Raw genomic sequence first — 57,671 nt, 5'->3', positions numbered from 1 at the left:
TTCGAGAACTGTGGCGCTTTAGTTATTCCCGCGTTGTAAGTCTTCATATTTCTTTTCTTTTTTCAAATCTCTTTTACTCAAAGAAAATTGTTTTCAAAGATATTTAGGTCTCTAGATTTTATTTTTGTTATATTCTAGTTTAAGAATGCGATTTTAGTTTTTGCTAGAGCCCGACTCATGTAATTGAAAGTTCTAAGTTAGATTTTGAATCTATGAAAATTCTTGTTCCATCGGAAAAAATTATAATAATTTCATTCGATTTGTTACGAATGCATTTGGTAACAATTTTCCCCTTCAATAAAAAAGTTGCTCTTTTTGCTTCTTCTTGAAAATCATTTTCAATCATTGAAATTTCTCCTTAAATCTTCCATCTCCCCAAACGGATCTATCCCTTGATCCATTGTCATAACTCTTTTTATTTTTATAGACCTCGTAATGAGGTTGATTTTTGTGTAATAGATCCTTTTCCCATATTTCTCCGGTTTCAACATTGCATTTACCTTTACAACCGCGAACATTTTTAAATAGTTCGGGGTTTGTTTTTGGTGTTTTTTCGAGAAGAGAATTTTCAACAGGCTTTGCATTTTTTGCAACTCCTTTGGAATTTCCTTTAGCCATCCCAAATAGAGGTAACCAATCCAAAGCAGACTCAGTAGCTCCTTCAATAGCACCTCTGGTTTTACCCTTACCATAACCTTCTTTGTAAAACTCAGATTGAGAATTTCTAAACTTATCTTTTTCATTTGCTGCTTTTTGGCCTTTTACTGTACCACCGGTAATTACATCAAGAATTCCGAATGAAGTTCTGTCTTTTCCAGAACTATAACCATCTTTCAAACCACTTAAATATTCTTTGGCTGCTTTTTCAGTTCCTTTTGGTCCTGCCTTCTCTGACACTTTCCCTTGATATTCTTTAGATTCTGCATTTGCATATGGATTTGCATTTAGAAGTTTACCAGGATGGAGTGGATCACCAGCAACCAAATGCCCACTTGGATCCTTCGCCCCAATCGGATTCCCCTTAACATACGAAAACCGGTTCCAACCTTGAGTATCAAACTCACCGTCAATGATCGTATCCGCACTCGTAAACCTCGCAATCCCCGGATCGTAATACCTCGCATTGAAAAAGAAAAAACCAGACTCACGATCCAGTTCCTGAGAATTAAACTTAGGAGAAAAGTTCAAATCTCCACGTTGCACAAACGTCTCACCGTAAGGAAGGTATTGCATCTGAGAAAGAGTATTCCCTTCATCGTCTAACACGGTTGATACGGAGTCTACTTGATCAGTCAGGTAATAAGCAAGAGCGCCAGCCTCGTTTAACGCAGCAATACGAACACCGTTTAAGTAAACGTTATTCACGCTTGTAATCACGTTTTCAGATTCGATAAACTCCAAACCAAAGAACTTACTCGGATACAATATCTCTACGTTAGAAAAAACATTATTCTTCGGTTCTAAAGAAGATTTCCTGATCCGAAAACCACTCTCGTCATACCAGTAACTACCCAGAATCGCATTGTTCCCATCTTGGATCTGGGTAATCCTGTCTTGAGAATCAACACTGATCCGTTTCGTTAAGTCCTTAACATTGTCCCTTTGTCTGGTTAAGTTACCGTTTGCATCGTATTGTAAAGTAAGAGCATCTGCACCCGTCCTACTGGAGTCAATGTTCGTAACTTGATGATTTGTGTATTGATAACTCCAAACATCCGTGATGTTACCACTCGCAGGATCATGAAACCGTTTAGAAGATAAGTTTCCATTCTTTGCATATTCAAAAGACTGCTGAAACCTTCTCGAAAGATTCCCATCCGCAATTCCTAAATAACTGCCATTAGCAGATGTAAGACGACCCAGACCATCATAACCATAGTCATATTGAGTATTGAAGTCGGAAGTAGTATTTGCAACATTCGTAATGTTGTTGTTCGGATTGAAAGAATAAACCGCGTCTTGGAGTGTTTTTGCATTTCCGCCTACATTCCCGGAAGAATTGAGACGAACCATTCTCCCCTTGACGTCATAGCCGTAACTGGTTGTAATCCCGTTTCCAAGTATAAGGCTAGAAGTCTGACCGAATTCGTTGTAAGAAATGTTTTCAACTATATCTTTGTTACAAAAGCCAGGTAGAATTCCATTCGTGTTGACTTGAACAGAAATCCCAGAGATATAACCGGCAGAACCATATTCGTAACAAGCCCTCATTCTTGCGTGAGAAATCGGATGTTCTGGATAGTCAATACGAGTTACACGACCGAGTAAATCATATCTAGTTTCTGTAATATATGGTCCCCCGGTTTCTGTCGGAAGAGGATTTCCTGCGGAAGTTGCAAGAATCGTGCGAGTTTCTTTTTTAACTCTTCCTAATTTGTCGTAACTAAAGGTTTTGTTTTGGTTGGAATCCTCGATTCGTACCAGTCTTCCGACAGAATTCTCACTCCCCGAAAAAGAATCATACGTATATACAATATTCCCTTCCGGGATATTTTTAGTTAAGATTCTTCCGACTGCGTCGTAGGTTAAAGTGGTCGTAACACCTTTCGCGTTCGTGCTTGAAGTCAGATCACCAAACGCGTTGTAGTTGTAGGAGCTCACACCCAAATCAGGATCACTTTGGGCACGTAACTTTCCAAATGAGTCGTAACTCCAATACGTTTGGTTTCTTCCAGAAACGTCTTTTGTAGGAACTCCCGCAAGTGCATTCGGACAACTCATTGCGTTAGAATCGTTTAGGTCACTCTTCTTGATTCTGTTCCCCGCAATGTCGTAACAAAATCCGATCTTCGCTTGGACTCCGTCACTTGCAAAATCCTCTACATACAATACTTCCCCACTCGCATTCTTGACAGTTCGTTTGCTCGTTCCGCTTGAATGAGTTTCTGTCGTTTCAAACGCTGAATTGTAGGTAGTTGTTACGACCACAGGAGAAGTTTCCCCTACTGCCGTCGGTTCAATTGTTTTTTTAATCCTACCAATCGGATCGTATTCAAAACTGGTTGGATTTCTCTCTTCTAAATGCAGAACAAACCGGTCGATCTCTCCAGAACTCGCCCAGTTACTTTGTCCTTTACGAATCACCTTCCCGGTTCCATCATACACAAGTCTACCGGTAAGAACATAACCTCCGTTAGACGCACTTTTGACTGTATATATGTTACGACCCATTCCGTCGGCATATGTGCGCGACGAAAAGTCAGGATCTCCCGTTCCAGTCGGGAATGTTGTCTTTGCAGAAAGTGGAAAGGAGGAATCATAGCTGTAATTTGCAGTTGTAGCAGTTCCTACATCCGTGTCGGAGCTCGTTCGGATCAGTCTTCCAAAGTTGTCATATTCAAAAAATGTTTTGTTTCCGTTTGGATCTGTGGTTAAGGTTGGAACTCCAAACGCTACCCCGTATCCGATCTGATGAGTGGTCGTAAGTACGACACTCCCTCCGAATTTTGTCTCTTGGACTACAAACTGATTCAGTTCGTCGTCGTATTTGTAAGAGTTCCCACGTACAGGACTTCCACTTGTATCCTTTTCAACCGTTCTGTTTCCAAAATTGTCATATTCAAATTCGGTTGTATGTGCGTTTGCAGGTGCAAGCCCGGTTCCTGTGTAGGAACTCACACGTTTTGTAAGATTTCCGCGACTGTCGTAACTCATCACGGAAGTAATCTCGTGGGAACTCCCCGCGAGACTTGTTTGACGAGTCGCTCTTCTTTGATTCGTAGTATCATCTGTTTCAAAATCGGTGATGGACGTTGTGGTAGTAACACCGTGCACAGAATCACTAAAATGATCCGTCGTGCTTTCACTCTTGCGACTAATCTTCGTTCCGTTGATTATGATGTCGGAACTTTGTGTTGTGGTTCTAGAACCGCTTAAAAATTTTTCAATTTTGGTCGTAACAGGAAGGTAACTTGTAACACCGGGGGCACTGACAATTTGTTTTACATCGTGTGTTGTTTGAATGGTTCCATAGTCGTTGTTGTCGTTCCCTACAATACGGGTTTCTTTTTCCGCCCCAGCCAAGGCTCGGTTCATTAGAAAATCAGAATACGGTGTTGTATGATACAGATGAGTTGTTCTTTCCCCATAACCTTCGTGAACGGTAAATTCAGAAAAACCAAAATAGTCGGATTCTTTTTTGCCGTTGATAAAGGAAGAAAATGCAAAACCATTCTTGTATTCGTAGTTCTTAGTGATGCTATTCGAAAAACCGTCATCCAGCGAAACTCTGGTGCAAACTCTGTAACTTGTGGGTAGGTCTGGAATATCGTCTTCCCCCGTGTTGTCAAACTTAGTAGAATTGGAATATTCAAAATCATAAATGCCTCCAATTCCGTTTTTGACTTTCTCGATCACGTCTGGCACACTTCCTGTAGAAAGTGCAAAGTACCAGGTAGGTTCTTTTAAATGAAAGATCCCTATGTCAGTCAGACCGTCTCCGTTGTAGTCTCCTTGGATCCACTGAAAAACGTAGACCTGTGCGATTAAGTCCGGTCGATCCAGATTCTTCACCAAAACGTTGTTAGGTAAAGTAACAACTTTACTCTGCGCAAGATCGTAAATTTTATCTTCTCCGCCAGAAACTACAATCGGATTCCCGCCCGAGTCAAAACGGTCCGAAAAACCAACAACACCCGCGTTATATACGTTTTTTTGAATATTCGTAGAATTGATTTTAACTTTGGTAAACGAAGTCCCGTTGTCTAAGGTTTTACCAAAAACGATCTCACCCGTGTTTGTAAGTGCGTATTGTATTCCCGCGGGACTTGCCAAGTTGTAGTCTGAGGTTGTAATCGGAAGTGAAAACTCTCCCGTCAAACGTTTGAACTGGATGGCGTTTGAGTTGATGGTTCCCAAATACCATTTGTGAACTGTGGTCCTTCTGTCCACAATTACGAGTTGTGCCTGTGTGGTGGTAAATTTCCCCGAAAAAAAACTAAATTCTTTTCTTCTCTGGCGATTTTCGTTTGTTCCCGCTTGGAAAAGATCGTTTAAGTCGGTCGGAGTCAAATCTCCTGTTGGAGTTAAAAACTTAGTTCCACCGAGTCCCGACAATACAAATCTTGCGTTTGCGCCCGAGGTTTGATCGTCTAAAACTAACACAGACTGAGCAGTATTATTCTCAAAATAGTCAAGCGCGTAACCGCTGTTATTTGGATCAAACTTAGAAACGTCCGTATCACTCAACGTAGCTAAATTCAAAACATCGAATGTAGTTCCGTTTGTGTTTTTCAGAACAAAAAATTGATTGGTGGTCCCCTGTTTTTTGTAAAATAGGACTTCGTCTTTTAAATTGTTTGAGTACCTGTCCGGTTTTCCACCAAAAAGAGAAGTGATTCCTGTTCCTTCCGGGTTAAAAGAAGTGTTCACTCGTGAGGCAAACGAGTTGCCTTGTTTCAAATTCCAAACGTTTTCCTTACGGTTAAAGATCAAAAGTTCGGGAGTAGAACTGCAGTCGTTGGAAGTAAAACAACCTCCAAATACAACTTCTCCTCTGCCAGAGTTTAGATTTCCATCATATTTGTAAGAAAGTAAAACAGTCTTAGTGTTGTTAGATGCACTAAAACTAGTTTTACCCGATTCTATTTTTACCTCGTCCTTTGGAAGAGGAGTTTTCATAATTCTGTCCGAATCGGGTCCATAGCTCATGTCGCTGTAGATTTTGTATCTAAATCCGTTTTGTGTGGATTCTCCGATCCAGAATTTGCCGTCGTTTGCAGAATAAAACCCGATGTCTGTTCTACCGTCCCCGTTAAAATCACCTTGGAGCCAACGAGTTACTGTCTTGAACTGAGGGGTTCTAGACCAAATTTTAAAGTTGATGGTTCCTTCTCCGGTTTCGCCTAACGTCCATTCTCCGGAGGAACGATCGAACAGTAGAAAGTCCGAAAAACCATCTCCGTTAAAATCCCCACTAAACCGGTCGTGAGAAAAAAGTGTTTGTTCGGGTGTTGTAAACACTTTGTAGAGTTTCCACTGCATTTGAAAGTAAACGGAATCGTTTTTATTTGGATTACGATGATTTTCACCTACAAACCATTTGCCGGACCTGGAATCATACAAAGAAATATCCGTTCTTCCATCCCCGTTATAGTCTCCTACAAGGAAGTTTACCTTGTCTCTATCCTTTCCCGGTTTTGTGGAATCGTTTGTATTCGAACTGTCTAAATTAGAATCTGGTAAATAATCATTTCTGAATACGTTTTGAAATTTTTTACTAAATCGTAAAAACTCAAAACTTCCGCCCTTGTTGAGCATCAAAGTCCACTGACCTGTAGGCTCGTCAAATAGAACCGAATCCGAAAGTCCGTTTCCGTCGTAGTCTCCGGAAAACCATTCCATCCGAAAAATATCCGGAACAGAACTCATCAGTCTTCCATACGACTTGAATTGGAAAACCCTTCCGTCGTGTTCTGCTACGATAAAGTCTCTTGTAGAAGGAAGATAAAATGCGATGTCACTTCTTCCGTCTCCGTTGTAGTCTCCACTTACGTTTCCTTTAAAAAATCGGATCTTTTCTAAAGAGTCGTATCCTTGATACCGGTTTGCATACAGTTTAAAGTTATATCCTCCTTCTTTTCTTCCTTCGGCCGCCTTCCAGTTTCCTGACTTCGGATTAAAAAAGAGGATGTCTGAAATCCCATCTCCGTTATAGTCTCCTTCAAAATACTGTGTGGAGTTTGGATCTTCTTCTATTTCGGATGAGGTTTGATTGATTACGTTTTGCCAGGTAAGTAGTCTGCTGGAAGTTTGATAAAAAAACTCTGGTTTTGTCGTATTTTTACTGGATTGTATGTTTTTAATTCTAGGTCTTCCCGAATCCGGAGAAGTTTCGTATTCTGGAATATACTCATATACCTTTCCTCCGCCGTCCCATCCTACTTCGATTCTTTCCAAAATTCTGTCCATTTTCATGAGAAACCCGGGAGTAGTGGAAACGTAAAAATCTTCTCTTTGTTTTGTTACAAACCTTACGTATTGGCGGGCGGGGAGTCCGCTTTTTGTATTTCCTGTATATCGTATTTCTTTTAAATACAAGTTTCTATTTTTGGAATATTCTGAATTATCATAACTGGCCTGTAGATAGTTTCCGTTTTTGTCTTCTGTTTTGGAAAGATACCAGCTGTATGTCTGGCTTGGATTTGTGGGATTGTAGATTCTATCCCCGCTACTTTCTCCGTAGATGGTTTTAGTTCCGGATGTATCCAATACTTCCCAGACACCTCCGCTTTCTATTTGAGAAAGTTTGAATATTAAAAAGTCTTAATTTGTAATTTCTGCTCGGTAGATTCCGTTTTCGTTTGTTGTATTTCCGCTTACCTTAACAAGCCTCGTTCCATTCCAAGTAAAACTGTCCCGAGAATCGTAATACAAGGCTCCATACTCTGGGGTTCTTGTTATATTTCCAAGTCCTAGACTCCATCCCACTCCAAGCCATCCGTCTCCTCCTGTAGAAGAATATGTTATGCTGAGTTTTGGTTCTACTCCCGCACGTCCGGGTGGTGTGTGGATCGGATACGTTAGGCTTATGTTTCCATAGTGGCCCATTTCCGGGGGTGCTACAAAAGAAGCTCCTGCAATTGGTTCCGCTTTTGTTTCTGGGTCGTCTATCGCCTGGCTATAGTTAGTCGAGATGGAAAAAAGGTCGCTTCCTTCCGGTGCGGGTGCACTTCCGGGGGATCCAGATCCAGGGCCGCCACCTACCCCACTTCCAGATGAGGGAAAACTGGCTCCGTTTGGGATTCCGAGCAATGCCCACCACCAGTTGTTGGACTTTCCTTTTTTTCCAGGCAAGATTCCGCACGTAGTCGTCAACAAAAAACAAGAGAAGAGTAGTATATTGATATATTTGAATGTATGAGTGCGGTTTAGTTTGCAGAATATTTCTAAAGAATTAAAAAAGATCCTTTTCTTTTGCGGAAAAGTCTTTTTTGTATACGCGTTTTGTTCTTTCTCTGTGTTTCTATTTGGCTCTTCTACGTTCATCTTGTTTGCTTTTTCTTTTCGTTTTTTATTAAATCTTTTTTTTTAATTTCGCTTTTGTCTTTGTTTATCTTTGAACTTTAGTACATTTTATTTTTATAATATACTTGTTTGTTATTTAAAACAAAATCGTTCAAAAACGATAAAACCTAGATCGTTTGGAGACGAATTTTCCTTTTGGCGTTTTAACCCTGTCATTCTACTTTCCGAAAATCTTTAAAATGGGTATATTCTCGGAGACTTTTTTGAAAGTGTTCCGACAGGAATCATACTTTTTACTTGCAAAAAGTATGATTTTGTGGTAGAGAAAAATCTACCGAGTTTTCCCACCACCTCACCCCCCACCCAAATAAGGGTGGGGCCGAGTATTACAAAAGATTGTAGTAATTCCGACAAATTGAAGATTTGATATTTATATAATTTCACTTTCATCCTTTCCATTTCTAAAAACACCAAAGGCAGTTTTATTTTTCTAATGCAAATCGAGTTGCGAAGAGTTAGGAGCGAGCAGAAAGAATTCACTTCCGCAAAGCCGGAAGGCCTTAACCACTAACTCCTAAAACCTATCTACTAGTATTTGATCTTAGCTCGGATGGTATAATCCCTTTCGATCAAAGGAGACACAAAGAAGTTGTTCAGCCCGTATTTCAAAGCTCCTGGGTTAGCAAGGTCTACTTTAGCTCCTCGTATTCTTTGTTGTGTTTTGTCCTGAGAAGTCCAAGTCACAAGTCCGAGCCCGTTCGTGTTGATCGCCGAACTAGGATTCCACTGAGAACCCTCATTCGTCGTACTGATCTGAAATTCTTTCGGACCGTCTACGGTAAAGTTAGTTACATCGCAGACTCTTCCCCAAACGGTTCGTTTGGTTCCGTTGGTTTGATCCCACGTTGTCAAAATCTTATTTCCAGAAAGAAAGGCTGGTCCCGGCGTTCTTGAATCCGCGTTACCCACAGCTAAAACGAGAGAATCCGGAAAAAGCAATTGACCGGTTTGTAAATTCACCGCTTTCAAACGAAGTTCTTTTGAATTCTTACGATACGTCAAAAGTCCCGTATCTTCAAAAGAGGAAAAAACCAAGTAATCAACTGGACCCGTTTCCAAGGTTACGCTGTCGGTTCCGATTAAATTGGAACTTGCAATATCGATCCCTCTTCCAAAAATCACACCGTCGTTTCTGCGCCAGATCACAGTCGCCTTTCCGTTGTTTGCTTTGACGGAGTAAAAATCGATCGGTCGAACCGTTTCGGAGATGATTACTTTATCCACGCCGATTCTGGTTCCTGTATTCAGATTGAAAAGGCTACTTATGAAGCTATGATTTTCCGAACCTATCGTTTTCAAATTGGAAGCGATCACGATCTGATTCTCGTTTGTTGCATCTACGCTAAAGTCGTACTGACTTGCAGGTGTATAGACTGGTGGCAATGCCATCATAGGCATAAACGACCATGGAGCTTCATAAATGTCCCCAAATCCTTTGATCATACTACTTCCACCTTGAAAGACTCCCGTATCTGTATTCAGGATTCTCAGATTGACCGAATACGTTCTAGAATACAGATCGCAAATGAAAAAACCAGAACTGCAAGGGGTCATGGTTACAGAGGGAGAGGTTGCCATGGAAAAATCGTTCCAAACAATCGCCGCCTTCCCATTTCCGAGTACTACATCTATACTTTTGAAAAATGGATTGGTACTGGAATTGTCCACCATGGAACCCGGTGGGGAAAATCGAGTTACGACTAACGCTTCATTGACGAGGGATGTAGCCGTTGTCAGATCCCTCAAATTCGCGTAGATATTGATTCCACTCTCCCAAACAATCACAGCTTTTCCGTTTTTCGCTCTGACTTGGTATTGTCCGGTAGAAGCCGTAGTATTGATGTTAAACGGATTTCCGAGCGCTTGCCCCGTACTGATCTGATAGTATCTTCCAATGAGAGTCGTACCTTGTCTCCAAACTGAAATCGACATGTCTCCCGTGCTTGCAATTCTCGCGTCTCCCAAACTCTGAGCGTTTACATCGGCACTGATTGTAAAATCAGTGTTTGTACTTTCTAAACGATACGACTTACCACTCGGAGCAGTCAAACGAACCAGACCAGAATACAAGAAATTACTAAAGTCTCCACCATCCGCCCAAGAATTCCAAAGAGCCACACCTTCGTTGTAGATCCCCATCCAGTTGAGAGAGTTTAAGTCTGGAGTAAAACCCAAACAAGAACCGGGATGAAATGGAATCGAAGAACAACTAACGTTCCCACTCGAAACAAACGGCTTGTATTGAATCTGATCAAAAGAGGTAGAGTTAAAGGAAGAGTTCACAAAGTTGTTCCAGTCGGTTGTAAACCCTGTATCCATGGAAAGCCTGACATCTGGAGAAGTGAGAGTTCCAGGAACATACACCTGAGTTGTTTTTGGAGCGTCTATTTGGATCAGACGATCTAACTGAACGTCAAAAGAACCGTCCTGTGCCGCAGGTAAAACCTGAACCACTTTGTAGTTTGTAGAATCCCCTTGGATAAAAAAGTTGTCTCCTACGTTCACAGAACCGTAAGAATTCGCCACCTTCACAAGGCTTGTACCTTTTACGATCGGAACTCCCGATTCCCCTTTTAACTTACGAACCTGAGAAAAGTGTAAAGGCCAGATCGTTTTACGATACGCACTATTTAAAGAAGGCCGAATATACAATTTCACTAAACTGATCGCAGGATCTACAGTCGTGCTGAGCGTAGGAAGTTGTACACAAAGTGTATACGTCTGGCTGATAAAGTCCAGTGTAGTTCCACAGTTTTTCAGCTTGTAAGGATCACTCGAACTCAAGTCCTTGATAACATGAAACCAATCCGTTCTGTTTCCGCCAAACCCAAGACTGATTTCAAAATCGGCCGCTTGGTTGATATTGTAACGATCCGAAGAAACTTGAGGATTGTAATTGAAGTTTGTAAAATACTGATACGGACCTGTGTCCACCGCAGTTCCAAAGTTAGGCGAAAGATATTTTGTTTTGTCTAATTTGATTTTTAATTCTACCCTTTCTCCAAAACCTACTTCTCCTAAATAAAGTGAATTTGTATCCGGATAATAAGGATGATTTCCGAGAGTCTTTAAATCCCATTTTGTATTGAGTGGATAACCGTTTCCTGTTTCTAAAGGATTGGTTCCAAACTTTTGTTCTACTTTGATAAAGTCCTTAAAAGAAATATAAACTAAGTCGTAGCTATCTCCCGCCCAGATGATAGAATCCACACCCTTTAATACGGGTGCCGCAACAGCTCCTCTCCAAGGATCAAATCTTCGAATACTTCCAGAGTCGGTCCAGTAGTCCGTTGGAGAATAAAATTTACCCTTGGAATAAATCGCCCAGACTCCTGAGTTCATTTTTTCTGATTCAGTCCATTGGCTATATGGTTTTTGAACACAAGCCGTTCTACTCACTCCATCCGATCCAGTGCTCGTCTCATCCTCACAAGGTATGTTTGTACTAATTCCTCCAAAGGATTGGATTCCTTTTAAGTAAATTCTAGATTCCGCGAGCGTTGGAGCCGATTCAGACAGGTCTATTACATAATCCTTAAACGTAATATTGTCTCCAGAACAAGAAATTCTTTCTAAAGCTTTTTTTAAACTGATCCCTGGAGAAAATACGTCCGCCACTTTTGTGTTACATGGGTTAGAAACATTAGGAGTATCGAATGCTGTGACTCGATACATTTCTCTGACTCCTGGTCCGTATACTTTTACAAGTGCGGTTCTTCCTTTTGCGTTCTCTTCTATGATTTTTAGATTGTTTCCGGTAAAACTAAGTAGAGACGATTTGTAATTGGAATCCGCTACGTGAGTCATGGTATAGTCCACGATCATGATCTTAGGTGTATATCCCGCTGCGATCGCCTTTTCTACTTCCACTGTATTCAAATTTGTTAATTCTACTACGTAAGGTCCAAAGTCTGATCCTCCATATACTTCTACTTCGAACAGACTGTAGTCGTCGTTTCTCAGTCTAAAGGAAGACATAGGAACCAGTTCTCCTCCCGGTGTTTCAAACATCAAAGAACAAAGTATGTTTGATATTTTTACGGGCATGTTGACTGATAGATTTTTAATATACAAAGCGGCTCTCACTACTCCCGCGTTTGGTTCTACCGTAGATGTTTCGTTTACCTTAGTAGATTTATCAGATCGATACTTTCTGGCTTTGTTTGTAGATGAATCCGATTTTAAATTCCAAGCGTCTCGATCGATATTGTTTTTAAAAGGTCTATCCGCCCATTTGGTTGTAGTTGAAGATGTTGCATTCTTTGCATTCCAACTGTCTCTTGTACTATTGCTGTAGTTCATTCCTGTAGATACTAGTCCCATTCCAAAACCGGCGGTCATTCCTGCAGACATAGTTCTTTCGTGAGACTGTCCTAGTTCTGTTTCTGTACTGAATGAATCCTGAAACTGTACGGTTCTTTCGTTTAACTCGTTCTGGTGTATTTTTTCAGACCCTTCGTTTTTAGAAGCCTCAAAGTCATTCGAGTTGATTTCACTTACGATCTGATCGCTTTGGTTCGAAGAATTTTTTAAGATCTGTATCTTTAATGTTACGGGTGGTGCAATCGTTGTTTCGATCTGTGGATAGTCCGCTATCCATACGTTAGTCAGCGTTTCGTTCTGATTTAAAATTCCGTCTCCGTCAAAGTCGTTTACTATGTTCGTTCCAGTCGGATCAATCGTTCCCATCAATGCATTCGAATTTACTAATCTTCCAGGTGGTAGATTAAAGATTGCATCCACGGGTGTGACTGGCGTTGTTCCACTTCCACCCGCTCCGTTGTTTCCCGGTTTTACCGGCACCCCTTCGTTGTTTACCTGGGTTTTTACCGGTTCTGCGGCTAACCAAATCGCTCCCGCCAGATCCACGTTTTCCATTGTGTTCTTATCTTTCTCTAACCAACTACAGGCGGTTACAAAAGATATGGTTAAGAATATTATAATATGAAATATACTTAGATATGTCCTACTACAAACTTTCAACATTTTTCACCTCTTTGTTTTCACTTTTGATCTCAACCGTCTCTTACAAGACACACATTCCGCTTGCTGTCCATCTTACGTCCGTTATGTCTTTGTTTTACTTTGTTAAAGTGTCTTACGTCGTTTTTTCAAAAGTTTCATTTCGACTATGAAAAAAATGAGTCTTGTCGTGGCTACAGGATTTCAAAAAATTCTTATTTTTTGTGATATTATTGCCAATAATGTATCAAGTTTTTTAATTGTTTTCGAGTTAGCGTTAGTTATTCCACCAAACGTTTGTTTATGGATACGTAGAAATTTTGTTTCTCGTTTTATGAAGACGAATCTGTTTTTCACGTCTTTGATTCTTATTTAAATTCATGTTATAACTAAGAATGCGGCCTATATACAATGTTTTGTAGGTTGGTTAAGTTTTTTGGAACTAACATCACAAATCGAAAAACCACCAAATATCTGTTTATTGAAAGAAATGATTTGTGGTATTCTTTTGATTTGTATATCAAAATAATTGTGAGGATATGTATTTTTATTTTTGCTCAGAGAGCTATATAATAAAAACACCGTAATTTTATCGAAAAGCCTATTTGAATGCAAATATTAAGACTCTGTTATGTAGTTATCAACAAAAGAATGACCACACAAGTCAAATATCCGCGCAAAACCGTTGTTACGATCATTCACTAATTAAAAATTTATTTTATAGAGAGTATAAAAAAATGAAAGTTTAAATGGCATCGATATAGTTTTAATTTTTTTGAAATAATCCAATAACGTTATCGAAAAATAAATCTCCTCAGTTTCTTTTTGATGGAAACAGTTTTATTAAATTGAACTATGGAATTTTCAACAACTCTATTGTCTATCTGCAGATGATCATGTTATTTGACTGGCGTTCCCCTACCCTTTCGGTTTTGTATTACTGATCTCTATAAAATTGAGTACCGTTAATTCTTGCATGAGAAAAACTTTTCTAAAAATAGGAGTCTCTATTCCCTATATTTTTAGAATTTGTTCGTAAAATCGTGGTTTGCAGTCCTTTCCACATTTAAGAAATCGATCTATAATGTTTAAGATTTCATTTTTTTAGTATCATGTGATCCTTAAACCAAACTCGTGTTCGGTTAAAATTTCTAAAATGAAAAAATCTATATTCATAATTCTGCAATTAACTTAAAAATAATTTGACCTACAAGAGTTTATTCAAAAATGATCCAAACTCATAAAGGAGAATCAACTTTTTAAATGACAACTTGCCGTTTTAAGTTTGGAAAAGTGTTTATTATATTTTGTTTAGTCGTCTTCGGTTTAGCAAATTGTGCAATGGGGAGTCTTACGATTACTGGAAGAAGTTATCCGCCTCTTTCTGAGACGGAACCCATCGATGTAATTATGAGAGCGGTCCCTGATTATCAAGTAGAACAGATTGGTATTGTAGAAGTTCGCTGTGGACAACTGAATCATTGTATCGAATACGTTAAAGAAAAAGCAAGAGAACAAGGAGCCGACGTTATCATACTAGCCGATTCTGGTATTGTAACTTCCATACAGTATATGCCTGGTACCCAAGCAGGAAATACTTCCACTCCCGGCCAAATTTCAAGTAGTAGCGGTCAAATTCAAACCTGGGAAATTGCTAGAAAAATTCTGATTCCTCGTAATGATACTAAAGGGAACAAAAGTAAGAAAAAAGTTTCGGAAGAAACATAATCGAAAGTTAAATTTAAAACTTACAGACTGTACTAAGATACGGTCTGTTGAACGACCCGTAAACTCAAGTGAATGAATTGAAAAAGCAAGGAATCATAGTTGCACTGCGATTGTTAAGTGTATGGATTCGTCACGATTTGGAGACCTTCTCCAAAAGACTGAAAGCTTTAGAAGCATTCATGGCTCAAGGCAATTCTCCCGTATTAACCGAATAGCAAGTGAAAGCATTAGAAAAAAGGAAATTAGAAAAACAAGTAGAAGGCGTTCGCTTGTTGAGGATTCTAACCGATAGAGGAACCGAGTATTGTGGAAATAGAGAACACCATGAATTCCAGCTATTCCTTGCAATAGAAGATGTAGACCATTCGAAAACAAAAGCAAGGCATCCTCAATCGAACGGGATTTGTGAAAGATTTCACCGAACCATTCAAGACGAATTCTATGCAGTTGCTTTCAGAAAGAAGGTATACAACTCGATCGAAGATTTGCAAAAGGATTTGGATCAGTGGATCGATTCGTATAACTACGAACGAACGCATCAAGGCAAGTTTTGTTTCAGTAAAACTCCGATACAAACTTTTCTTGACGCTAAGGAATTAGCTAAGAATAAATATCTCGACAACTTACAATTTTCGTTATAAACAGCTACGGTGTGTCTGATCTTGGCTATTACACATAAGATATACACTTGATTTTGGTATCAATAGTCGCATTCATTCGACGGCCTGTATATTTGTTTTTTACAACTTCTCCCAAAACATATCCATTCTTACTTGTATTTTCATCTTCTTCCATTTCCTTTATCAACTCACTCTTACACTTTTTTGTTTTTCTCTCGTTTTAACTTCTTACATCAATTGCAGTTTTTCTAATACTCTTTGAGGACTAAATAAATTCCCTACAAATATCAAAACTAAGCTCTATTGTTGTTCCAACATTTTAGTCTTTGCGAAACTCAGGGTTCTCGCATCGCACAGGATAATCCAGTTATTCTTGATTTGCTGGCACATGGTAATCCGAATCAACACCTTGAATGTGTTTCATCTTTCTCAATTTCTCGGCTCCCTCTGCTGTTATACCTGTTGCTACAATACTGAGTGAACCAATAGATGTGAATTTTTTAAAATACTGAATCGCAGTATCATTGATTTTATCATTGTCGTCTAAAAATAATTCTCCCACTTCTTTGAGTTCTGACAGACTTTTAACAGACTCATTCGTTATTGACGTACCTTGAAAATTTATACCGTTCATTCTTTGAACATGGTTTTTCAAACTACATTCTACAAAATTTTTCACTCCAATATCTGTTACATTCTTACTCCAACTTGCCGTCAAATTAGTCAAATTAGTCAAATTAGGAAAACAACAAGTATATCCTAATATTTTATCATCTGTAGTTCCACGATCATCCGTAATTGAGGTTATTTCGTTAAACTCTTTTCTTTGATAATCTGAACCCCATTTTCTCTTGAGATAACCTTCCATTTCTTTACGATTTACTTCACACTCTACAAAAACCGATGACCCCTTCTTTAATTCTTGCTCTTGCTCCTTTATACAAGCTATACTTAATAATACAAATAGTAGTAGTAGTTCATTAACTCTTTGCATATCTTACTACGCTTTCCGAAATCACCTTGCTACATTCGCTGGGGATTTCTGCACTACACCGCATCGCACAGGACAACCTTACTTATCGATAAGAGGACAATATTTTCTTAAATACCTCTTCATCTTCTTTATTCAAAATACCTAATACATCTAATTCAGATATACAAGTGTCGTTGTATTTTTTCCCTTTGTAGACTTCGACAATCTCGAAAACATAAAACATTCCAAGTTCGCTAAAGCCTTTCACACCATATCTTCCTTTCAAATCAAAATCTAAATCAAAAATTTGTAACCCTAGCTTTTCATTAAATTCAAGTTCTTTTACTGCAATCAGGGAAGGGGCCTTTGGAATATATGATCTTCCTCCTCCGGCCCCTTCGCGCATTCCTGCTTCATATATTTTTAATTTAGCTTTTTTGATTCTGTTGTTATTGTAATACGTTTCCTCCGACTTTCCATATCCATTGTGAATCAAAAGCTTTGCCCTGTACTTGTAACTTTTAAGAGTATTCTCTAAGTAATAATAATTAACGTGAAATCCAGAAACCGAAAGTCCATTGCATAAACGCAATGGACTCTCCTCTGGGGTCTTTATTCGTGCACCAGGTTGTTTGAGAATTTGAATCTCCTAAGTTATCAGTAGAATATTGTTTCGGAGTTTGGCCAGACATTGTACTCGTTGCAATTATCGATCCCCCCTTCCTTTTTCCCAAATGCTTTTCAATACTGCAACTTCATCATCCCAAGCAAAGGCACTTGCAAATATCAGAATATTCAAAATGATAAACTTTCTCATGTTTTGTTACCTCAATTACTTTTTGTCTTCCATCCAGTAAATCCGTCTGTCACCAATTCCATTCGTATTTTGACCATACTCAACCGCTCTACCTGCCGTAGAACCTTGTCTTCCGTAATTTGTTTGGTTTTTGTCTCCATACGGACCCGTGCGTTATCCAAGTCTTTTTACTGTCGTCACATCCTACAATATACGTGATATGTCTGAAACTGCTCAACTTTGTAGATGCCATCACAGGAATTCCACGATCTAAAAACGATTTGATCTTGTCGTTGTTCAAATACGTTTGAGAATCTGTTTTATCTACAACTTTTCTATTGACAACAATAGTTGGATCTATGTGTTCCCCTGTTTTCGCGCCGTTCGAATAGATCTTCACGTTTTCACCAAACGTATCCGTAATCCTTCCGGAAGGCTTTTGAGCAACATCGGCGGGAATTCTTTCCACAAAACCACCTGCTAATTCATCCGCAAATTTCTTGCCCGGAGTATGTTGGGCATATCCTTCACTCATTAACATTCCAGCAGAAGACGCCAAACTACAAATGTTACTGCTATTAATTCCCCTTGTCCTGTCTCTAAATTGAGCATCTGTCTGGTTCTCATACGCCGTATCTTTTACAATCTTTCCCACTATATTTCCGTCCCCATCTTTCAAGAAATGGAACTGTTCGGAATATGCGGCCGCACTCTTTCCATATTGAGCTGCTACTTGTTCAGGAGACGCTATTCTATTTCCATATTTTTCTAATATAGCTTTGTCTGTTCCTGCCAAATTATCTACTAATTTTTGATGCGCTTCACTCTCTCGAAGGTTTCGTTGATCATTCGTTTCAAATTTCCCAGATCCGTTTATCTTGTTGTCAAACGCTTCTAAGAAATTGTTAAGACTTGAAAGCGCTCCCCCTTTGTCACTCGCCATCGTATAACCGTTGTTGTTCTGGATTCGATGTGCTTCTTCCGGAGTTGCAGCTCTGTAATACGAATCTCCGTTCGAGTCCGTTACTCGTATTCTCATATTGCCGTCTTTATCGTAATAATGATTATCATCCCCACCGTTCTCTCTCTTACGATTCTCGATCTCAACTCCTGCAGATGCGATAGCAGCCGCACCTTGCTCTGTATTGTTTTTGTTTTGAGCGGCTCTAGATGCTTCTTGAGCGTCTGCATCTTCTTTAGCTTTTCCTGATACAAAGTCGGCCTTCCATTGGTCGTTCAAAAGTTCGTGTTTGCTTGAAAACCACCGGACTGACTCCAGTTACCCGCATTCACTCCACCAGACGCATTCAAAGCCGCGGACGCTCCGTCTCTTTGAGACCAGTTTAAACTTCCTCCGGCCCCTTGCATCTTGTTCGCAAGTGAGTTCTTGGGTTGGTTCTTGTCCCTGGGCGCTTCATAGCCGATGTTTCCACCAACTCCACCGTTCACTCCGCTATCTAAGCTTTTACTAATACTCGCTCCAAAGCCGTTCTCTGCTGAGTAGCTAAGTCCCACATTAACCGCGGCTTCAGTCGCTGCTCCGATACCAGCTCCAACAACCATCGCGACCATGAGAGAGGCGCCACCGGTAAAGGGAGCTGCGGCTACTACTGTGGTCACCATCTGGAACTCCTGGCTTTGATACCACTGTTCCTTCAGTTTGTTCATCTTCTCCATCTAGTTCGAGATCAGCCACGTCGGTAAACCTGTAGATTTCGAAATCGCGTTAGTCGTCTCGTCTTTGACGTAAGCCTTCACGGCGTCTTTCATACTACTTCCGCCAACAAGCGCTCCTACAAGACTTGCTGGCAATCCGCGGTCGCTTCTGCCACCGCTCCCGTTATACGACTTTGTGCTTCCGACTTCACAGCCTGTGTAAATCTCTGGCCCATACTTCCAGAACCACCGTTCATTCCATTCAAAATCGTGAATATAAAGCCTTTACTCTCTTTTTCGGCGTCATTTGCTTTCGCTTGTTTCTCTATTCTCTCTTGTATATCTTTGGTATATAGAGAATATTTCTGACTTACACTTGTTAGTTGGCTATCTACATAGCTTGTTCCAAGGCCCTTTAAATTAAAGTTGTAACCTAAATTCGATATATCAAATCCTGACGTCAGGACTAAATACTGCATTCCATAGTTTACTTCTACTGGAATCCCTTTGATCGTTACACTTCCTTTTAACTCTCTACTTCCACCAAACACACTGTCGTCTATGTTCGCTCCGTCATACATCGATTTGCCGATCTTTTTCATATCTCCGCTTTGGCCTTTAAAACTGCCTACGCTAAAGCTGTATTTAGAATTCGTATGATAGTCCTTCGTATTCCCCATCTCCCCTTCAAATGCTTCCTTAAATTCTCCGGGTAAACCTTGGAACGCGGCTAAGTAGTTGTCTTTACTCGCTTCATACAATTTCTTTTGATAACTTTCTATTTCCTCATTCTGAACGTATTCTTCTTTTACCTCTTTGGTCTTGTCGCTAAACTGTGCAAACATCACCTCTACGTTCTTTTGTACGTTGTCTATGTAACTCTTTACACTACTCACCATCTCCGCGCTAAATGTTGTGTTGTTTGGATTCAACAGATCTACTTTTAGGTTTCCTGGATTAAACTTTGTATCTATTCGTATATATTGATATTCTAAATCGGGTGAATAACTAGTGCTTTTCATCGCACTTCCATTGATCTCTATTTCCCCACTGTAGACTTCTCTGTAAGCAGTAATCCCTTCCCCATCCACTCTAAATCCATAGCCTGCATCTCTCAGGTATTTGTAATCGTCTCCGTTCGTCAGAGATTCTAAAAGTGTCTTCTGTAGATTGGTACTTCTTTCTTCGTTGTCTTTTTGTAGTTTCTTTGAGTAGTCGTCTAAGTATTTAGATACTGCACTGTTCGCTGCTAAGTTTAAGGCTTGGCTACTTCCTTGTAAAAGTGCTTGTAGTGCAGCCAAATCATTGTTATTTGTCACAAGTGAGTTCATGTGACTCAGCAGTTCATTTGCTTTTTCTTGTTTCTCTGCTAACTCTTTTTCTTGCGCTTGGATGTATTGACTCACTCCATTGTTACTGACTTCTTGTGGCAAAGAACTCTGGATACTTGCGATCATCTCTTGTAGTCCGTCGAGTAGTCCTTCGCCGATATTCTTCTCTGCTAGTTCTTTTGATTGGGTTGGGCGAATTCGCTTGCGCGAACCGCGCTCTTCGTTCCAATCTGCAACGCAACATTTTAAATTCTTCGTATATTCCAATCTCAGAATGGAAAAACTCATGTTGCATTGCAGTATTTACACTACGATCGCTTTCGCTTCGTAACTTCAAAGCTTTAGTCGTTGTTGGTCACGGCTTTCATCTGTTCAATGAAGGATTTCTTTGGCGGAAAACGTTTGGTTTAATTTGGAAAAAATAAAAAAATGAGGCGGGTTTCGAAGAACTTACCGACTCTTCGATGAATCGAAGAGTCGCCTAACACCACCATTTGTCAAGAAAAAAGAAGAGGTTCAAGGTTTTTTTACACAACCGCATTTTCCTAACTTACGATCTTTTACGTTATATACTGAAATTAAATCTATTTCTCTTTCTATTGTCCTTACAAACTTCTATTCGATAACATCCAAAAAACAAAGATGGATTCTATTCACTTTTATCACAATTCTTGGTTTTGGATTTTTCTCTTTGAAAAGCTAATCCTCTACTTTCTCTGGAAAGTAAATCCTAAACACATTACGAATCTTTTCACAATTCTGAGAAATCAATATAGAAAATTATTCAAACCTCACCTTCAAGGTAGACCTGGTATCCGTGAATACTGGAATATATATCATCAGATTCAAGACATGTTGAAAAACAAAGATTGGGGCGCTGCAAGAATTCATTCCGAACTTCTACTATTGGGATTCGATGTCTCTTTGACTTCCGTTAAAAGAATCATTCAAAGAATTCTTAAATGGTATAATCCTTTTAGAGGAAATTGGAACGTTTGGTTAAATCTAATCTCTCAAATCAAAAATTATACACTTGCAATGGATCTTTGTCGCATTCAAACTATTTACGGTAACACTCTTTACGCTTTAGCTTTCATTCATCTTGGTTCCAGGAAAATCATTCATTTCAATATTACTTTGAACCCTACAAGGTTATGGGTTTTAAATCAAATTCAAGAAGCAAAATCCATTTTCCCCGAGTTTGAAATCCTTCTTCGAGACAACGATGTTCTTTTCTCCGGTAGAAAAATTCTACAAGGTTTGGAAGATTTAGGGATTCAATCTCTTCATACCCCGATCGCTTCTCCTTGGTGCAACGGCATCATGGAACGTTGGTTCGAGTCTCTCAGAAGAGAGTGCATCAATCACATTCCGATATTTTCTTTGAATCACGCTCAAGTCGTTACATCGGAATATGTCAATTATTACAATCTTTGGAGGCCGCATCTCGCCTTGAACAAGGATTCTCCCTGCGGAAGAAAAGTCACCTTTCCTTCTCCTACCTCCAAAGTTATCAAACGAAAAGTTCTTGGAGGATTACATCATATTTACTTTCATTCAGAGGCCGACTTTGAAAAATGCGCTTAACAACTGTTAGTATGCAAATCCTAAACAACTATACAGGTGACGGTTTTTGGACTAGGACAGGCAATGGTTTAAAAAAAGGCTCTCGGACCATCATGTTTTTCCACTCTATTCCCGCTAAAATCATTTTTTAACAGAGGTTAATGGTTGTTTTACGAACTCTCTCTCACTGCAAACTGTGTTTTCTTCATCTCTCTCGTTTTTCTTTACTTCAAAAAATCATCTCAAAACTCGGCTCAGGTCTTGTTTCTCAAATCTCAACTCGCTGTACTCAAACGAAAGAAAAAGAAATTTCATACAAAATCTCTTGAAAGATTCAAACTTGTAATTCTTTCCTATCTCGATCGAAACTGGAAAGAAAATCTAATCCTTATTTCCCCTGCTACTCTTCTGGAATGGAGAAAGAAAAAGTTTAAAATCTTTTGGTCATTACTTTCGAGAAGAAAAAAAACAGGCAGGCCCAACATTCCTTGGGAAATCATTAAACTCATTCGTAGGGTCGCAAAAGAAAACAATATCTGGGGAGCGACCAAACTCCACGGTCTCTTACAAAAACTTGGTCACAATATTTGTGAAAGAACCGTTTCGAAGTATATTCCCAAAAGACCGCCAGATCCTAAAAAACGTATGAATTGGAAACAGTTCTATTCTCTTCATTCTGAGACGATGATTGTTTCCGATACGTTTACTTCTTACTCTGAAAATTTCAAAGAAATCTTTCGTGTGGTGTTCTTTTTACATGTTGAAACAAGACAAATAATTCACTTTGATATTCATACAAACCCGACTACGAATTGGATGAAAAAAGTTTTGAAACTCGTAGTTCGTAAACAAAAACAAGCGGGAAAGAAAATCCGTTACTTTCTTTCCGACAACGATCCGATTTTTGGAAAGAAATTTACAAAGTATTTAGAACGCTTAGGCATCAAACACAATAAGACGACTCGATTCTCTCCTTGGCAAAACTGTTACGCTGAACGTTGGATCAAGACTTGTAGAAATGAGTTTTTAGATTTCTTCATTCCGATCAACAAATATCACTTGGAAAAAAAATTGGATGAGTTTATTCATTTCTACAACAACCACAGGACTCATCTCGCTTTGAACAAGGATTCACCGATTCACTCTCCTGTTTTAACATCTTCGAAGGATAAAAGTATGAAGCTCATTTCCACTCCAGTCCTCGGCGGCCTTTACCACACATATTCTTACGAAAACGTAGCCTAACCTTCTTTTGTGAGAGTATTTAAACTCGTTTTAAAAACGAGTGAGCCAATTCATGCCCTGATGCTTTTTTCATTTCCAAAAATTACTTCGAATATTTCTAAATTCAACTTTTGGAATGTAATTTCATGTTCCAAATTCTCTGATTTGAGATCAAAACTAAGTCAAAATCAAATCAGAGCTTCGTTATATTAGAAAATTATCTGCAAGGTTAGTTTTTGCGAGACTCAATATGTCTTCATCTCTACTTTCTTTTCCTCTTTGTCAACAGGCTTGTCGCAAGAATTCAATAAAATGCAACTAACCAGCAATATTCTTAATATCATAATGTTCTCATGTCTCTTTAATATTTTAGTTATATTAGAAGATTATCTGCAAAGTTAATTTTTGCGGGCCTCGCCGAATTATTTTTCAACCAAGATGCTTGAAACTTTCCATTTTCCTTCTCCTTCATCAAATTGAAACATTATGCTATGTTTACGATAAGTGATCTGAATCCCATCACCATTTTCTTCATCTACAAACCGTTTGCCTAAAGTTAGCACATTAATTATATCAAGATAGGAAATATTTTTTTCTATAACTTCCAGATCATCTCTAATGTTGCCTCGGAAGTTAGTTTCATATGAAAAAAAATCACCTGAATGAGTGCTTAAATCACTTAATGGGATTAAGTTCTTTTTTTCTTTAATATCTTTAACAATTTTAGGCAGGAGAATGTTAAATTCTTTTAACATTTCTTTTTCAGTATATGTTTTCATCTCCACTTTTCTTTCCTCTTTGTTTTCTGGCTTTTCGCAAGAACTCAAAAAAATACAACCAATCAGTATTATTCTGAATAACATAATTTTCTCATTCTCCTTTATTGCTGTTTTGATTTCGGTAAATTTAGCGTCAAGTGTAAGTGATTACTGTGCATTACTTTCGCATCAGGTTTTGAAAGATCATCGGATTTCATTTGCAAATTTGGTAATTTATTGTCTTTAAAATATTCGTGAACTTTCAGATCGTTAAATTTTATAGAGCCAGTTACTCCTTCTGGCATATTTCTTGAAATTGTTTTGATAAATTCAATCGTTTTGTCTCGGTCATATTTTGGATTGTTGTTGTAGTCCCCGCCGTATCTTCCTCCATCGCTTACAATATATCCAAGATCCACTTGATTTCCTCCGCCGTGATGTTTAACGATTTTCGGATCATTGTTTACGTTCGGATCGTATCCACCCGATTTGTAGCCCAAATCATTCACTGGTATTGGACTATTCGGATTGTTCTTGTGCCAATCGCTGATCGCATTCGACAACGTATCCACCAACGGCTTTTGTCCGTATTTGTGTTCCATATATGTTCCTTGTCCGGCTACGTTATAAAATCCTTCTCCATTCGCATTAAATTGATGTGGCAACCCTTCGCCCGGTGTATTCGTATAATGCGTTGTTGAGCTTAAACCACCAGTTACTTTGTTCCACAATCCTTTGGCTCCATCTGCAATAGAGCCAAACAAAGAACCTGCTCTCTCTCCAATTGTAGGAGTTCTACTTCCTGTCACAACGATTGGACTTCCCGTCTGATTCGAGTTTACATAACCGGGTTTCGATTGATTACGATAATCGGTTACAAACTTCTCAAGACCGCTCGTATCATAACCGGCCTTTTTCAAGGCTGCTAAACTCGCATCCGTTTGCGCTGGACTTTCCTTCTTCCAATCTGCTTTAAATTCCGCTATATCACTCGCACTCAATGGACGACCGCCTCTTCCTTCAACAGAACCAGATGACGTAACTGTCTGGCCCGAATCATGAACTCCCGGAGCTCCATGTGCAGGACTTGGACCATCATCGTCACTAAAACCAATCACATGTCCTTCTCCTTCTCTCCTCGTTGTCGAAAATCCAGCACCCTCAATTACTTGTGCACCTTGTTCAGTGTTGTTGTGTTGTTGAGCAGAGTTAGGTTCCGATGTATCTGTATCTTCAGCAACTCCTTGCGCTAAACCGTTGTTCATCGCATACTGAGACATGAAATCACCGTTACCTGACAAACCACTTTGAGAATTGTAGCTAATTGCATTCGTACCGTTTACATTCACACTCACAGTAAAGCCGTCTCTTTGTGTATATGCAAGTCCGCCACTCAAGTTCCCTGGACCATATTGGTCTGTAGATACATCTGCTCCCCAACCCCCATATTCACTTTTGGTAATGTTTAAACCCATTCCGTGTGTTATCTTGTTGTTGTTAGATGAGATCCCGGCGCTCGTTCCTAAACCGTCTTGTTTGTTGTAACTCACTCCTAAGTTCAATGACCCTGTAGGCTTTTTACCTCCAAGTCCGATTCCTACTCCTGCGTTTGCAGATACTCCGTCTCTTTGGGAATAACTAAGTCCAGCATTAAAGCTCAGCGCGCTCGTACCTCCTTGTAACCCTACGCTACCTCCAAAGCCCTGATTCTCGTTGTAACTCAACGTAGCTCCTACTCCTAAACCACTTGCTATCTTCCAACCGCCTCCTACACTCGCTCCAAAGCCTTCTGAATACGAATAACTCAGGTTGTAAGATACGGCTCCTGCAGTAAATTCATACAAAAACGCATTTCCTACGTTAGCTGCTCCTGCTAACGCACCTAATACTCCTCCCTCTGTAGCTCCTTCTACTGCTTTGTAAGCTGCAAGTGCTACTAAACTCATTCCTCCTGTAAAAGGCGCTGCTATTGTCGCGGCTACAGTTACTACGGCATCGATCGTCTCTCTATTCTCATACGCTTCTCTTCCAATATGATCTGCAAACTTGTTTACAGAACCCATCAACTTCTGATTCGTCGCAAGTACAACACCGCTCAATACTCCTCCGGACGTTGCAACTGCACCAACTGCCAAAGCCCTACCCATGTTGTAAGAAAAGCTAGTCGTCACCGCATGATTGGCTTCTTTCTCTGCCATCTTCTGATCTAAATACCAACTTGGGATTCCTGTAGCTTGCGAGATCGCTTCTGTAGTTACACTTTTCTCATACGATTTCATCGCGTCTTTGACGCTTCCCCCTCCTACAAGTGCTCCTACAAAACTGGCGGGAAGCCCGCTTGCTTCTGCTATCGCTCCTGTTACTCTACTACGGATCTCTCCTTCTACGGCCTGGGTTATTTTTTGGCCTCCTTGGACTCCGTTTAACACGTTAAACAAAAAGCCCTTCTTGTCCATCTCCTCGTCATTCGCTTTCGCTTGTTTCTCTATTCTCTCTTGTATATCTTTGGTATATAGAGAATACTTCTGACTTACACCTGTTAGTTGGCTATCTACATAGCTTGTTCCAAGGCCCTTTAAATTAAAGTTAAACCCTATCTTCGATATATCAAATCCAGAGGTGACTATTAAATACTGCATTCCATAGTTTACTTCTACTGGAATCCCTTTGATCGTTACACTTCCCTTTAACTCTCTACTTCCACCAAACACACTGTCGTCTATGTTCGCTCCGTCATACATCGATTTGCCGATCTTTTTCATATCTCCGCTTTGGCCTTTAAAACTGCCTACGCTAAAGCTGTATTTAGAATTCGTATGATAGTCCTTCGTATTCCCCATCTCCCCTTCAAATGCTTCCTTAAATTCTCCGGGTAAACCTTGGAACGCGGCTAAGTAGTTGTCTTTACTCGCTTCATACAATTTCTTTTGATAACTTTCTATTTCCTCATTCTGAACGTATTCTTCTTTTACCTCTTTAGTCTTGTCGCTAAACTGTGCAAACATCACCTCTACGTTCTTTTGTACGTTGTCTATGTAACTCTTTACACTACTCACCATTTCCGCGCTAAACGTTGTGTTGTTTGGATTCAACAGATCTACTTTTAGGTTTCCTGGATTAAACTTTGTCTCCATTCGTATATATTGATATTCTAAATCGGGTGAATAACTAGTGCTTTTCATCGCACTTCCATTGATCTCTATTTCCCCACTGTAGACTTCTCTGTAAGCGGTAATCCCTTCCCCATCCACTCTAAATCCGTATCCCGCATCTCTCAGATATTTGTACTCGTCTCCGTTCGTCAGAGATTCTAAAAGTGTCTTCTGTAGATTGGTACTTCTTTCTTCGTTGTCTTTTTGTAGTTTCTTTGAGTAGTCGTCTAAGTATTTAGATACTGCGCTATTCGCTGCTAAGTTTAAGGCTTGGCTACTTCCTTGGAGTAAAGCTTGTAGTGCCGCCAAATCATTGTTATTTGTCACAAGTGAGTTCATGTGACTCAGCAGTTCATTCGCTTTTTCTTGTTTCTCTGCTAACTCTTTCTCTTGCGCTTGGATGTATTGACTCACTCCGTTATTGGATATGGTTTGTGGTAAGGAACTCTGGATGCTTGCTATCATCTCTTGTAGTCCGTCCAAAAGCCCTTCCCCTATATTCTTTTCCGCTAATTCTTTCGATTGCGCTAAGAGTTTTTCCACTCTCTCTTTGTTCTCTGCTCCTTGTTGGTTCAAGTTCTGTGCACTTTGGATCATTCCTTGGATCTGGTTGTAGTTCTCTCCTTCCGTTAGAATCCCTGCTACTTGATTCTTTCCTTCTTGGATTTGTTTTTGTACCTGTGTGCTGTTCTGAAAGTTCTTGTTTAAAAGTGTGTCTCTGTAACTCAAAAAAGAATTTCTTGTATATGTCAGTCCTCGATTATCTACTTCCCCTGTTATCTCTTCCCCAATTCCATTGTATTTCTTTTTCAAAAAGGTGATCGCGTTTCCTTTCTCTCTTACAGCATAACCGGTGTAAAGCGCTGCCTCGTCAAACTTTGCTTCGCTTTTGGCTTTCTCTGCTAACTCTTGGTATTTTTCTGACTTCTCAAAATATTCATTTGCCGTTTTTAAATAACCTCTTTCTTCATCTACTATTTCTTCTTGTAACGTGGTCGCCACAGATATATCATTTCGCACATTCGTATATTCTAATGTTGTGGATATACTATTCGCCCTTCTACCGTTAAAGTTAAAACCTCCGTTAGTTCCGTTAATTTCATTTTGCCAATTCGTTTGGTTCTGTCCGTTAGTCGTTATTTGAGTTTGAAGTGTCTGTAGTTGGGTATTGTCTACTATATACGCACCACTTCCATAGATCGTTTGTGCAAGTGCATTGATTCGATTACTTGCATTCAACTCCGCAGTTTTGTAGGTCTCACTTCTTCCAAAAGAATCTGCGATACTCGCTGAAAGGTTCGCTCCTTGCTGGTTCCAGTTCGTTTGGTTTTGCAAGTTCGTCAAAGCCTGGTTCATCAAGTTTCCAGAAGCAGCATATTGATAGGATTGATACAGTCCAGTTGATGCGTTGTAAAGCTGGTTCGTGTTTGTTTCCGAATTTGTAATTTGCGTCTGAATCTGGTTTACCTGTGTAATTGCGTTTGTTTGAAACTGTGTTTCTCCGTTAGGAGATGTTACCGCTTGTTGTAACGTATCTTTGGCAGACAAATACCAATTCAGTTCTGCTTGCTGAAAAACAGAAATCGTATCCGACCAGTTCTCTTGTCCACTTCTGTATTGACTATTTGCGTTATCAGAACTTCCTGCAATTCCTGCTATTTGATAACCGTAAACTTCCGTTACCCAAGCGCCTCTGGCCGCTTTCATCTGATTAATTTGGTTGTCGTAGTTGGAAATTGTACTTTGTTTTGTTTGTTCTAGTTCTAATAGTTTCGTCTGGTATTCATCTTCATATTCTTCCGATCTTTCTTCCCAGTTTTTCAAAGGATTCACCAAGGACAAAAAGGTAGATGCAATATTTGTAAACTGAGTTTTTAAACCAGTCCAAAAGTTTTGGTTTGCTTGCATCGCAGAGTCTATGTATTTGTATTTCGTTTGGACCTGCACTTGTTCAACAAGTCCCAAAGAACCATACCAATTCGAACCATTCAAAGCGGTTCCACCTAAATATACTTTAGTTTCAAGAGCTACGTTTGATCCCGCAACAGCGTTCCCAGCCTGAGAAGACAATCCAAACGCTGTGTTGTAACTTCCAAGTACTGCATTTCGTATATTATTGTTTTTTGCTATTTGGTCTTTTTGTGCCTGGCTAAAGTTTTCTGATACGGACAGAGAATAACTTTGGTCGGTTATCCAACTTCTATCATATCCACAATATGCCCAACCACTACAAGAAGTTGTATCTAACGCGTAGTGTCCCCCTCCTCCAAGACAAGTTCCTCCTACATCTGACCCATTACAAACCGCTACGTAATGTCCTTCGCTGTAGTATCCAGTGCTTGCGTTCGGGTTTACTGTATATGTTGGAGAAACAGGAATCGAAGCGTATGGATTATTCAGATCAATTCCAAACATCATACTACAAAGCATCTGATTTCCGCTACAACTCTGTATCTGTTGGTCAATCATCTGTTGATACCACTGATACGCAGGGTTTGCAGTCGTATATGGATCAAAACTACTGACTAAAACTCCGCTCTGAAATCCTCCATTCGTGGCAGCCCAACCATATACGTTTCCATCTGCGTTGTATGTCACCGCTTGGGCTCCTGTCGGTAAATAGTTACACCAAGGCCCACCTCCTTGTGTGTTACTACAACTCAAAGTAGCAGTTCCTACTTCTTTCTTAAATTCTAGGGTTTGAGTCGCATACGTCTCTTGCCACTTCGCAACATTCCAGTAGTCCGCTTTCGCACTTGCGTTTGAAATCTGGCTTTGAAAAAAGTTTCCCAAGGTCTCCGCCAGTGTTCCCAAAGACGAATTCGAATTCAATGCGTCTTGTAGATCGTCGAGCAATCCATCCATGTCTCCAAATACGGCAACTAAACTAGGATCGCTGGACGCGCTGTTTTTCAACTGATTTTCTTGATTTCTAATATTCGTAATCGTAGATTGTAATGCAGATCTCATCTGACTTTGAGCGTTCTGGATCAGTTGTTTGTTGGCCAGCCACTGAGCCTTAGTCTGTTCAATCCCATTCAAATAGGCTAATTTATCATTTTCTAAACCTGTAATCGACTGGTTCCATTGCAATATCCCGTTTTGGATCGCACTCAAAGAATTCTGTTCCCAGGTGGATTGTTTACTCAGTAAATCCTGCCACTTAGAATCCCAGAGCTGACTTCCTTGGTAATAACTTTGTGCTGCTTGTGCGGGGTTTGTGCCTTGAGAAGCTGGGGTTGTTGTCACAGACTGTACTGTTGGATTGACCGTATTCACAGCATTCGTGTTAGACGAGGTTACGTTGTTGGATGTGTTTTGGGACAAGGCAGCTAAAAAGATTTGTAGTTCTGCTTGGATATACGCGTTTGCATCTGCTATCCACTGACTTTTGGACTGTTGTTTTTGTAGTTCTAACTGAGCCCTTACCGCGTCTTTGTATACGTTTACGTTATTCACTGAATCCGAATTTGTCACCCCTCCTACAATTGCTTCTATCTCTGCGTTTACACTTGTCTCCCAGGCCGCTTCAATTACCTGTTCTCCGTTGTTTACAGAATTTAAAAACGTGGCAGAATCCATAGCGCTGGCCTTGGCCGCGTCTACGTATGGTTTTAGTTCATCATTTGCAAATTGTTTGGTGCTTCCAAGTACGGGCACACTTTGGGCTTCCAGAGAGCTAATGGCGGAAGACAAAAAACTAAAAATCGCAAACGGCAATACAAAAGAAACATGAAACGCAAGGATCGTTATCAAACTTATAATCTTCGTTTTAAAAGAAAATCGATTTTCTGTCTCTTGAATATTCTGCTTATTGAATGTTTCATTCTCCGCCACGACTCTATTCTCTGACTCTGTTATTGATTTTTTTAAAAACAAGTTCATCTTCTTCAATCCTCTTCCTTTAGTTTCTGCATTCTGCATCTGCGCCTCGCTTCGAGTGATTAGTTCATTAGTTGTTAGTAGGAAAAGAGAAAGCATCCCCTTCTCGAACGATCTAAAACGCTTTCGTAAAAAGCGTTTTGCTGAGTTAACGCGACCCCATCGAGCGACCTGCAGAGCGACCCATAGGAAGCGATGCATTGAGTTCAGGGAGTGAGACGCTGAGCCCAGAGAGTGGGATATTAAGTTTCCTTCATGCTTAACTTGCTGTTTTTCTAATAAAACAATGTCTAATTCTTTTTCCAAGCTCGTCATTACACTACTCCCACAACGCGATCCATAGAGAGCGTTGTGCTGAGTTTCCAACGCGATCCATAGAGAGCGCTGTTCTTTAGCTGCCCTCGCCGGACTAATTCTTTCGACAAAAGACCGTTACCTATTTTTGTTATTACACGTTTTATTATATTTTTTATTTCTAATATATTATTTCCAAAAGGGTCGGATTCTTTTTTACATATGTCTTTGTTTGAAAGTTTTTTAAAACGATGGTTCTCAAGCTCTTTTTGAACACCTCTATTCCCATAACAACAACCTGCGCTATATGTATCGCTCGAAAAGTTCATCTCTCTTTTATCTTTTGACTCAGTCTGTTTTTCTGATTTTTTTCCGTTAATACTCAACAATCCCGCCATTGTAAAAACCCATCCCTTGATGACTCTCTTTTCCATTTGTGATCCTATGATAACGTGTTCTTCTGTATAAGTTGTTTTTTGTGGTAGTTCCCACATTTTCAGGTTTAAAATTAAATGATTGAAACTTGTAGAAACGCCTTCGACCAAAGCGACCCGCAAGGTTTTAAGTATTAGAATTAGATTAGAATTTTTGAAAGTATTAGATTCAGAATGACTGAATTCTAATATGCACGATCTAACAATCGTTGATTGGTTTTTGATAACGTAGTTGAGAATGTCAAATTGGATTTTAGAAGATTGGTTAGAGTTCATCTTTCAAACTCCTTCCAAACGAGTGTCTCTTTTTTAGTATTCCGAACGGCGGTCCGTTTAAATGGATAGAATAATAACGCATCCATTTACGATTGATTTTAGGAGTTTCTAAAAAATGATCCAATATTAGAAAATAGGAATCTTTCCAGGTATAACCGGAATGGGCAGAAATAACATCCTGGCTTTTAAAATTAGATTGAGTTCTTCGAGGAAAAAACAGCAGCCCTTCTTTTACACCTTTAGCAAGAGAAGGAATGTTGTTTTGCAAACGACTGTTTTTAAATTCTTCTAACTTCTCTTGGATCTGATTCCAAGCCCATCTCTCTATATGAACATTCTCTAAAATACGAATTTCAAAAGTATCATTTCCCAGTTCCCAAATGGAAAAACCAGACAAAGTCTCTTCGGACATTCCCAGTTCTGCACCAAATTCACGAATAAAAAATTGAGTAGAAAAATCAAACTTCTCGCTTTGGCCCATCAAAGTTTTACTTTTCACTCTATCTTTGAACTCAAAATCAAAAGCCGGTGCTAAGACCTCTTGTTGATTTTTTGAAATCGTTTTTGATAGAATTTTTATTTTTTCTAAAGAACTAAATTTTGAATCTAAATTCCAAAAAACATTTTTAGACAAATCAATTAAAATTTTTGAATATTTCTTAAAGGGAGATGCAACAATATTCGCCAAATCTTTCTGGTGAGTGTTATCCGAAAAATAACACCCCACTTCTTGAATATACAATTCATCTGAACTGTATATCTTTGCAGTTTCAATATTTTGAATGTGGTTGGATTTTTGGTTTAAAAAATCAAAAGATACCGTATTGAATTTTTGTTTTGAATTTCTTTTTAAAAAGTTTAGTTTTGAAAATTCATCCAAAGTGGATCTTTTTGGGTTGATTGTTAGTTTACTCTCAACTTGTAACCCAATTTCTTCTACACGATCTAAGTTTAAATTTTTTTGGGGATGATCAGTTTCAATATTTTGAATTGTAACAAGTTCCGCACCCACTTCCCACGCAGCACCAACTGTTCCCAAGTTGTCGGTAGAGTTTTGTTCCGATATCGACGTTATATCTTCGACAACTTCCGGTTGATTTATAAAAACTGAACTTACTATTTCTAAAAAAGTTTTTAAATGAAATTCATTAGATACTTTCTCCGAACCCGATTTAAAACCAAACAAAAACGTAAAAATCACAGACCCAAAAATAAGGACCGCTATCGACAAACACGTCTTATATCGTTTGATTGTATCTGACATTGTCATTTTAGGTCAAAACCGTCACAAAAGCAGCTTACTAACGTCGATTAGTTTAACTAAACTAAGGTTGGATCAAATCCGTATTTGTAACGAAGACAAAATTTGTGATCATCTTAATATATTTCAATCACAATTTTAAAATTCTGGACGGTTTGTAAAACAAATCTAATAGGCCGGTTTCAGTAATTCTTGTTTTTGACAGAAAAAACGTCTAACTGCCATTCATTTCGCAAATTCAATTAAGAGTCAGCTTTACGACATTCTAATCATTACCGTAAACTTTTTGTGCTGTTTTCATACATCTAAGTATAAAAATGGTCCAAAGCAATAAGGCGTGTCATTATAATCTATTCAGACAAATACCATTCTAGAAAAAACGAGACCGTTTCCTAAACCATTCACTACATTCAAAACTTAATCTGCATTCCTATACTAATAAAAGGATAATATTTAATCTTACCGCCGATCGCAGTAGATTCAATATAATTAGAATTATAAACCGGGGCAGGATTACTAGGAGTCGTAAACCCAGTCAAAGGATTGGTAAATGCGTTTCTCGAATAAGGACCAAAGTTATTGTATGTCTGACTAATCTGATTTCTGTTTCCAAAAAAATTGATCAACTCAACGTAAGTATTCACATAACCCCATTGATAATTCATAAAACGATCAATTCGAATATCCAATTGATGAAAGTCCGGCCATCTGCCAGAATTATAATATTCTGAATAAGTTGGATTATAAAGATTAATACCTGTAGACGCAAGTCCCGAAGCCTTAGAAGAATCCACAATAGGAGTAATAGGAACGTTGGTAAGATACGTGTATTTACTACCGATCTGCCAGCTCTGACCGAACTTCCAAGCAAAAACAATATTCAAAATATGAGTTCGATCGTAGTCGTATAACAACAGTTTGTCGTTATCTACAAGCGCCTCCCATTTACCGTCATCGTAATAATTAAAATAATTACCACCTTCATGAATCTGATACTGAAGCCTATGACCTCTATTATCTCTGGTCCTTTGATTTTCCTCGTCGTCCGTAAGTTGAGGTTGATGATTGTTTCTTTTCGAAACCGAATTAGTATACGAAATCCAACCAAAAAATCTGCGCGCGGCGCCTTGATTGGCTTTTAAAAACAACTCCACGCCTCTGGAGTATCCGTCTCTAGAATTGGAATAATTCATATTTCTAACGATCAAAGGATTTTCTTGAACATCGTCAGGATGATTTACGATGTCTCGTTTTTCGTTGTTAGGTTGATACGGATCTTGAACATACGAATCCGGAGTTACAAGATTAGAATATTGATTATGAAAACCTTCCACTTTGATCAGATAATCCGAAGAAATCCTTTGTTCGATTCCACCGGAAGAATGAATCGAATGTTCCATCTTTAAATTAGGGTTACCAGATCTGGAAGAAAATTGTTCGATCTGAAGCGGAGCGTTATAGTGTTCACCTGTTCCGACCAAAAATTTTGTAGCGGTCTTAAGAATTTCGTATTCAGCCCTACCACGAAAAGAATCTTTTTTTTCGTGCGCCTTATCATAATAATCGTGCCTATATCCGGGAAGAATACTAAAACCTCCGATTTTAAATTCCATTTCCGCAAAAGCGGCAATCTCTCTCGTATGAATAGAATCCCCTTCAATCAAAGCCCTAAACTGACGATTAGAATCCAACAAACTGTTAAAAAAATCCAAAAACGTAGAGTTAGAAGATTTAATGTCTTCGCCTTGAAGTTGAATCATCTTATCTCTAAGCTGACCTCCAAAACGGAACGTTAGATACCTTTCAATCAAATTGATCTTAGTATTGTTTTCTAAAAAATTAACGTTTTGAGTCGTAACATTCTGAAGTTCAAAAATCTGTTCTGCCGTCAGAGGATTTTTAAAATCTACTTCAAAAAATTCTTTAAAGTAATTATTCGAAATAGAAATGGAAGTTTCCAACCAGGATTTATTATTATAAGTATATCTAAAACCACTCGTTCTAAACAATCTATCCAGACCTACAGGAGGACGACCCGAAGCCGCTTCTTGCAGACCAAAAAATTGTTTTTTACTGTTTTCAAAATCGTCTTGAGCTTTTGTATATTTCTGTTTGTCCTTGGCGCCGAATAACAAAACATTAAAAGTATGATTGGCGCCTGGTTTCCAATTGAACTTAGCTTGATAATCTTCATAATCCGCGTATTTAGCGTCTTGAGGAATACCATCCGGATATAATTTCAAAAGAGTAACGTTCGGATACGACTTTCTAGCGGAAACGATCGCGTATAAATTTTCGGAGATCTTATTTTGATGATACACGTCCGAAAGAAACGTATTCAAATTAACTACGGAGAAAGTTTTAGCGACCGTATCCGGAGTTCTAATGTCAATAATTCCACCCGTAGCAAATCCAAACTGAACGGGAAAAGCCCCAGAATAAACATTAAACGATTTTATAATATTATTATTTAGTACGGAAGACTGATCCCCCAAATGATAAGGATAAGACATAGGAAAACCGTCCAGATAATAACCGTTTGCCAGGGTTCCGCCGCCTCTCATCACCAAAAAACCGCGTTCGCTATTGGAATACGGATTGGAGTTCCCCACGCTATTCACTAAATTGTTAAACGAAGAAGAGGAAAGTCCAATCGGCGGAACCGCCGTAATACCCGGAAGTGTCTGGATCGCTTTAAGGGCGTCGTTCTGAGCCCCGGGCAATCTTTGAATTTCCTCTTGTTGAAGAGTATATCTAGAAAGAGATTCTAAATCCTTTTCTCCATAAACGCTGATCTCACCCGGAGCGGGTTTACGAATAAAAATAAATTTTTTCTGACCGTCGTGTTCCACGGTTATGTTTTTTTTAAAAACCTTTTCCGAAGTCATGATCCTCAAATTGTAAGAACCGGGAGCAGGAAAGTTCACCTTGATAGAACCTTCTCCACTTGTAATCAAATACTTTCCAATTTCTTGAAATACAACTGGAGTGTTAGAAACAGCGTGATTCCCGGTTTCATCCAAAATAACGATTTCAATCCGAATTGGTTTTTGAGAAAATAAAGTAGAATGATAAAATAAAATTCCGACTATAAAAAAGCCGTTTCGAAAACGCAAAATCAGAGAAAGAAATCTATAACTAGAATGAAGTATATTAAAAATACTTACTTTTCTAATAAAACCAATTAGAAATCGTGATAAATTATTTTTGAGAAATAAAAATAAAAAAATAAAACGGAACAAACAAAAGTCAATCGAAACGGAAACGATTCTACTGATCCATAACTTGCGTAAAAATTTTCTATATTCCTTCATATTCGTTCCGGAAATTTCAAAAAAAAGGGAAGGATTTGTTTTTCAATCTATAAATTTTTTCTAAAGAACGAAAACGTTAGATTACAATGTTTTGCAATCGGAAAATTATGCAAAGAAAAACCTAATATTTTGTATTCAAACAGCCTTTTACAATAAAGTCGTTGAAAAATAATTCTCCATCAGTTTCTTTTTGATGGCAATAGTCAATTGAAGCAGTTTTGTTGATCGCCACTATGGAATTTTTTAATAACTCTAATGTTTTACAAATGAATTATACGAAAAAATACCTAATACTTTGCACTCAAACAGACTTTTATAATAAAGATTTGTGATACTCTATTATATAGTTTTTAATAAAATCATAAAAAGTGCACTTCCAAAACACTTGGCTTTTACAAAACCAAATTGCTCAATCAAAAATTCATTCTTCACTTTCTCCTTTGCCTTCAAAATCAATTTCACAGTTTGGAAGCAACTTTTGAATTTCCTGTTTTTCTTCTAATGAAAAGGAATTAGAATATAATCTTAATAATTTTAAATTTTGAAGTTGTTCAATTTCTTTAGGGAAAGTCGTAAATCGATTCTTACTTAAATCCAACTGTTGTAGATTTTGAAGTTGTTCGATTTCTTTCGGAAGAGACGTAAGTTGATTACCTTTTAAAAACAATCCTTCTAAATTTTGAAATTGTCCAATTTCTTTTGGAAGAGATTTGAGTTGGTTATCACCTAAATACAACCATGTAATATTTTGTTGTCGCCTAATTTCTTTTGGAAAAGTCGTAAATCGATTTTTACTTAAATCTAACTTTTCTAAATTTTGAAGTTGTCCGATTTCATTTGGAAGAGTCGTAAATCTATTCTTACTTAAATCTAATTCTTGTAAATTTTGAAATTGTCCAATTTCCTTTGGAAGGGACGCGAGCTGGTTACTGCCTAAATTCAACCATCTTATATTTTGTCGTCGCCTAATTTCTTTCGGAAGAGTTGTAAATTGATTACCACTTAAATCCAACTGTTGTAGATTTTGAAGTTGTCCGATTTCTTTTGGAAGAGTTGTAAATCGATTATTACTTAAATCTAATTCTTGTAGATTTTGAAGTTGCCCGATTTCTTTCGGAAGAGTTGTAAATCGATTACCGCTTAAATCTAATTTTTGTAGATTTTGCAATTGCCCAATTTCTTTCGGAAGAGTTGTAAATTGATTACTACTTAAATCTAATTCTTGTAAATTTTGCAATTGTTCAATTTCTTTCGGAAGGGACGAAAGTTGATTCAAACTTAAAAATAATCTTTTTAGATTTTGAAGTTGTCCAATTTCTTTCGGAAGGGACGAAAGTTGATTGATACTCAAAAACAATCCTTGTAGATTTTGAAGTCGTCCGATTTCTTTCGGAAGGGACGAAAGTTGACCATCGGTCAATTCTAAAATCCGTAAATTTTGAAGCCGTCCGATTGCATTCGGAATGGATGTAAGTTGTTCTCGATTAAAAAGAAGGTTAAGCTCGAAAACATTTTCGGGATTATCAAGAGCATCATCCAAATTATAATAAATTTTCCTTTGCCAACTGCAAAACAAGACCAATCCAACAATCACAAATATAAAATGATGACGTTTCACAAAAATTTCTCCGTTTTTTCTTCCCCGCCACAATCAAAATTGTGATCAGTAACGTATATTCCAATTTTTTAGATTTGTTTAAAACAGTTTTGAAAATATAAAAGACTCAAGCGACTCTTGATTTCATGGCTGTGCTATTACGGGCTACACAAAAAGAAAAATATCATTTTATAGAATGCGATAAAAGGAACGGCGATATTATAACGAAAGGAGGATATAAAAACCAAATGGAAAGCTAAAACTTAAAACAAAGATACAAATGGAGTCAGTAAATTTCTGATCCATTAGAAATAAGCAGTAAAATAAATCTTGCGCATTTTAATCCTTCTGTATTTTTCATTTGAGCGTTATCGAGAAACTCTAAAAGCAACACTTACCAAAACAAAATTAAGTTTTTATGAAATAACTTTTTTATAAATTCCAAAGGCACACTATGAAACACCAACTCACCTTTCAAGACGCAACATCCAATAAATTCTGGAACATCGAAACTTCCGGAGATTCATTTACAGTAACCTACGGCAAAATTGGAACAAGTGGACAAACACAAACCAAAACCTTTGATACTGAAGACAAATGTCAGAAAGAAGCACAAAAACTTTTGAGCGAAAAGTTAAAGAAAGGATATCAAAGCTCAGGAGAAGAAACCGTCGGAACAACTACAACTTCTCCCAAACCGACTCAGACTCAATCAGTTTCAAAAGCCAAAACTCCAAGCACAAATGAAAATGATACCATAGCCACGTCTAAAACATCTTCGGAAAACGGGACAACGGCCCAATCGTCCAGCCAATCAGAAAACCACGCAGCAACCACACATTCAAAAAACGGCATAAATAAAATTGAAACAAAAAAACTAAAAGAACCAATCGCAAAAACATTAGGATTTTCTAATGAAAATCTTAAAATCCCGTCCAACATCATACCCATTCATCCAAAAGAAGAACCAAAACCTTTTGATCTTAAAACAAGAATAGAACAACTTTCTACCTTAAAACAAGCGCGCGGTTGGTGGACGGTAGATTGGACAAACCAAAACATTCCTCTGTTTATGAGTAAACAAGAAGCCCATTTTTGGTTTTTAGCTCTGTCTTGTATGGAAGTTCTAGAACATGAAGAAAAAAAAGATAAACGGACTATCCAAAAACTTCAAGATTTCCTAAATTCTCAAACGTTAGACGGAAACCTAACTCTTGAAAAAGCGATGAATCTTTTAGAACGAGAAGAGGATACCTGGAAAGAAAAAAGAATTACTCCTCCTTCTTACATCGCACTTCCTTTTTATCATTTATTCGGATTAGAAAAAGTTATTCATTTCTTGGCAACCTACAATCATCCTCAAGCCATGAAACAACAAGACTACAACAACGGAAGTTACTACGAAGGGTTTTCTCGTTTATTGCCGATCTTGGACGAATCAGAAAGAAAACTTTGTAAAGAACTGATCAAACCTCATTTAAAGCAGAAAGAATTAGAATACGGAGATATAATCTCTCCTTTTTTAATCGCCTTGGATCTTGGAATGAAAGACGAGTTATTGCCGATCGTAGAATCCTGGAAATCAAGAGAACCTTCTATAAGATATAGTTATTCCGAATATAGAAAAAACATTATATTTTTATTTCAAGATTCTGAAACAGTAAAACGGCAAATGCGTAAAATCGGACATTTGCTCAAGTCAGTCGAGGAGTTAAAATTTTGGATTGCAATTACTCAATATTCCGATTTGGAATGGGTAGCTCTATCCGTCAAAGCGGTGTTTAACGACTATAATAACGAAGAATATAAAGAAATGCTAAAGTTATTTTTAGGAATAAAAGCAACCGAAGTAGCAAGGCCGCTCTTGTATCTTTATGCACTTCCTAAGTTGGCTGCAGAAACCAAAAATTGGTTTATAGAATGTCCTTATTTTGCAATCGAAGGACTCATTCCAGCAGTGTTCGACGAAGACAAAAAAATCTCCGAGTTGGCTGTCGAAATTCTACAATCTTTGTTCGCCAGAGGTTACGGAGAAATTATCCTCAAAGAAAAGGACAAACATTCCGCGGAGATCCAAGAAAAAATTAAAAATGAAATATTAGAAAATTCTACTTTTACGGCAGAACCTTTTGACGACTCCACCACTCCTACATGGCTTTCGGACGCAATTAAAACCGTTCCCAAAGGAAAAGCAATTTCCTGGGTTGTTCCAGAAGAACTTCCTCCAATCCTAATCCAAAAGAAAAAATTATCCTCTTCGCAAATAGCGGCGGTGTTGACAGAATTAAAAGAAAAAGGTCTCGAAGAAAGTTCCACACTTTTAAAAAATTTAAAAGAACACGCAGAAAGTACAAGCCTGGACAATTTTGTCTGGAAACTTTTTGAACTCTGGGTCTCTTTCGGCGCGCCTAGCAAAGACAAATGGGCATTTACCGCCTTAGGGAAGTTAGGTGGAGATCGAATCGCTCTTAAACTCACTCCTATGATCAAAGTTTGGCCGGGAGAATCCCAACACCAACGTGCGGTTTTAGGTTTAGAAATTTTGAAAGCGATCGGTTCTGATACGGCTCTCATGCAGTTAAACGGAATCGCTCAAAAGGTAAAATTCAAAGGCCTAAAAGAGATGGCCAATACCTTTATGGAATCCATCGCCAAGAAAAAAGGACTTAGAAAATCCGAATTAGAAGACCGTGTGGTTCCGGACTGCGGTTTGGACGAAAACGGTAAAAGAGAATTTGATTTCGGTGCTCGTAAGTTTCAGTTCGTGTTAGGTCCGGATCTAAAGCCGATGGTAAAAGACGAAGACGGTAAAATCAAAGACGACCTACCTAAGCCAAATTCAAAAGACGATGCAGACTTGGCAAACGCTTCCGTAGAAGAATGGAAGTTGATGAAAAAACAGATCCGAGAAATCGGAAAAATCCAAGCACAAAGAATGTCACAGGCAATGGTCACCGGAAGAAGATGGAAGGTAGAAGAATGGGAAATGCTCATCGCCAAACACCCGTTAATGACTCATATCGCCAAAACACTACTTTGGTGGGTTTGTTTTCCGGATCGAAATCAATCTATCGAAGTGTTTCGACTAACGGAAGAAAAAGACTACGCGGACATACATGATAATTCCTTAAACCTTCAAGGAGGAACTTACGTCGGAATTGTTCATCCGTTGTTACTTTCCCAAGAGGAAAAAAAATCCTGGGGACAATTGTTCAGCGATTATGAAATCATTCCTCCGTTTTCCCAAATTGCAAGACCGGTTTATGTTCTATCGGAAGAGGATAAAAACAAAGAAGAAATTCCAGGATTTACAGACCAAAAAGTAAAAGCGGAACAACTGGTTTTTGGACTCGAAAAAATGGGTTGGTCCAGAGGATCCGCGGGAGACGGAGGAGGAATCGACGAACACTCCATACAATATCCTTCAGATGATGTAACAGCAGTTATACGATATGACGGAGACGACCTCTCGTACGGAAACATAGGCGGTCAAGACTTGGATTTAGAAGGCGCTTATTTTGTAAAAGGTCTAAGGGAACCTTCTTTTTACGAAGGTAAAGAAACAAAACTAACGTTGGAAGAAATCAATCCGGTTGCGTTCAGCGAAACACTTTATAGTCTATTACAAGTTTCCGGATTTTCTTACCCAGCATCTAACGAAAATAGTTTGAAAGAAGCCAGAGAAACCTTACTCAAAAATCTACAAACACAGGAAAAGAAAGAAGAAGTATTCGACGAAATCGATTATACGGAAATATACAACGGATTTTCCGCGGCTTGGAAAAAATTTCTTTCCAGTGATCACGAAATTACAAGGTCCAAAAATCATAAAAACATCTCTAAAATTACAAAAATGTATATTAGAAGTTCTGATAAAATTACTTCTCTCCAAGAACTTAAGTTTTTTACTAAATTAGAAGAACTAACAATTAACGAACCGGTAAACGATCCGTCTCCTCTATCAGAATTAAAAAATCTGAAAAAAATAGAACTCCAGAATTGGAACCTAAAAGATCTAAACGTTTTAAACTACTGCACAAACTTAGAAAAAATAGAACTTAGAAATATTCAAGGTTTTGAAACTGATTTTGATTGTAGCGAATTGTTAAACAAATCCAAAGCGACAATTAATTTAAATCTATCCGGAATCAAATTTGAACGTTTTCCAGTTGCGGTTACCACGTTTAAAAGTTTAACTTCTCTTTCTTTAAGAGAATGTAATCTTTCGGAAGTTCCAGAAAGTATAGGCAATTTAAAACAACTCATCTACTTGTACTTGTATAGCAATCAACTGACCACATTGCCTGCAAGTTTAGGAACCTTAGACCAATTGAAAGAACTCTATTTAGATCAGAATCAATTTACTAGGATCCCAGACGCGGTGTTGTCTCTTAAAAATCTCAAAACTTTTTGGGCACGATGGAATCAGATTTCTACTCTACCAAATGAAATCGGAAATCTTACATCTCTGGAAGATCTAAGTCTATACGAAAATCAACTTTCCACTCTTCCAACAACGATTCAAAATTTAAGTTCTTTAACTAGGATAGAATTATCAAAAAATAATTTTTCAGAATTTCCGGAACCGATTCTATATTTAAAAAATTTAAAACATCTAGACATAGGGGGGAATAAAATTCGTCAGTTACCGGAAACGATCGGAAACTTAAGTAATTTAAAATTTCTAGATATAAAAGAGACTTGGATAGAATCTTTGCCGCAAAGTATCCAAAATCTGACTCAGTTAGAAACAATCTACTTGCCAAAAGCCAAACTCAGAGACATTCCCGATTTCCTAACAAATATAGAATCTCTGAAAAAAATCAAATTTGAAAGCGAGGAATACAATAAACTCAAAAAATGGTGCGAATTTGAATATTCAAAATATATAAACCTTCTCCAAGGAAGAAAATATCCAGAGGCGACCGATAAGATTAAACTTTTATTTTCTCAAAAAAGTGCGGACTTTTTAACTCTCCATCAGTGGGAAGTAAAACTAAAAATCTCAGAAGCATACGACCGCAAAGCGGAAGTTTTTGCGGCGGATGTATTTGCGTTAGCCGCCATCTTAAAGGACGAGGAAATCTATTCCATCGCATCCAAGATGATAGGGGATCAAAACGTAAATGCAAGGGTTCCGTTCAATCAAGCCTGTTATTTTGCATTAACCGGACAAAAGGAGCCGATGCTCGTAGCAATTCGCAAAGCAATCCAATTGGGTAAAAAACCGAACGAATTTACAAACGAAAACGATTTTGACCCATTTAAAAAAGATCCCGACTTTTTGGAGGCAATCCGTAAAAAATAAAAACTTTATGTGGTTAGATCAGTGCGTGCCTCTGCGGGTATCACTTTGTGATCAAGCGCAGAGTCGCGCTCTCAGCAACTCAGTATTTCTTCCTATGGGTCGAAATACATTGGTCAAAAAATTGTATTCATTTTTTGTAAAATTTCTTTACCGAAAAAACAATTTCTTGACCCCGCTTCGATCGCTCACGCAAATAAAAACGGACAAAAGTTCGTTTAAACAAAAATACATTTAAATTTTAGGATATATTAAAATACTTATTTGTTCGTTTCCAAAAATCACAAAAGAGTTGTTAAAAAATGAATTCTCAATCTATTTCTTGTTTTATGGAAACGGTCGCAGTTTTGATAATAGCAATTATGGAATTTTTCAACAATTCTAAAATACAAAATCGATCTTTTGCAAAAGAAAACAACGAATCAATTTGAGAATATAGAAAATGACAGAAAAACAAAATTCACTTTTAGACATTCAAAAACCACCCGCAGAAAAACTATATGCGGAAGAACTAGAAAGATTAAAAAAAAGAGACGAAACAAAACCAAAACCACTCGGCTGGAATCTTTCTCCCCAAGCCGTCATTGATTTTGTGTTAGGCGATGTAAATTTCGGAATTTCTCCAAAATTCGTAGGAGAACGCAACTTCATCGAATGTTGTATCGTAGCGCTTGCCACCAATCGAGGTTTAATGCTCATCGGAGAACCTGGAACAGCCAAAAGTTATCTGAGCGAACTTTTGGCTGCCGCAATTTCTGGAGATTCTTCGCTTACGATCCAAGGAAGCGCTGGAACCACAGAAGACCAAATCCGTTATTCTTGGAATTACGCCCTCATGCTTTCGGAAGGACCGTCCGAAAAATCTCTAGTGCCCGCTCCAATTTATGAAGGTATGAAATCAGGAAAAATAGTTCGTTTTGAGGAACTATCCCGTTGCCCCGGAGAAATTCAAGACACGTTACTCTCCATCTTAAGCGATAGAGTTTTACACATACCAGAATTGAACGGGGAAGAAAACGTACTCTTCGCCAAACAAGGATTTAACATCATAGCAACCTCAAACACGCGGGACAGAGGAACCAACGAAATGAGTTCCGCATTAAAACGAAGATTTAATTTTGAGACAGTAAGACCCATTTCCAGTATTTCCGAAGAACAAGCGTTAGTCGAAAGAGAAATGGAACGTCTATTAAAACAAGCAAACGTTCCCGCAAAACTTCCCCAAGACTTGACAGAAATACTTGTAACCTGCTTTCACGAATTACGAAATTCTAAAACGATTTCCGGAAAAGCGTTGGAACCTCTAAGTTCCACATTGAGCACTGCAGAAGCGGTCAGCGTAGGATTCTCAGCCGTTTTACACGCATATTATTACGACGAAGGAAAAATAAACGCGGGTCATATCGTCTCCAACATGTTAGGTTCTGGCGTAAAAGATTCGGTAGAAGATCTAAAAAAAATAAGACACTACTTTGATCAAGTAGCCGCGTATCGAAACGAACACGCGTGGCCAGAGTTTTATCAGTCTAGAAAACTTTTAGATAGGAATTCCTAACCAGATCTCTGTAAAATTTAAAAATAACAATTATTCATATAAAATTTTTGGCAAAATCTCAGTTTGATGATATAAGAACCTTCCCAAAACCGGGACAGCTGATCTCTGGTAAAGTAAAATTAGGTTTTAGGACACGCTGTAAATTAAAAATTGTCCCAAACCAGTCAGTGCCAATAATAAAAACGAGACACTTTAGCTTCACAAAAATACAAAACTTACAATCATGAAAAAAACAGTTAAAATCTATAAAACTAACAATTCGATTCAAATCTAAATGAAATATAATAAATTTTGAAATTTATAAAATATAATTTTTGAATATTCTAAAACTTGATTTTATGAAAAACCTTAAAACTTATTCCAAAACTTCAAAAGTAATCGATCCTATTTCTTTTCACAAAACAAAAACTGAAAAACAATGAATTCTATTATATTCTTTCCGATACGACATCATAGCGTTTCCGCGTCACTCGCGCTTCAAAAATATATAAACGATTTACGACCTTCTGTAATTTTAATCGAAGGCCCTTACGACTTTAACCCAAAGTTAGAAGAATTATTCTTACCTCATACTCTACCGATCGCAATCTACAGCGTCGTCAGAGACGAACAAGGACTTTCTAAAGGAACATATTATCCTTTTTGCAACTACTCTCCGGAATGGATCGCTCTACAAAGCGCTAAATCCTTACAAACTCCTGCTCGTTTTATAGATCTTCCTTGGGCCGATTTATGTTCTATCAAAAGTATCTCGGAAAAACCAAATATTAAAACGGCACACGACGAACCTTTTTGGAATAACAACTTCATTTTGACGCTCTGTAAAAAAATGGGGGTTACAGATTTTCACGATTTATGGGACGAACTTTTCGAAGTCAATCACCTAACACAAGTAGACGAATATAAAGAAAAGGTAACCCTTTTTTGTAACTACGCTCGAAAAGAAAATAATCATTTCGAAGAAATCGTTCAAACGAGAGAAACGTTTATGACACATCAGATTCGACTTGCACAAACGCAATTTACGGGTTCGATTTTGGTAGTTACCGGAGGTTATCATACTTCTGCACTTCAAGAAAGAATTTCCAAACCACCCCTAGCAGACGAGTTGTACTGGACCGATCGAGAAGAAAAATCGTATGATCGCGAAATCTCTTTAACACCCTATTCCAACTCAAGATTGAACGCAACTAACGGTTATACCTCCGGAATACCAAGTCCAGGTTTTTATGATTTTGTATGGGAAAGTTTTCAGAAACAAGGATCGTTCGATCATCGTTCTCTAGTCCAAAAAATCCTAAGTACACTTCGCAAAAAAGGACATAGAATCGGTTCGGCAGATAGGATAGCGTCCGAAACCACGAGCAAGGCTCTGGCAGATTTACGGGGTCACAAAAATATATGGAGAAAAGATCTTGTAGACGGTTTCCGCTCGACCATCGTCAAGGACGAAATCGCAAGAGACGTTAGACACCATTTACTTGATTGTATTTCGGAAGTAATGGAAGGAGATCGTATCGGCAGTTTAGCCGAAGGAACATCCCTACCTCCGATCGTTTTTGACATAGAAAATACATTAAAAAAAATGAATCTTTTAGCAAAACGAGAAACTATAATTTTAGAATTGAATCTGATGAATCAGGAACAAAGAGAACAAAGTAAAATTTTACATCGTTTATATCTTTTAGAGATCGCCGGTTATACTTTTTTAGAAGGTACAGATATGATCTCTCGAAAGGATTTAGAAAAGATAGGAGAAAAATGGAATATCTCTATGAAAGTAGAATTTCATTCTTCTTGTATAGAGGCATCTCGTTATGGAGCCACACTTTCAGAAGCAGCAGCAGGAGTATTAAATCAACGTATTCATTCAGAAACCGATCCCGAATTAGCGGCCATTTGTCTCGTTGATGCGGCGTTAGCCGGCCTAGGAAAACATTTAACCTTTTTATTAAAACAATTTTCAGATATAATTCCGATCTCAGGCAATTTTTTAAAAATGTGTATCGCGCTAAAACATATTTCTTACTTATATAAATATGATGAAGTCCTAATATTAGAAGGCAAAGAAAGTCTAGAAGGAATTTTTCGGGAAAGTTATCTAAGATGCCTTAATCTTTTGGATCGTTTAGGGGCCGCATCCTCTGAAGGATTAGAACAAGCAAAAGGAGTTCAAACGATCGTAGAAACATATCAATATTTCTCTGAATCTCTAAAGTTATCTTTGGAAGAAATACGAGACGTGTTATCACGCGTCGGGACAAATTCGGAATTAGATGCTTTCTTACGCGGAGCGGTTTGTGGGGGACAATGGAAACTAAATTTAGCCGACGACCATTCAATCTTAGACCAACTCAATTCATTCTATGATCCAGCCGAACTCGGGGACTTTTTATCCGGACTTTTTTTAATCGCTCGAGAAACCGCCCAAAGAAACAAGTTACTTTTAACTGCACTAAATATTAGGATATCAGAATTATCTCATTCTTCTTTTTTAGAAGCCTTACCCGCCCTTCGTATGGCTTTTACTTTTTTTACCCCCAGAGAAAAGCATAAAATTGGTCAGAATTTATTCGAGATCATACAACCTTCTTTAGACGAACTATCCGATTTCGAAGATCCAGAAACAATCTTAAGGGCGATTGAATTTGAAAGAATCTTGTTTGAAACCGCATCCAGATACGGAATCAGAACTACTTAACGAATAGATATAAAAATGAAAAACTATTTTATAAATATATTAAAAAACATGGAAAAATAAAAACCAGAGAGCTTTTAAATGATCCGAAGAGCAAAACAACAAAAAATTAATCAGGCCGTGTTTTACTTTATGAATATAATTTAAATTAAAATCCTTCTTAAACAATAAAAAATTATAATATTCAATAATTAATATATATGAAAAACGATTTTACAACATTCATTCGATGGAAACTAATACTAGGCAACGGCTCCGAACAATCTTTTGGAAACGAGGCCTTTTCCGAAGAACAACAAAGAATGGACATCGCGATGGAATATCTATACGGTAGAGAGTATGAAGGAGACCGTAACGTACGAACGGGAGGTTTGAACGAATCCAATTTGACCGTACCCTTATGGATCAACGAAATACACGAACTTTTCCCCAAAAAAACGATCGAACGGATCGAAAAAGACGCATTAGAACGTTATCAATTGATGGAAATGGTAACCAATCCGGAAATTTTGAAACGAGCCTCCCCCAATACGACTCTTTTAAAAGCGGTGTTACACACTCAACATCTTATGAATCCACAAGTTTTAAGTCTGGCTCGAGAACTCGTTCGAAAAGTAGTCGATGAATTAATGAAAAAATTAGAAACTACAATATTAACTTCTTTTAAAGGAGTTAAAAACAGAAACTTACGTTCTTCTTTAAAGATTTATAAAAACTTCGACGTAAAAAATACGATCCGCTCCAATTTAAAACACTACGATCTTAACTCCAAAAAATTGATTCTTCAAAAACCATTGTTTCATTCTAGAACCTATCGTTCTATTGCGGAACGTTGGCATCTAATTATTTTAGTGGACCAATCCGGAAGTATGTTGGATAGCGTAATTCATTCTGCGGTTACCGCTTCTATCTTTTGGGGAATTAAATCTATTAAAACCAGTTTGATTTTATTCGATACCGAAGTCGTGGACGTTACCGACCATTGTTCCGATCCGGTAGAAACTCTCATGAAAGTGCAGTTAGGCGGTGGTACAGATATAGGTTCGGCGTTATTGTATGCGGAAGGGAAAATCGAAAACCCGCGCAAAACCATAATTGTATTGATTAGCGATTTTTGCGAAGGAGCCCCTCCTTTCAAACTTATTTCCAACACTCATCATTTGGTGGAAAGTGGAGTTAAAGTGTTAGGACTAGCAGCGTTAGACGAAACTGCAAATCCAGATTATGACAAGGAAATGGCGGAGAAACTAGTAAAAGTGGGAGCGGAAATAGCCGCGATGACTCCTGGAGAACTTGCCAATTGGGTGAGCGAAAAAATCAAGTAGGAATACGATGCGCCAAGACATTCTCTCTTTATCCCTGCAAGAATTAGAAATTTTAACAAGCAAAGGAATGGTAAACCGAGCCGTAAAAGATGTAGAATCCGGAATCAAAGGCGAATGGAAAGAAACCGAAGACGGAGACGTCCAAGTCGTTTGGGAAGATTTGGCCACATGTATTTTACCCGGTTCCGTTTCAATTCAAGAGTCAAGTTGCACTTGTTCTTCTGCAGGAGTTTGCAGACATATCATACGAACGATTGTCGCTTATCAAAAACAAACTATCTCAGACAAACAAAGTCTTTCTTGGAATCCAGGAAGTATTAGCGATGAAAGTTTGCGTTCTTTTATTTCTGCTGCTTCGTTTACAAAAGCCAAATCCATTTTTGACTCCGGTATTGCCGTAGAACTGGATAGAACGGATGTTCCGATTGCAAAAATTCATGGACTTGGAACCGTTCACTTTCCTATTCCAAACGATATTCGATACGCTCGTGCAGATTGTAAAGGATCACTCGGCGAACAGATAATCGCTGTCGCGGTATGGTCGTTTCGTCTAACGCATAAAGAAAAAGGATTTGTTTCCACTAATGTTCGAGAAATAAAAATTCCGTCGCATATAACGGATAGAGCAAATACAATTCTGAAAGAAATTGTACAATACGGGTTTCAAGGAATTTCCGAACATATCAAAGATAGATTATCCCAATTAGAACGTTCCTGTTTAGAAGAAGGACTCTTATGGCCGGCGGACGTTTTATCCGAGTTACAAGAAGAATATTCAAAATATATTTTACACGATTCCTTGTTCGACCCGGATCAAGTTGTATATCTTTTGGGAGAATGGATTGTACGAATGGACGCACTGAAAGAAAATAAAGACGTCATTCCTTCTTTAGTGATCAGCGGAGATACAAAAACATTTTCTTCCGAATTGATCGTCAGAAGTTTAATCGGGTTAGGCTCCGGAATCAAAGTTTTTAAAAAAGGTTTTGTAGTCCTCTCTTACTTTGCCGATCCTAAGTCCGACAAAATACTGTTATACGAACGTTTTTTCGAAAAACCGACGGACGAACCTTTCCACTCTATCAGCAACTTTCCAGTATTCAAAGGAATTCCACTTTTAGAATTTGGAAAAAGTTCAATCGTCAGTTCTTCGATCAAAAAAACTGTATCTGGTAAATTACAATTCAGTAATAAAGCAACTTTGAATCCTCAGACGTTTTCTTTTGAATCTCTGAATAAAAATATTTTTTCCGAAAATTTTAACGAAACGATAAAAATACTTTTAGAAAAACCTCCTCGTCCTTTAGGTCCTCGTTGGGCGGCGGGTAATTTTTTTGTATTTAAAGTAGAACGTTTTACCGAACCTTATTTTGATAACATTTTACAACAAATGAATATACATATAGAGGATAAAAACGGAATCGTCGCACACGTTCAATTACCGTATTATAGCAGAGCATCGGACGGTATAGAAAATCTAAAACACGCGTTAGATGATTCTCACTTACGCTACGTCTGCGGAATTGCAGATGCAACCTCTGGCGAGCTTAATATAAAACCAGTTTCGTTCGTAATTGAACAAAACGGAAATCTCACTATGTTACAACCTTACTTAGATTCAAAATCCCAGTCCGGCAATTCCGACTTTCAAACACAAAATCAAGTTCGTCCGGAAATAGATTTTCTAAAAAATTATATTACGGAATTAAGGACTACCATCTCCGAAGTATGTCTAATAGGTTTAAAACAATACGGAAAAATCAACCATTGGAAAAAACTATCTCAACAATCCGAAAACTTAGGATTGAAAAGAATTTCAACCCTTTTAAAATCCGTAGTTTCATCGATACAGTCTTCGAAAGAAACAGACGTTTCTCCTATTCTTACTTTGATGGCTCTGCTTTGTATTTCCAAAGAAATGGAATTTGTATCTCAAAAGTAAATTTTAGAATTTGTTCTTAAAATCATGATCCGCAGTAGTTCCCACAAATTAAGTCTCTTTGCGTAGCTCATTGATTGTTATCATCCAACCGATTTTAAACGAACTTTTTCTTTCTAACACACTATTTTCGTATGAGTTCCCACATTCTGTAAAATTTCAGATCTAACTTTTTTCAGAAAAAAATATCATGGCCGGCACCAAACTCACATTAAACTATGCTCACATTTTCAATTTTTATTCAAAAATTATAATGATATGGCACCTAACGTGAGTTCTACGTAAGAAAATCAGAACGAATAAAAAATCAATGCTGCTTTCTATGGATCGCAGTATAATAATCGCTTTCGCATTAATTATATTAAACTTACGTTACATCATATTTTAGAGTTGTTGAAAAATTACATAATGGATATTAACAAAACTGCTTCAATCAAACCTTTTCCATAAAACAGAAATAGTCGGGAATTTATTTTTCAATAATTCTTTTGTATTACTGATCTCTATAAAATTGAGTACCGTTAATTTTATTACAAAACACTGATCCCATGCAAAATATTAGGTAATCTATTATATAGTTATGAGTAAAACAGAGTTTTAAGATAAAAATGAAAGTACTTAATTTATAGAAATCAATGGGCTTATAAAATTATCCGAAAATTGGCATTCGCTCAAACATCGATTTTTATAAATAAAATAAAATATCAATATCTTATAATTCATCAATACTCCATTCGTTTATCCGACTATACATAATAATGTAGAACTTTCCCATCAAAGAAGCATTTTGCAATGAAAACTCTCGGTATTCGATTTTAAAAACATGAAAGAATATAATCATTTTTGAATTTATTTTTCTATCAAAAATTAGTCTTTATAAGACAGTTTTTTTATGAACCGATAGAAGCCGTAAATTTCAATTCAGTCTGATAGTATAAAATAGTTTTCCTATTTCAAACGTACATAGAAAACAAAAGTTTAGAAATCCAACATCGCCCTTTAAAGGACGATGTTTTTGAAAAACTTACTGTTCTACACAGAGAAGATTTAGATTGGTATTACAACCAGTATTGTGAACGCCGAAAGCGCCTCCTGGGGTAGCTCCATCCCCCGCAAATACCTCATTGGATGAGGTTGTACCATCGATCGCAAAAACGGCAGCATTATTAGAACTCCAATCGTTACAATTCATGGTTACTTCCCAATCAAAAGTTGCTGGCTGACTTCCAACGCCAATCCAATATAACTTTTCCACACCTCCGTCCACTGAGTTCTGTAAATTTGCATCTACGACTGAATTTGCATTTGTAGTAAACGTGATTGTCGTTCCATCACTTCTCCGGTATTGTTTGTTTGGATAAAGAACCCAATCTACTAAACGAGGAGATCCATCTCCAACAAAAACTGCTTCTCTTGTACCATTTGCTGCCAATAAAGCCTTATAAGTTCCGGTTAAACTAGAAGATTTTGCAGCGGCACATTTTGCGTCCGCGCCTGAAATTCCCCCTAAATTTCCGTTATAACCCGCTCCGTTATTGGTAGCAACAAAGGTTCTACAAAAAGAAGCATTCTTACAAGAAGTAACGACGGGAGTAGAAGTATTATTAGAAGAACCTAATGAATTGAGAAGGAAAAGAAGTAGTTCTGAATTATCTTCTTCTTTTTTATCTCCACACGAGTAAAGAGCGCATGCAACGGATCCTATGAGCAATGTTAGAAATATTTTTTTCAACATTTTATTTCCTTGTTTTGAATTGATAATTCGTTTGAATTTAACCTTTCGAGTTCAGATTTGAAAACTTTTATCTCAAAAACCAAATCAAACGAATTTAAAATTAAATAACAGATTCGAGTGAGTGTTTCTCACTTTTTGGAAATAAATTTATAATCTATTGGAAAAAACTTTTTTAAGTTTTATCAGTAAAAATTACAACAAAGACATTATATTATATTTTGAATAGATTCGTTTATAAGATGCAGACTACATTTGGAAACAAAACTTTTTTTGACTTATAAGAACAAAAGATTGTTTCCTAATTTTTTTTTACAGTGCATCCCAAAGCCTAAATAGAGAAGTGTTTGCTGAACTACTTCGAGCGAACGCGCCGAGTTTTCACTTTATCGGAAAGATCAAACTGCGGGGTAACTAAAGCGTCTCGCTTCTATTGGCGCTCGAAGGGTTCTTATGAAAATTTTAAAATGATATGCAATAAATTTATGAATAAAATCCATCAGAATCAACGAGACTGTTTATTGAGAATTAGTATATAAAGTATTTCTAATTTGATTCCGGTTATTAAAATAATTATTTGTATGTAGAAATTTGTTCTTTTGATTTGGATATTATAGGAATCCCTTGAAAATTTCCGCACAAAACCTTCAAAAGAAATCGACTAAGAGCCTATAAATCCAATGTCGGTTCCTACAGATTACTACTCGGACATATCAAAACAATACTATTGTGAACTTGTTTTAAAAGTTAGAATATGGGATCTACCACAAAAAGCCCAAGATCTGGGTTAGACGTAGTTTTTTGAGAACCTTTGCATCCTCGCTAAAATTGCCAGTAATTTGTAGTGCTATTTTTATACGTCCGAGTAGTAGGTTTCTTTTACGCAGTTTTTGACTTTTTAAGAGTTTTCAGCTCTTAAAAATTGCAATAATTCCCACATTTTCAAAGACTATTTTTAACGTGAATTCGATGCAAGAACCCATGATGCTGAAAAAAGTTGGAATCAGAACTTCATAGATCGATTCTTTAAATGCGAGACTATTACAATCAAATTCTAAAATTAGAGGAATTATTACTTTTTTAAAATTCTTTCTTAAGCCGAACTCATATTAAACTGGGATTTAAATTTTAAAGATGGCCGTAAAACAGTGGTTTTGTGCAAAAATCGAATTGGACAATGATTCTTTTGGTATTTTATAGTAGTTCCCACATCTCAAAGTTTTACTGCTAAATCCACGATTTGTGAGAGTTCCCACATTTATTTTTTTACGAAAAAATTAACCTAAGATTTTCTTACGTTAATATAAATTCGCTAAAACTCAATTACCGACTAACTCTACAAAAGTCTTTGATCCGAAAAATAATTCATTTAAGAACCAAATGTATATCTTGTCGCCGTTTATACATATTTTATTTCAAATACTTATTGTTGATTTATTAATTTTTTATAATATTTTATTTTACTATAACCGAATTGTTGAAAAATTAATTCGGCACTTAGTTTCTGTTTCATGGAAACGGTCGATTAAAGCAGTTTTATGGATCGTCACTATGAAATTTTTTAACAACTATAATTTAGAATCTGTCAATTTCTACCAAATTCTTTTTTCCAATACCAAATCCCTAAAAATACAAACCCAATCAGACAAAAACCCCCTTGCCAAAACCGTAACAAGAAAAAATAGCCCAAAGAGAACATTCCAAAAAACAAAACAACTGTTCCTAAAAGCCAAAGAAAGATTTTTTTATAAAAATCCTCGAGTCTTTTTTTACTACCTTCTCCTTTCCAAAATCCAATAGGATCAACTCTTTTTACAAAATCGTCTAACGTGTTTTGTGAAACCGGCGGAGTTAAAAACGTAACTAAAATAGAAACTACAACGGAACCGATCGCGACCCAAAATAAAAGATATTCCGATCGAACGTTTGGAAAAGAAGGATATAAAATCATCGATAGGATCAATGCGGTAATCATTCCGGAAAGTTCGGTCCAAGCGTTTGTTCTCCACCAGATCCATCTAAGTATTTGAGGCAATCCCATACCGGAAGCAAACGCCAACAAAAATTTCCAAGCGCTCGCGATGGATTGAATCTGAGTGGCTACCAAAATGGCAATGATAGACATAACAACTACTGCAATTCTACTAACTTTCACCAAAGTTTTATCGTCTGCTTTTGGATGTACAAATCTCAGATAAAAATCGTTTACAAGATAACTCGCACCCCAATTGATATGAGTGTCGGCCGTAGACATAAAAGCGGCCATTAAACTAGCAAATACAATTCCCAAAACTCCGCTAGGCAATATCAATTTCATTAAAATCGGATACCCCATTTCTCGGTCGCCACCTACGATCCACCCTTCCGAAAAATATTTTGTAGGATCGTGCAAGGGAAACACGACTAACGTTACAAGTGCGGTTAATATCCAAGGCCAGGTGCGAATCATAAAATTGGCTACGTTAAACCAAAGGGATCCCTTCTCTGCTTCTTTTGGATTTTTTGCGGTATGAATTCTCTGAGCCAAATATCCGGAACCATCAGAATAATACTGAGCCCACCACTGCACACTTATAAATATTAGAAAAACATTAATTGGCAACGAGGCTTCTTGAAAGTCCGGCCAAAAGCTCAAAATCGATTCGTGTTTATCAGGATATACTTCCTCCATTTTTGAAAGTAGTCCGGAAATTCCTCCCTGGCTAGAAACCGCATATACCGCGAACAAAATAGCCCCTCCCATTCCTAAAACAAATTGAACAAGATCAGTCAGGATCACACCTTGGATCCCTCCCATGCTGCTATATACAACTACCACTAAGAATAAGATCAAAACCGTAATTGTATTATTCAAAGAATCGAATATTAGAAAAGAAGGCCATACGTTTTGTATGATCGCAAATCGATCGGCTCCGAGTAAATCTTTCCAATCTAAAAAAGGCCCGGTAATTTTAGACATCGCCTTAAATACCCATCCGAGTACAATCGAATTTACTAATATACTCAAATAGAATGCCTTGACCATTCTAAGTATAATCGCCGGTTTACCTCCATAACGCAGTTCTACAAACTCTACGTCTGTAAGAACCTCCATCCTTCTCCATTTACCCGCAAAAAAAACGGTCATAGCCATATAACCGATCGCCCAACTCCACCAAAACCAATTAGCTGAAATTCCATCTGCCGCAACAAAACCGGTAATAACAAGAGGTGTATCCGCAGCAAACGTAGTAGCAACCATCGAAGTTCCGAGCCACCACCAAGGTAGTTTACGATCAGCTACAAAATAAGAAACAAGACTTTTGCCCGCTTTTGGAGAAAGTAAAATCCCCGCAGCAAACGCAAAGGATAGATACATTAATATAAAAAACCAATCTATAACGCCGAACATACTTTTTTCTTAAAGGTAAAATCAAAACTCGCTTGAAGTTGATAAAACTTTCGTCAGTTTTAATACCTTTCCTGAAAACGAAACCTTCTTTCTAAAATATGATAAATCAAAAATCGAATTCTCTTGATCCTCCGCCTGTTATGAAAATCATGACTGCCATAAGGTTATGGCAAATATAATCGTTCAAAAATACGGCGGAACTTCCGTGGGTACTCCGGAAAGAATCCAGAACGTTGCAAGAAGAATCAAATCTTATCACGATAAAGGTCAACAAGTGGCGGTTATAGTTTCCGCAATGGGACATACCACGGACGAACTCGTGGACCTCGCGGCAAAAATTTCTTCCAATCCGCCTAAACGCGAAATGGATATGTTACTTTCTACGGGCGAACAAATTTCCACTGCGCTTCTCGCTATGGCTCTTTGGGAAATCGGAGTTCCGGCCACTTCTTTTACAGGTTCTCAAATCAAACTTCTTACGGACGGAAATTTTTCCAATGCAAAGATCAAAATGATCGATCGATCCAGAATCGATTCTGCATTAAACGAAGGTAAGGTGGTCATCATCGCGGGCTTTCAGGGAATAGACGCGGAAGAAAATATCACAACTTTAGGAAGAGGTGGTTCCGATACTTCTGCCGTTGCTGTCGCTGCCATTTTAGGCGCAAAAGAATGTGAGATTTATACGGACGTAGATGGAGTTTACACCGCCGATCCGAGAGTTGTTCCCAGCGCAAAAAAACATAAACAAATCACTTACGAAGAAATGCTCGAACTGGCGAGTTTAGGAGCGGGTGTTCTTCATTCCAGAAGTGTAGAACTTGGAATGAATTACGAAGTGGTCATCCATGTTCGTTCTAGCTTCAACGATAATATAGGAACGCTTGTTGTGAGCGAGGATAAGATTATGGAAAAATTAAAAGTAAGCGGCGTTACCGCCAAAAACGATCAAGCAAGAATTACAATCGCAGGAGTTCCAGATAAACCCGGTTTAGCTGCAGGACTTTTTGGCGAACTCAGTTCTAAACACATTCTTGTAGACATGATCGTCCAGTCTTCTCCGCATAACGGTATTAATACGATTTCATTTACAATTCCCAAAAAAGACGTTCAGGAAGCAAAACCAATCCTTCAAGGGTTTTCAAAGTCGCATAACGCGAAAGAACCAGAGATCAACGAAAATATTGCGATCGTTTCCGCGGTCGGAGTAGGTATGAAATCACACGTAGGTGTTGCTGCGGGAATGTTCAAAGCGCTTGCCGACAACGGAATCAACATAGAAATGATTTCCACTTCGGAAATCAAGATTTCCTGTGTAATTGCAGAAAGTCAGGCTAAAATCGCGGTCAATAAAATTCACGACGTATTTGGTCTTTCTTCTTAAAGTTCTGTTCTAAAATCCAAAACGCCACTTTACAAATTTACTACATCGTGGCGGTTCCCATAGTTTGGTCCTTTTTTGTTTAAGTATTTTTAAACTTTGTTTTGTATAAATCGCTTTATAAAAATTCAAATAGCCAATAAATTTTTAATACACTGATTTCTTTTTTCTCCTTTAAACCGGTTTAACGTTTTAAAAAAGTACATTCAAAAAGTTTTATAAATGATTATAACTTTTTTTCTTTTAAAAAACCAATTATACGATCAAAAATTATTCTTTAAACATCTTTATAAAATTGGTTTTGTTTTGATTTTTTGTGTAAAGATTTTAAAATATTTGTTTTTAATTTAGAACTTGTTCCAAAACCTAAAAAAATTTTATGCGATAATTTTTTAGAAATTATTAATAAAATGCAGTAGTTCCGGACAAATTAAATCACAATTTGCAAACTTTCAAGCGGTTCTAATCTCGTTCAATTTTCGTAGTAGTTCCCACA

The 57,671-nt window shown here is 37.8% G+C and carries 22 protein-coding genes and 4 pseudogenes; 12 read left to right on the top strand and 14 right to left on the bottom strand.

Annotated features, from left to right (window positions below; translation table 11 throughout):
- Positions 1-175 precede the first annotated feature (175 nt).
- The 3 genes and pseudogenes from LEP1GSC059_RS23720 to LEP1GSC059_RS12845 form a co-directional block, all read right to left on the bottom strand.
- The gene (locus LEP1GSC059_RS23720; protein WP_017215473.1) at positions 176-346 is read right to left on the bottom strand and encodes a hypothetical protein; all 171 of its coding nucleotides are present in this window, start codon (positions 344-346) and stop codon (positions 176-178) included.
- A gap of 635 nt (positions 347-981) precedes the next feature.
- A pseudogene (locus tag LEP1GSC059_RS12855) lies at positions 982-7,986 on the bottom strand (SpvB/TcaC N-terminal domain-containing protein); the annotation flags it as partial.
- 567 nt (positions 7,987-8,553) lie between these two features.
- Positions 8,554-13,011, bottom strand: a complete 4,458-nt coding sequence (locus LEP1GSC059_RS12845) for an LIC12048 family lipoprotein (RefSeq protein WP_201028159.1) — start codon at positions 13,009-13,011, stop codon at positions 8,554-8,556.
- A 1,239-nt stretch (positions 13,012-14,250) separates the two neighbouring features.
- On the opposite strand from LEP1GSC059_RS12845, the gene LEP1GSC059_RS12835 reads away from it, so the two are divergent.
- The 3 genes and pseudogenes from LEP1GSC059_RS12835 to LEP1GSC059_RS22070 form a co-directional block, all read left to right on the top strand.
- The gene (locus LEP1GSC059_RS12835) at positions 14,251-14,715 is read left to right on the top strand and encodes an LA_1841 family salt-regulated protein (RefSeq protein WP_017215469.1); all 465 of its coding nucleotides are present in this window, start codon (positions 14,251-14,253) and stop codon (positions 14,713-14,715) included.
- A 77-nt stretch (positions 14,716-14,792) separates the two neighbouring features.
- On the top strand, positions 14,793-14,930 hold the full coding sequence (locus LEP1GSC059_RS24965) for a hypothetical protein (protein ID WP_020980866.1): 138 nt from the start codon (positions 14,793-14,795) through the stop codon (positions 14,928-14,930).
- Positions 14,931-14,984: 54 nt separating this feature from the next.
- A pseudogene (locus LEP1GSC059_RS22070) lies at positions 14,985-15,356 on the top strand (integrase core domain-containing protein); the annotation flags it as partial.
- Between the two features lie 346 nt (positions 15,357-15,702).
- Here LEP1GSC059_RS22070 and LEP1GSC059_RS12825 read toward each other — a convergent pair.
- The 3 genes and pseudogenes from LEP1GSC059_RS12825 to LEP1GSC059_RS24260 all read right to left on the bottom strand — a co-directional run bounded on the left by LEP1GSC059_RS12825 (position 15,703) and on the right by LEP1GSC059_RS24260 (position 20,091).
- Positions 15,703-16,329 carry a hypothetical protein gene (locus tag LEP1GSC059_RS12825; protein ID WP_017215466.1) on the bottom strand — a complete coding sequence of 209 codons (627 nt, stop codon included), beginning with the start codon at positions 16,327-16,329 and terminating at the stop codon, positions 15,703-15,705.
- Positions 16,330-16,411: 82 nt separating this feature from the next.
- Positions 16,412-17,125: pseudogene (locus tag LEP1GSC059_RS12820) on the bottom strand (NADase-type glycan-binding domain-containing protein).
- A gap of 15 nt (positions 17,126-17,140) precedes the next feature.
- Positions 17,141-20,091, bottom strand: a pseudogene (locus tag LEP1GSC059_RS24260) (hypothetical protein).
- A 642-nt stretch (positions 20,092-20,733) separates the two neighbouring features.
- Between LEP1GSC059_RS24260 and LEP1GSC059_RS12810 the strand changes: the two are divergent.
- Positions 20,734-21,678, top strand: coding sequence for an integrase core domain-containing protein (locus LEP1GSC059_RS12810; protein ID WP_017215459.1), 945 nt, complete (start codon positions 20,734-20,736; stop codon positions 21,676-21,678).
- Between the two features lie 144 nt (positions 21,679-21,822).
- A complete protein-coding gene (locus tag LEP1GSC059_RS12805) occupies positions 21,823-22,902 on the top strand; it encodes an integrase core domain-containing protein (RefSeq protein ID WP_020980899.1) in 1,080 nt (359 codons plus the stop codon).
- Positions 22,903-23,303: 401 nt separating this feature from the next.
- On the opposite strand, the gene LEP1GSC059_RS12800 is transcribed toward LEP1GSC059_RS12805, so the two are convergent.
- The 6 genes from LEP1GSC059_RS12800 to LEP1GSC059_RS12775 form a co-directional block, all read right to left on the bottom strand.
- Complete coding sequence (locus LEP1GSC059_RS12800) at positions 23,304-23,744, bottom strand: hypothetical protein (protein WP_017215458.1); 441 nt, start codon at positions 23,742-23,744, stop codon at positions 23,304-23,306.
- Positions 23,745-23,761: 17 nt separating this feature from the next.
- Positions 23,762-30,715, bottom strand: a complete 6,954-nt coding sequence (locus LEP1GSC059_RS12795) for a TIGR04388 family protein (RefSeq protein WP_238323710.1) — start codon at positions 30,713-30,715, stop codon at positions 23,762-23,764.
- A 272-nt stretch (positions 30,716-30,987) separates the two neighbouring features.
- Positions 30,988-31,512, bottom strand: coding sequence for a hypothetical protein (locus tag LEP1GSC059_RS12790; RefSeq protein ID WP_235592145.1), 525 nt, complete (start codon positions 31,510-31,512; stop codon positions 30,988-30,990).
- Positions 31,513-31,666: 154 nt separating this feature from the next.
- Entirely contained in the window at positions 31,667-32,941 is a 1,275-nt protein-coding gene (locus LEP1GSC059_RS12785; RefSeq protein ID WP_420323977.1) for a hypothetical protein, read from the bottom strand.
- 407 nt (positions 32,942-33,348) lie between these two features.
- Positions 33,349-36,252: a TonB-dependent receptor plug domain-containing protein gene (locus tag LEP1GSC059_RS12780; protein WP_020980879.1), complete on the bottom strand. Its 2,904-nt coding sequence runs from the start codon at positions 36,250-36,252 to the stop codon at positions 33,349-33,351.
- 421 nt (positions 36,253-36,673) lie between these two features.
- Positions 36,674-37,903 (bottom strand): leucine-rich repeat domain-containing protein, encoded by a 1,230-nt coding sequence (locus LEP1GSC059_RS12775; protein ID WP_017215453.1) that lies wholly within the window; start codon positions 37,901-37,903, stop codon positions 36,674-36,676.
- Positions 37,904-38,303: 400 nt separating this feature from the next.
- Between LEP1GSC059_RS12775 and LEP1GSC059_RS12770 the strand changes: the two genes are divergently transcribed.
- The 6 genes from LEP1GSC059_RS12770 to LEP1GSC059_RS12750 all read left to right on the top strand — a co-directional run bounded on the left by LEP1GSC059_RS12770 (position 38,304) and on the right by LEP1GSC059_RS12750 (position 50,674).
- The gene (locus LEP1GSC059_RS12770; RefSeq protein ID WP_017215451.1) at positions 38,304-43,157 is read left to right on the top strand and encodes a DUF4132 domain-containing protein; all 4,854 of its coding nucleotides are present in this window, start codon (positions 38,304-38,306) and stop codon (positions 43,155-43,157) included.
- A gap of 299 nt (positions 43,158-43,456) precedes the next feature.
- A complete protein-coding gene (locus tag LEP1GSC059_RS24545; protein ID WP_017215450.1) occupies positions 43,457-43,585 on the top strand; it encodes a hypothetical protein in 129 nt (42 codons plus the stop codon).
- A gap of 11 nt (positions 43,586-43,596) precedes the next feature.
- Entirely contained in the window at positions 43,597-44,709 is a 1,113-nt protein-coding gene (locus LEP1GSC059_RS12765) for an ATP-binding protein (protein ID WP_004435386.1), read from the top strand.
- Positions 44,710-45,127: 418 nt separating this feature from the next.
- A complete protein-coding gene (locus LEP1GSC059_RS12760; protein WP_017215449.1) occupies positions 45,128-47,410 on the top strand; it encodes a DUF5682 family protein in 2,283 nt (760 codons plus the stop codon).
- A gap of 197 nt (positions 47,411-47,607) precedes the next feature.
- Positions 47,608-48,732, top strand: coding sequence for a vWA domain-containing protein (locus LEP1GSC059_RS12755; protein ID WP_004433161.1), 1,125 nt, complete (start codon positions 47,608-47,610; stop codon positions 48,730-48,732).
- A 7-nt stretch (positions 48,733-48,739) separates the two neighbouring features.
- Complete coding sequence (locus tag LEP1GSC059_RS12750; protein WP_020980871.1) at positions 48,740-50,674, top strand: hypothetical protein; 1,935 nt, start codon at positions 48,740-48,742, stop codon at positions 50,672-50,674.
- Positions 50,675-51,695: 1,021 nt separating this feature from the next.
- Here the strand turns inward: LEP1GSC059_RS12750 and lenB are convergent.
- Entirely contained in the window at positions 51,696-52,406 is a 711-nt protein-coding gene (lenB, locus tag LEP1GSC059_RS12745) for an endostatin-like outer membrane protein LenB (RefSeq protein ID WP_017215448.1), read from the bottom strand.
- Between the two features lie 1,582 nt (positions 52,407-53,988).
- Complete coding sequence (locus LEP1GSC059_RS12740; RefSeq protein WP_017215447.1) at positions 53,989-55,794, bottom strand: sodium:solute symporter family protein; 1,806 nt, start codon at positions 55,792-55,794, stop codon at positions 53,989-53,991.
- 166 nt (positions 55,795-55,960) lie between these two features.
- On the opposite strand from LEP1GSC059_RS12740, the gene LEP1GSC059_RS12735 reads away from it, so the two are divergent.
- Positions 55,961-57,178 carry an aspartate kinase gene (locus tag LEP1GSC059_RS12735; RefSeq protein WP_017215446.1) on the top strand — a complete coding sequence of 406 codons (1,218 nt, stop codon included), beginning with the start codon at positions 55,961-55,963 and terminating at the stop codon, positions 57,176-57,178.
- Positions 57,179-57,671: the final 493 nt, after the last annotated feature.

The organism is Leptospira noguchii serovar Panama str. CZ214, from assembly GCF_000306255.2.
Classification (GTDB): Bacteria; Spirochaetota; Leptospiria; order Leptospirales; family Leptospiraceae; genus Leptospira; species Leptospira noguchii.
This window is presented reverse-complemented; position numbering and strand designations above follow the sequence as displayed.

Excerpts from the sequence above, each read along its gene's own strand:
- LEP1GSC059_RS23720 (WP_017215473.1), bottom strand. The coding sequence starts at position 346 with ATGATTGAAAATGATTTTCAAGAAGAAGCAAAAAGAGCAACTTTTTTA.
- LEP1GSC059_RS12845 (WP_201028159.1), bottom strand. The coding sequence starts at position 13,011 with ATGTTGAAAGTTTGTAGTAGGACATATCTAAGTATATTTCATATTATA.
- LEP1GSC059_RS12835 (WP_017215469.1), top strand. The coding sequence starts at position 14,251 with ATGACAACTTGCCGTTTTAAGTTTGGAAAAGTGTTTATTATATTTTGT.
- LEP1GSC059_RS12825 (WP_017215466.1), bottom strand. The coding sequence starts at position 16,329 with ATGCAAAGAGTTAATGAACTACTACTACTATTTGTATTATTAAGTATA.
- LEP1GSC059_RS12810 (WP_017215459.1), top strand. The coding sequence starts at position 20,734 with ATGGATTCTATTCACTTTTATCACAATTCTTGGTTTTGGATTTTTCTC.
- LEP1GSC059_RS12800 (WP_017215458.1), bottom strand. The coding sequence starts at position 23,744 with ATGTTATTCAGAATAATACTGATTGGTTGTATTTTTTTGAGTTCTTGC.
- LEP1GSC059_RS12795 (WP_238323710.1), bottom strand. The coding sequence starts at position 30,715 with ATGCAGAATGCAGAAACTAAAGGAAGAGGATTGAAGAAGATGAACTTG.
- LEP1GSC059_RS12785 (WP_420323977.1), bottom strand. The coding sequence starts at position 32,941 with ATGTCAGATACAATCAAACGATATAAGACGTGTTTGTCGATAGCGGTC.
- LEP1GSC059_RS12780 (WP_020980879.1), bottom strand. The coding sequence starts at position 36,252 with ATGAAGGAATATAGAAAATTTTTACGCAAGTTATGGATCAGTAGAATC.
- LEP1GSC059_RS12770 (WP_017215451.1), top strand. The coding sequence starts at position 38,304 with ATGAAACACCAACTCACCTTTCAAGACGCAACATCCAATAAATTCTGG.
- LEP1GSC059_RS24545 (WP_017215450.1), top strand. The coding sequence starts at position 43,457 with ATGAATTCTCAATCTATTTCTTGTTTTATGGAAACGGTCGCAGTTTTG.
- LEP1GSC059_RS12765 (WP_004435386.1), top strand. The coding sequence starts at position 43,597 with ATGACAGAAAAACAAAATTCACTTTTAGACATTCAAAAACCACCCGCA.
- LEP1GSC059_RS12760 (WP_017215449.1), top strand. The coding sequence starts at position 45,128 with ATGAATTCTATTATATTCTTTCCGATACGACATCATAGCGTTTCCGCG.
- LEP1GSC059_RS12755 (WP_004433161.1), top strand. The coding sequence starts at position 47,608 with ATGAAAAACGATTTTACAACATTCATTCGATGGAAACTAATACTAGGC.
- LEP1GSC059_RS12750 (WP_020980871.1), top strand. The coding sequence starts at position 48,740 with ATGCGCCAAGACATTCTCTCTTTATCCCTGCAAGAATTAGAAATTTTA.
- lenB (WP_017215448.1), bottom strand. The coding sequence starts at position 52,406 with ATGTTGAAAAAAATATTTCTAACATTGCTCATAGGATCCGTTGCATGC.
- LEP1GSC059_RS12740 (WP_017215447.1), bottom strand. The coding sequence starts at position 55,794 with ATGTTCGGCGTTATAGATTGGTTTTTTATATTAATGTATCTATCCTTT.
- LEP1GSC059_RS12735 (WP_017215446.1), top strand. The coding sequence starts at position 55,961 with ATGGCAAATATAATCGTTCAAAAATACGGCGGAACTTCCGTGGGTACT.